The 57671-nt window shown below is 60.2% G+C and carries 45 protein-coding genes and 1 riboswitch (2 of these 46 cut by a window edge); of the genes, 22 read left to right on the plus strand and 23 right to left on the minus strand.

All coding sequences use genetic code 11. From position 1 onward, the window contains the following. The 3 genes in view from KB892_RS26760 to KB892_RS26770 are tightly spaced (at most 11 nt apart) and all read left to right on the plus strand, a layout consistent with a single transcriptional unit that may run on beyond the window. Positions 1–2020: the end of a cellulose biosynthesis protein BcsC gene (locus KB892_RS26760; protein ID WP_004199337.1), read on the plus strand. Its footprint begins 2033 nt before the window's first position; 2020 of the gene's 4053 nt are visible here — the last part of the coding sequence; the start codon falls outside the window, past its left edge; it ends in the stop codon at positions 2018–2020. Further along, entirely contained in the window at positions 2020–2496 is a 477-nt protein-coding gene (gene bcsD, locus KB892_RS26765; protein ID WP_002921529.1) for a cellulose biosynthesis protein BcsD, read from the plus strand. The genes KB892_RS26760 and bcsD overlap by 1 nt, the downstream gene beginning before the upstream one ends. Positions 2497–2507: 11 nt before the next feature. Continuing rightward, the gene (locus tag KB892_RS26770; protein ID WP_002921526.1) at positions 2508–3509 is read left to right on the plus strand and encodes a glycosyl hydrolase family 8; all 1002 of its coding nucleotides are present in this window, start codon (positions 2508–2510) and stop codon (positions 3507–3509) included. Positions 3510–3616: 107 nt separating this feature from the next. Here the strand turns inward: KB892_RS26770 and bcsG are convergent, their stop codons facing one another. From bcsG to bcsE, 3 genes are read right to left on the minus strand one after another with little or no spacing between them, the layout of a single operon-like run. Next, a complete protein-coding gene (gene bcsG, locus KB892_RS26775) occupies positions 3617–5296 on the minus strand; it encodes a cellulose biosynthesis protein BcsG (protein ID WP_004151433.1) in 1680 nt (559 codons plus the stop codon). Then, entirely contained in the window at positions 5293–5490 is a 198-nt protein-coding gene (bcsF, locus tag KB892_RS26780; RefSeq protein WP_002921518.1) for a cellulose biosynthesis protein BcsF, read from the minus strand. Before bcsF ends, bcsG begins: the two co-directional genes overlap by 4 nt. Then, the gene (gene bcsE, locus KB892_RS26785) at positions 5490–7043 is read right to left on the minus strand and encodes a cellulose biosynthesis protein BcsE (RefSeq protein WP_002921516.1); all 1554 of its coding nucleotides are present in this window, start codon (positions 7041–7043) and stop codon (positions 5490–5492) included. Before bcsE ends, bcsF begins: the two co-directional genes overlap by 1 nt. 168 nt (positions 7044–7211) lie before the next feature. Between bcsE and bcsR the strand changes: the two genes are divergently transcribed. The 9 genes from bcsR (at position 7212) to KB892_RS26830 (ending at position 23099) form a co-directional block, all read left to right on the plus strand. Further along, on the plus strand, positions 7212–7400 hold the full coding sequence (bcsR, locus tag KB892_RS26790) for a cellulose biosynthesis protein BcsR (protein WP_002921513.1): 189 nt from the start codon (positions 7212–7214) through the stop codon (positions 7398–7400). 11 nt (positions 7401–7411) lie between these two features. Next, positions 7412–8143, plus strand: coding sequence for a cellulose biosynthesis protein BcsQ (gene bcsQ, locus KB892_RS26795; RefSeq protein ID WP_002921510.1), 732 nt, complete (start codon positions 7412–7414; stop codon positions 8141–8143). After that, positions 8140–10758, plus strand: coding sequence for a UDP-forming cellulose synthase catalytic subunit (bcsA, locus tag KB892_RS26800; protein WP_002921508.1), 2619 nt, complete (start codon positions 8140–8142; stop codon positions 10756–10758). Before bcsQ ends, bcsA begins: the two co-directional genes overlap by 4 nt. A gap of 10 nt (positions 10759–10768) precedes the next feature. Continuing rightward, on the plus strand, positions 10769–13114 hold the full coding sequence (gene bcsB, locus KB892_RS26805; RefSeq protein WP_009484214.1) for a cellulose biosynthesis cyclic di-GMP-binding regulatory protein BcsB: 2346 nt from the start codon (positions 10769–10771) through the stop codon (positions 13112–13114). 3 nt (positions 13115–13117) lie between these two features. Then, a complete protein-coding gene (gene bcsZ, locus KB892_RS26810) occupies positions 13118–14227 on the plus strand; it encodes a cellulose synthase complex periplasmic endoglucanase BcsZ (RefSeq protein WP_004151431.1) in 1110 nt (369 codons plus the stop codon). Further along, positions 14209–17685 (plus strand): cellulose synthase complex outer membrane protein BcsC, encoded by a 3477-nt coding sequence (gene bcsC / locus KB892_RS26815; protein ID WP_004200680.1) that lies wholly within the window; start codon positions 14209–14211, stop codon positions 17683–17685. Before bcsZ ends, bcsC begins: the two co-directional genes overlap by 19 nt. Positions 17686–17927: 242 nt before the next feature. Next, positions 17928–19934, plus strand: coding sequence for a biofilm formation regulator HmsP (gene hmsP, locus KB892_RS26820; RefSeq protein WP_004151429.1), 2007 nt, complete (start codon positions 17928–17930; stop codon positions 19932–19934). A 156-nt stretch (positions 19935–20090) separates the two neighbouring features. Further along, positions 20091–21377: a dicarboxylate/amino acid:cation symporter gene (locus KB892_RS26825; protein WP_002921438.1), complete on the plus strand. Its 1287-nt coding sequence runs from the start codon at positions 20091–20093 to the stop codon at positions 21375–21377. Positions 21378–21596: 219 nt separating this feature from the next. Next, a complete protein-coding gene (locus KB892_RS26830) occupies positions 21597–23099 on the plus strand; it encodes a M16 family metallopeptidase (protein ID WP_062954951.1) in 1503 nt (500 codons plus the stop codon). Positions 23100–23153: 54 nt separating this feature from the next. Here KB892_RS26830 and KB892_RS26835 read toward each other — a convergent pair whose 3' ends face one another. After that, entirely contained in the window at positions 23154–24083 is a 930-nt protein-coding gene (locus KB892_RS26835; RefSeq protein ID WP_002921434.1) for a 2-dehydro-3-deoxygluconokinase, read from the minus strand. A 194-nt stretch (positions 24084–24277) separates the two neighbouring features. On the opposite strand from KB892_RS26835, the gene KB892_RS26840 reads away from it, so the two are divergent. Then, the gene (locus KB892_RS26840; RefSeq protein ID WP_004199334.1) at positions 24278–26329 is read left to right on the plus strand and encodes an AsmA family protein; all 2052 of its coding nucleotides are present in this window, start codon (positions 24278–24280) and stop codon (positions 26327–26329) included. 37 nt (positions 26330–26366) lie between these two features. On the opposite strand, the gene KB892_RS26845 is transcribed toward KB892_RS26840, so the two are convergent. From KB892_RS26845 to KB892_RS26855, 3 genes are all read right to left on the minus strand, one after another. Next, positions 26367–27689, minus strand: coding sequence for an MFS transporter (locus KB892_RS26845; protein WP_002921338.1), 1323 nt, complete (start codon positions 27687–27689; stop codon positions 26367–26369). Positions 27690–27960: 271 nt separating this feature from the next. Next, positions 27961–28992, minus strand: coding sequence for an inner membrane protein YhjD (gene yhjD / locus KB892_RS26850; RefSeq protein ID WP_002921337.1), 1032 nt, complete (start codon positions 28990–28992; stop codon positions 27961–27963). 106 nt (positions 28993–29098) lie between these two features. Then, complete coding sequence (locus tag KB892_RS26855; protein WP_004145179.1) at positions 29099–29998, minus strand: LysR family transcriptional regulator; 900 nt, start codon at positions 29996–29998, stop codon at positions 29099–29101. A 119-nt stretch (positions 29999–30117) separates the two neighbouring features. Between KB892_RS26855 and KB892_RS26860 the strand changes: the two genes are divergently transcribed. After that, on the plus strand, positions 30118–30876 hold the full coding sequence (locus tag KB892_RS26860) for an SDR family NAD(P)-dependent oxidoreductase (RefSeq protein WP_002921336.1): 759 nt from the start codon (positions 30118–30120) through the stop codon (positions 30874–30876). Between the two features lie 34 nt (positions 30877–30910). Here KB892_RS26860 and KB892_RS26865 read toward each other — a convergent pair whose 3' ends face one another. The 3 genes from KB892_RS26865 to KB892_RS26875 form a co-directional block, all read right to left on the minus strand. Then, positions 30911–31444: a GNAT family N-acetyltransferase gene (locus KB892_RS26865; RefSeq protein WP_002921333.1), complete on the minus strand. Its 534-nt coding sequence runs from the start codon at positions 31442–31444 to the stop codon at positions 30911–30913. A gap of 66 nt (positions 31445–31510) precedes the next feature. Beyond that, a complete protein-coding gene (locus KB892_RS26870) occupies positions 31511–33163 on the minus strand; it encodes an alpha,alpha-trehalase (RefSeq protein WP_002921331.1) in 1653 nt (550 codons plus the stop codon). 239 nt (positions 33164–33402) lie between these two features. Further along, complete coding sequence (locus KB892_RS26875; RefSeq protein ID WP_004151427.1) at positions 33403–34551, minus strand: iron-containing alcohol dehydrogenase; 1149 nt, start codon at positions 34549–34551, stop codon at positions 33403–33405. Positions 34552–34677: 126 nt separating this feature from the next. Between KB892_RS26875 and KB892_RS26880 the strand changes: the two genes are divergently transcribed. Continuing rightward, a complete protein-coding gene (locus KB892_RS26880; protein WP_002921273.1) occupies positions 34678–35301 on the plus strand; it encodes a glutathione S-transferase family protein in 624 nt (207 codons plus the stop codon). 52 nt (positions 35302–35353) lie between these two features. Here the strand turns inward: KB892_RS26880 and gorA are convergent, their stop codons facing one another. Next, positions 35354–36706 (minus strand): glutathione-disulfide reductase, encoded by a 1353-nt coding sequence (gorA, locus tag KB892_RS26885; RefSeq protein WP_002921271.1) that lies wholly within the window; start codon positions 36704–36706, stop codon positions 35354–35356. Between the two features lie 72 nt (positions 36707–36778). Then, a complete protein-coding gene (locus tag KB892_RS26890; protein ID WP_002921269.1) occupies positions 36779–37621 on the minus strand; it encodes a 23S rRNA (adenine(2030)-N(6))-methyltransferase RlmJ in 843 nt (280 codons plus the stop codon). Between the two features lie 193 nt (positions 37622–37814). Between KB892_RS26890 and KB892_RS26895 the strand changes: the two genes are divergently transcribed. From KB892_RS26895 to rsmJ, 3 genes are all read left to right on the plus strand, one after another. Then, positions 37815–39086 (plus strand): acid phosphatase, encoded by a 1272-nt coding sequence (locus KB892_RS26895; RefSeq protein WP_002921266.1) that lies wholly within the window; start codon positions 37815–37817, stop codon positions 39084–39086. A 182-nt stretch (positions 39087–39268) separates the two neighbouring features. Beyond that, positions 39269–41311, plus strand: coding sequence for an oligopeptidase A (gene prlC / locus KB892_RS26900; RefSeq protein ID WP_004151426.1), 2043 nt, complete (start codon positions 39269–39271; stop codon positions 41309–41311). Between the two features lie 7 nt (positions 41312–41318). After that, positions 41319–42071 (plus strand): 16S rRNA (guanine(1516)-N(2))-methyltransferase RsmJ, encoded by a 753-nt coding sequence (gene rsmJ, locus KB892_RS26905; RefSeq protein ID WP_004151425.1) that lies wholly within the window; start codon positions 41319–41321, stop codon positions 42069–42071. Positions 42072–42216: 145 nt separating this feature from the next. Here the strand turns inward: rsmJ and dtpB are convergent, their stop codons facing one another. Together dtpB and uspA are read right to left on the minus strand one after the other, a co-directional pair. Next, complete coding sequence (gene dtpB / locus KB892_RS26910) at positions 42217–43665, minus strand: dipeptide/tripeptide permease DtpB (protein WP_004219006.1); 1449 nt, start codon at positions 43663–43665, stop codon at positions 42217–42219. Positions 43666–43945: 280 nt separating this feature from the next. Further along, positions 43946–44383 carry a universal stress protein UspA gene (uspA, locus tag KB892_RS26915; protein WP_004145166.1) on the minus strand — a complete coding sequence of 146 codons (438 nt, stop codon included), beginning with the start codon at positions 44381–44383 and terminating at the stop codon, positions 43946–43948. 382 nt (positions 44384–44765) lie between these two features. On the opposite strand from uspA, the gene uspB reads away from it, so the two are divergent. Continuing rightward, entirely contained in the window at positions 44766–45101 is a 336-nt protein-coding gene (gene uspB / locus KB892_RS26920) for a universal stress protein UspB (protein ID WP_002921203.1), read from the plus strand. Positions 45102–45156: 55 nt separating this feature from the next. Here the strand turns inward: uspB and pitA are convergent, their stop codons facing one another. Beyond that, positions 45157–46653, minus strand: coding sequence for an inorganic phosphate transporter PitA (pitA, locus tag KB892_RS26925; RefSeq protein ID WP_002921200.1), 1497 nt, complete (start codon positions 46651–46653; stop codon positions 45157–45159). A 229-nt stretch (positions 46654–46882) separates the two neighbouring features. Here pitA and KB892_RS26930 point away from each other — a divergent pair, with 229 nt between their 5' ends. Continuing rightward, positions 46883–48076, plus strand: a complete 1194-nt coding sequence (locus tag KB892_RS26930; protein WP_002921196.1) for a BaiN/RdsA family NAD(P)/FAD-dependent oxidoreductase — start codon at positions 46883–46885, stop codon at positions 48074–48076. Between the two features lie 39 nt (positions 48077–48115). Here the strand turns inward: KB892_RS26930 and KB892_RS26935 are convergent, their stop codons facing one another. The 8 genes from KB892_RS26935 to KB892_RS26970 form a co-directional block, all read right to left on the minus strand. Continuing rightward, positions 48116–49129, minus strand: coding sequence for a magnesium transporter (locus KB892_RS26935; RefSeq protein ID WP_002921192.1), 1014 nt, complete (start codon positions 49127–49129; stop codon positions 48116–48118). Positions 49130–49186: 57 nt separating this feature from the next. After that, positions 49187–49368: riboswitch (M-box (ykoK) riboswitch) on the minus strand. 98 nt (positions 49369–49466) lie between these two features. Beyond that, on the minus strand, positions 49467–49865 hold the full coding sequence (gene nikR, locus KB892_RS26940; RefSeq protein ID WP_002921188.1) for a nickel-responsive transcriptional regulator NikR: 399 nt from the start codon (positions 49863–49865) through the stop codon (positions 49467–49469). Next, the gene (gene nikE / locus KB892_RS26945) at positions 49853–50644 is read right to left on the minus strand and encodes a nickel import ATP-binding protein NikE (RefSeq protein ID WP_002921186.1); all 792 of its coding nucleotides are present in this window, start codon (positions 50642–50644) and stop codon (positions 49853–49855) included. Before nikE ends, nikR begins: the two co-directional genes overlap by 13 nt. After that, positions 50641–51405, minus strand: coding sequence for a nickel import ATP-binding protein NikD (locus tag KB892_RS26950; RefSeq protein WP_004151423.1), 765 nt, complete (start codon positions 51403–51405; stop codon positions 50641–50643). Before KB892_RS26950 ends, nikE begins: the two co-directional genes overlap by 4 nt. Further along, the gene (gene nikC, locus KB892_RS26955) at positions 51405–52238 is read right to left on the minus strand and encodes a nickel ABC transporter permease subunit NikC (protein ID WP_004151422.1); all 834 of its coding nucleotides are present in this window, start codon (positions 52236–52238) and stop codon (positions 51405–51407) included. The genes KB892_RS26950 and nikC overlap by 1 nt, the downstream gene beginning before the upstream one ends. Continuing rightward, positions 52235–53179 (minus strand): nickel ABC transporter permease subunit NikB, encoded by a 945-nt coding sequence (gene nikB, locus KB892_RS26960; RefSeq protein WP_002921105.1) that lies wholly within the window; start codon positions 53177–53179, stop codon positions 52235–52237. The genes nikC and nikB overlap by 4 nt, the downstream gene beginning before the upstream one ends. Beyond that, positions 53179–54747, minus strand: coding sequence for a nickel ABC transporter substrate-binding protein (nikA, locus tag KB892_RS26965; RefSeq protein ID WP_002921102.1), 1569 nt, complete (start codon positions 54745–54747; stop codon positions 53179–53181). The genes nikB and nikA overlap by 1 nt, the downstream gene beginning before the upstream one ends. Positions 54748–54885: 138 nt before the next feature. Continuing rightward, complete coding sequence (locus KB892_RS26970; RefSeq protein WP_004151421.1) at positions 54886–55746, minus strand: LysR family transcriptional regulator; 861 nt, start codon at positions 55744–55746, stop codon at positions 54886–54888. 97 nt (positions 55747–55843) lie between these two features. On the opposite strand from KB892_RS26970, the gene KB892_RS26975 reads away from it, so the two are divergent. Beyond that, entirely contained in the window at positions 55844–56350 is a 507-nt protein-coding gene (locus KB892_RS26975) for a phenolic acid decarboxylase (protein WP_004181483.1), read from the plus strand. Positions 56351–56746: 396 nt separating this feature from the next. Further along, on the plus strand, positions 56747–57671 hold the 5' portion of the coding sequence (gene arnB, locus KB892_RS26980) for a UDP-4-amino-4-deoxy-L-arabinose aminotransferase (protein WP_002921037.1). The gene runs 215 nt beyond the window's last position; 925 of the gene's 1140 nt are visible here — the first part of the coding sequence; it begins with the start codon at positions 56747–56749; its stop codon lies off the right edge, out of view.

The following is a 57671-nucleotide window of genomic DNA, read 5'->3' on the forward strand; positions in this document are numbered from 1 at the left end:
GCAGCTGGCGAGCATTCGCAATGGCTATGTGATCAACGAAGCCGACCGCCTGCGCGAGCAGGGCAATTACGCTGCGGCGTATGACAAGCTGATCCGCGCTATGCAAAGCGATCCGCAAAATACCGATCTGATGTTCGCCATGGCGCGGCTGTACCAGAGCGGCAAAATGAACAAAGAGGCCGGGGTGGTCTATGACTACCTTATGACGCGCGATACGCCGAACCAGGATGCGCGCGCCGGGGCCATCGACGTGGCGCTGTCGGCGGGGAACAACGATCGCGCTGAACAGCTGGCCGGCGGTTTGCGCCAGGATAACTCCCCGGATCGCCTGCTGCTGCTGGCGAGAGTGGCGGAGGCCCAGGGACATCATCAGCAGGCGATGACCTATCTGCGCAGCGCCCGCGGCAAACTGCTGGGCATGCAAAGCACCAACAGTAGCGAAACGCCGACCGTCGGCGGGGTGCTGGCGGCGGATAACCCCTTTATCGGCGTGTCGCAAACGTCGGCGCCGACGCGGACGGCCTCCGCCTACGGGCAGTACATGCCGTGGCAGGTTGCCCAGTCGGCCGCCGCGCCTGGTTCCACGCTGCCGGGGATCCAGCGCACCGATCTGCCGGTGGACACCGCCCAGACGCGGATGCTGCGTCAGGTGGACACCATGATGGAGTCGCTGCAGGAGAAAACCGGCAGCTGGCTGCAGGGGGGAATGGACGTGCGTGGACGCGACGGCGAATCGGGCACCAGCAAGCTGACGGAGCTCCGGACGCCGCTGACCTGGTCATCCTCGCCGTTTGGCGACTCGCGCTTTGACTTTACCGTCACCCCGGTGTCGTTGAACGCCGGGACCGCCAGCGGCGACGCCTGGCGTCGCTACGGCGCCAACCCGCTGGCTAACGCGGTCTCCAACATGGTGAGTACCGCCACCAGCGAGCAGGCGGCGATCGCCTCGATGACCGAGGCGGAGCGGACGGCCTATTTCGCCAGCAATCCAGGGGCCGAGGCGTTAAGCGGCCTCGGCACCCTGAACGCGGCAGATTTCAATCCGACCACCAACAGCGGGATGGAAAACCTGGCGAAGCTCGGGAGCTATGATGCGGGGCAGGTGGCCAGCTATCTCTCTTCGTCCAGCCGCAAGCCGAACGTTGACCAGACCAGCGGCTCGACCGATTCGCAGAAGGCCAACGGCGTCGAACTGGCGCTGGCGTTAAGCGGTGACGATTACCGGGTCGATATCGGCAGCACGCCGTTGGGCCAGGATCTTAATACCGTAGTCGGCGGGGTGAAATGGTCGCCCAAGCTGACCAACTATCTGTCGCTGATCCTCACCGGCGAACGCCGCTCGCTAACCGACAGCCTGCTTTCCTACGTGGGTCTGAAAGACGCCTATTCCGGGAAAACCTGGGGGCAGGTGACGAAAAACGGCGGCACCCTGCAGCTGAGCTATGACGACGGCGACGCGGGCTTCTATGTCGGCGGCGGTGGATACAGCTATCTGGGGCAGAACGTCGCCAGCAACACCAGTATCAACGCCAATGCCGGGGTCTATCTTCGTCCCTACCATGACGAATACCGCCAGCTGCAGGCCGGGTTGAGCATGAGCTATATGGATTACTCCAAAAACCTCAGCTACTTCACCTATGGTCAGGGGGGCTACTTTAGTCCGCAAAACTACGTCAGCGTATCGCTGCCGGTCAGTCTGACGGAGAAATATGATAACTGGACCATGAAGCTCGGCGGCTCGGTGGGCTATCAGTCTTACAGTCAGGATAAGAGCGCCTATTTCCCGACCAATTCGGAGTGGCAGCAGACCCTGGAGACGGCGGTGAGCAATGGGTTTGCCAAGGAAGCCTACTACTCCGCGACCTCGAAGAGCGGCATAGGGTATACCCTGCGCGCCGGGGCGGATTACAAGGTCAACAAACAAATGACCCTGGGGGGTCAGATTGGCTATGACACCTTCGGGGATTATAACGAAAGCACCGCCGGGCTCTATATTCGCTATATGTTAGGAGATCATTGATGATGACGGAGAACAATAACCCGGTGGTGATGACCTGGTTTCAGCAGCAGCAGACGCCTGCCGGATGGTTCGATCTGTTGATTATTATGATCGAAGGTATGCTAAATAATGCCGGCGAGCTGGAAAGCCAGCCCTTCCTGCGTCAGATGGGCGCCTCGCTGGCGGAGACCCATCCGCTGCCGGCGTCGGAGACGGTGGGGGATCTGGAGGCCAATATCAACCGGCTGCTGACTCATTTTCACTGGGGCGTGGTGACCATCGATGTCGGTGAGGACGGCCTGCGCCTGCGCCATCAGGCGTTGCCGGTCAGCCGCGACGAAGCGGGGCGCGTGCGCTGGTGCAACGCGTTCTGTGCCATACTCGAGGGGTTATATTCTCGCTGGCTGCAGAGTCAGGGAGGCAGTGCCCACGTGATACTGCAGCGTGAGCGGGTGTTCTCCGTCTCTGACGTTCAGTTTCTCTACTACCATCCATAAAGAGTGAATTTATGCCCCTGCGTGCTTTAGTGGCGGTGATAGTGACAACGGTAGTGATGCTGGTGCCCAGGGCGTGGGCGGATACGGCCTGGGAGCGCTATAAGGCCCGTTTTATGATGCCGGATGGTCGTATCATTGATACCGCCAATGGCAATGTGTCGCATACGGAAGGTCAGGGCTTCGCCATGCTCCTGGCGGTGGCGAATAACGATCGTCCGGCGTTCGACAAGCTGTGGCAGTGGACGGACAACACCCTGCGCAACAAGTCTAACGGGTTGTTTTACTGGCGCTATAACCCGGTGGCGCCGGACCCTATCGCCGATAAAAACAACGCCTCCGATGGCGATACCCTGATCGCCTGGGCGCTGCTGCGCGCGCAAAAGCAGTGGCAGGATAAGCGCTATGCGATTGCCTCTGACGCCATCACCGCCGCCCTGCTGAAGTCTACGGTGGTGACTTTCGCCGGTCGCCAGGTGATGCTCCCGGGCGTGAAAGGGTTCAACCTCAATGATCACCTGAACCTTAACCCTTCCTATTTCATCTTCCCGGCCTGGCGCGCCTTCGCGGAGCGGACGCATCTCACCGCCTGGCGGACATTGCAGAGCGACGGACAGGCGCTGCTGGGGCAGATGGGCTGGGGGAAATCACATCTACCCAGCGACTGGGTGGCGCTGCGGGCGGATGGCAAGATGCTGCCAGCCAAAGAGTGGCCGCCGCGGATGAGTTTCGATGCGATCCGTATCCCGCTGTATCTCTCGTGGGCCGATCCGCACAGCGCCTTGCTCGCGCCCTGGAAGGCCTGGATGCAGAGTTACCCGCGCCTGCAAACCCCGGCGTGGATCAACGTCAGCACCAACGAGGTGGCCCCCTGGTATATGGCCGGCGGCCTGTTGGCGGTGCGCGATCTGACGCTGGGTGAACCGCAGGAGGCGCCGCAGATTGACGACAAGGATGATTATTACTCTGCCAGCCTCAAGCTGTTGGTCTGGCTGGCGAAACAGGATCAGCGCTAAATACGGTGATTGATTTGCCGCCTTCCCCGCCCGTATGCCTGCGGGCTGAGAAGGTGGAATGGGAACGTCTCACGATGTAAGGCCGCCAACATAGGCGGCCTTGTCGCTTATTGCGGATAAGGCACCCAGCTACCGCCATTCAGCTGGACATAAGGCTTGCCCTGATACTGGATGACGATGGCGTTGGCGTTCTCGGACACCGCCGCGCTCTGCGGCAGGTTGGCGACATACTGCTGCCAGTTGACGCTGTCCTCGCTGAACATTTTGCCGTCGAGGGCGCGCACCACCAGCTCCGACACCGCCAGATAACTGCTGGGCTGATCGATGATAATCGGCGCCCCTTCATGCGGCGCCTTCATGCCGAAGAATTTCACCGCCGTCGGGACGTTAGTGATCGACGGGCTTGGAATATCGCGCAGGCCAGATACCTGCATCTTATCGCCCTTCAGCGCGCCGCCGTGTTCCGGCACCACCACCACCATCACTTTCCGCCCCGATTTCTCCAGCTCGGTGAAGAAGTTATCCAGGTCATCAAACAGCTTCTGCGCCCGCACTTTGTAGTCTGCGGTTTTGCTTTGTCCCGGGAAGTGGTTGCCGTCATGCAGCGGCAGGGTGTTATAGAAGGTGGCGTTCCGCGGATTGCTGCTGGCCTCTTCGGTCTTCAGCCAGCGGTTGAGGACCGCCAGATCCTTATACACCGGGGAGCCGTCAAACGCCTGCAGGCTGACCGGCAGGCCGGTCTGGTCCATCAGCGGACTCTGCATACCGCCCAGCGAACGCAGCTCTTTCAGGAAGTCGCCGAACAGACCGTTATGGCCGAGCATCAGCTGCTGGTTGAAGCCGAGCTTCGCCAGGTTTTCAAACAGGTAGCAGTCGGCGCCGGACGGCTGATACAGGTTAGTATGCGACAGCTGGCCGCAGCTGGCGCGCAGCAGGCGCACCGCCGCCGGGCCGCTGTAGGAGGTCGCGGAGTTAAAGTTTTTGAAGACAATATCAAAGTGCTTCCATAGCGGATGATCCATCAGACCGGCGGCTTCAATATCCGACCAGGAGAGGGAGCAGATGTTGATCACCAGCAGGTCAAACGGCTGCGCATCCGCCGGCAGCTGGTCCGGGAACGGCGTCTTGCGCTTCTGCTCGGCGGCATAGAAAGCGTTCAGCCAGTTGGTCAGGTTGGCTGAGGTCGGCGGCTCGGTCTGCGGCGGAATATCGCTGTTGGCGGGGCTGGACGCGGCGCCAGCGGCGGCGTTGGCCCCGGTATTGGCCTGTGCGGTCGTGGCGGCGGCCGTGGTGGGCTGACCGGAGGGCCATAGGGTAAAGGCCGGCAGCAGCGGGCTGACCGCCAGCCAGACGACCATTGCCGAGACAAACACGGTGACGCGCAGCCACTGGCTGATAAACAACCATAGCACCAGCAAAACAAAGAAGGCGCCAACCATGCTCCAGTTGATAAAGCGGACAATCAGATCCCAGATATAGCTGGCGCTGAAGCCGGCGATTTGCGACCCCTGGCTAAAAATCGACTCTGGCCCGGGCAGCCAGGTATCGTGCCAGAACAGCGCGAATCCCAGCGGAATAGCGATCCAGTGGCGGATACGGTGTAGCTTTTCGCGCGGGATCGGCACCAGCAGAAAGGCGAGAAATACCAGGTTCAGCATCGGATGGAAATTGAGATACCCGGCCCACAGCAGGGCAAACTTGACCAGAAAGTAGAAGTTCCAGCCGCCAAGGCCGCGCCAGTACTGCCAGAGCGGAAGCGGTGCCGCGGTCGTTTTTTTATTTGTCATTTGTTCGCTTTGCCTTGCTTAACCGTTGTTCCCCGGCGTAATACCCCTGCCGGTTTCACGTAACGGGGTTTAAAGAACATCAGTCTTAACGTCGTGCGGATCCGGCGCTGATAGTGGCGCGTCAGGTAGCCCAGCGGAAAAAACAGCAGGGCGCAGAGCACCACCAGTTGCAGAATATCGGCGAGAGACATCATCAGGCTTGCTCCTCGCGGGTGGTTAACCGGTGTGGTTCGGGGTAGCGTCGCCAGTGGCGTCCATCGTGGGTGGCGTTAATGGTCTCGTTTTTACCGACCGAGAGAGGCAGCGGCGTGTTCCAGCGCGCCGGCTCGACGCCGCGCATGATTACGATTTCCGAGAGGATTTGCTTGTCCTCAAACCACACCATACGGTTAGAAAAAATATCGCCGGTCGGCAGCGGGAAAATGTGGTTTAGCGCGGTATCGAGGTCATTGATCCGGCAAAACGACAAAAACAGCACCAGCCGGTTATTGCCGATGGTCATGATGTCGCCCATCCGGTTAGGTTTGCATAACGTCAGCGCCTGCTCAACGCGCAGCCCCGGCGCCGGGCGCAGGGCCACCATCACGCCTTTGCTGTCGGGTGGAAGCAGGGTATTGGTCATCACGTTGTGCACCGCTTCGCAGAAGGCATCCCACTTCTGGTAGCCGCGCAGCTTTAACGGCTGGCTCCAGGTCAGCAGGGTGGCAAAATCTTCCGGGATATGGCGGGAGAACTTTTGGTTCTGTACGCTTTCGATTAGCGTCAGGCAGCGGGAGAGCGATGCGCTGCTGGGGATCACCAGGCTGGCGCCGCTGCTGAGCAGTAGCCGCTCATCGGTCGCGCGCAGGCTCGGGGTTTGTTCACGGACGATGATTTTCAGCGCCGTACCGCGCTGGCGACGCAGGGTATGAATATAGCGGCCCAGCTGTTCAATTTGCGTATTTTGGGTAATGGAGAAGAGGATCGTCGCCGCTTGCGCGGTGCGCCCGGCGTTGAAGACCTCGTCGTTGGTGTCAAACAGCGTCCAGTATTCCGACAGCGGCGGGGCGCCTTCCAGCACGCGCACATGGCTGAGGATCGCTTTTTCGTCGCTGCGCGGCTGCACGCTGGTTTCAGCGTCCTGCGCTAATCGCCAGCCGGCGTCATCATGTTGCACCATCAGCTGCTGTTGGGCGCTGATACCCTTATCGCTTCCCCACCAGGCAATATCAAAGATATGCCGGTCGCCCTGGTAACGAATACTTGCCAGTCCGGAAAGGGAGCGGTACTCACGTAATAAGGGAGTCAGCTGCCGATCGATATCCTGCGCGGAATTGATCGCTAAGAACGCGCAACGGTGATATTGCGCCCAGCGGCTGGTCTTTTCTACCCAGGCGCATAACTTTTCATTATTTATATTTTGCCAGGCATTTTCAGCGCATAGCAGAATAAACAAATAATTGCCAGGTTCGAGGGAGCAGACTAAATCGCGGTGTATTTCCTCCAGCGCCTGCGGGCGATTCGGCAGGGTGAACAGCGCGATATTATCCGGACCGTGAGTATGATCTAAGGAAATGATATCCTTGGGTTTGTTTCCCATAACCAGCGCGGCAACGTGGCTGTTTTTCGCCTGCGCGGCCAGCGTCTGATTAAACAGGCTGACGGCATCGGCATAACGGTCGACGTTGAGCCACCATACTCCGCCGACCGGCATATGGCACACTTCATCCCATAATGATGAAATACCCAAAGTAAATACATTATCCACGGCATCCCTCGTGCGCCCTGATTGACACTGAATAAGTTTACTAGCGAAACCGACAGAGTAAACCTAACATTGAAATTAAAGGTCATCAGTTTTAGCATGTACACCTGCTTTTAAGGATGAGCTGTATACGTCCTCTGGTTTAATAATAAATTTCGAACGGACAGAGATATGCCAGCAAAAGATCCTGCGGTACCCACGGACGCCACGCTGGGGTACACCTTTCAAAATGATTTTCTGGCGCTTAGCCGGGCATTTTCCCTGCCGGATATTGATTATCATGATATTTCCAGGCGCGAACAGCTGAACGCGGCGCTGAAGCGCTGGCCGCTGCTGGCAGAGTTTGCAGAGAAAAAATAAGGAAGCCGGAGATGGCTATTCTGGGATTACAGGGCGTGCGCGGGGGAACTGGCGTCACGTCCATTACGGCTGCACTCGCCTGGGCCCTGCAATTGCTCGGTGAAAGCGTGCTGGCGATCGACGCCAGCCCGGATAATATGCTGCGCTTTTTCTTTAATACCGATATCCATCATCAGGACGGCTGGGCGCGGGCGCTGCTCGACGGCCGGGACTGGCGTGACGCGGGCTTGCGCTATACGCAGCATATCGATCTACTGCCGTTTGGCCAGCTCAGCGCCGGCGAAAGAGAAAATGTCGACCAGCTGCAGCCCACCCTGGGGGCGATAGCGGAGGCAGTACAGCAGCTACAGGGCCAGTACCGCTGGCTGCTGCTGGATCTGCCGGCGGGTTATTCGCCGTTGACTCGCGAGCTGCTGACGCTTTGCGATCGCTCGCTGGTGGTGGTTCATCCCGACGCCAATAGCCATATCCGTCTACACCAGCAGCCCCTCCCGGCCAACGGCGATATTCTGATTAACGATCTGCGGGTCGGCAGCCAGCTGCAGGAAGATCTCTACCAGCTGTGGCTGGAGAGCCAGCCGCGCATCCTGCCGGTGACGATTCACCGCGACGAGGCGATGGCCGAGTGCCTGGCGGCGAAACAACCTCTTGGGGAGTATCGTCAGGATTCGCTGGCGGCGGAAGAGGTGCTGACCCTGGCGAACTGGTGCCTGATCCACTATTCCGCCGGGAGAGCGGCATGATCCGCCTCAGTACGCTGCTGCTGGCCCCGCCGGTGGGGGAGCGGCTGCGTGCGCGCTATGATGACTATCGGCAGCACGGCGCTTCGTGGCTGTCGGCGTCGCTTGGCTGTCTGTGGGCGTCGCTGGTCTGGGCGCTGATGCCGCTGGAGACGCCGCGCTGGCAGGCGATTCTGGCCCGCCATGAAACCTATTTTCCCCACATAAATCCGCATCGCCCGCGTCCGCTGGATCCGCTGCGCTACCTGCTGCAATCCCTGTGGTTACTGACGACGCGCGTGCCGGAGCCGGAGAAAAAGGTCAACTGGCGTTCGCTGGCGGCGCTGGAAGGGGTGCACGGTCGCTATACGCAGTGGCTGGAAAAATTGCCTGAGCAGATGAACGCCCGGACCGGCCATCTGGATAAACAGAAAGAGCTGGCGCACCTCAATCCTAAACTGCGCCGGGCGATCCTTGGGGGGGTGACCTTCTGCTCGCTGGTGCTGGCGCTGATGTGTATTACGCAGCCCTTTAACCCGCTGTCGCAGTTTATCTTCCTGATGCTGCTGTGGGGCGTGGCGCTGCTGGTGCGACGCATCCCGGGCCGTTTCTCGGCGCTGATGCTGATCGTGCTGTCGCTGACGGTGTCGTGCCGCTATATCTGGTGGCGCTATACCTCGACGCTGAACTGGAACGACCCGGTAAGTCTGGTGTGCGGGATCATTCTGCTGTTCGCAGAGACCTACGCCTGGGTGGTGCTGGTGCTGGGCTACTTCCAGGTGGTCTGGCCGCTGAATCGCCAGCCGGTGCCGCTGCCGGAGGACATGGATTTGTGGCCAACTGTGGACATCTTCGTCCCCACCTATAACGAAGATCTCAACGTGGTGAAAAACACCATTTACGCCTCGCAGGGCATCGACTGGCCGAAGGACAAGCTGAACATCTGGATCCTCGACGACGGCGGACGGGAAGCGTTTCGCCAGTTTGCCAAAGATGTTGGGGTGCACTATATCGCCCGCACCAGCCACGAACACGCCAAGGCCGGCAACATCAATAATGCGCTGAAATATGCCAAAGGGGAGTTCGTTTCGATCTTTGACTGCGACCATGTGCCGACGCGCTCGTTTCTGCAGATGACCATGGGCTGGTTCCTGAAAGAGAAAGAGCTGGCGATGATGCAGACCCCGCACCACTTCTTCTCGCCCGATCCCTTTGAGCGCAACCTTGGTCGTTTTCGCAAAACGCCGAACGAAGGGACGCTATTCTACGGCCTGGTGCAGGACGGGAACGACATGTGGGACGCCACCTTCTTCTGCGGCTCCTGCGCCGTTATCCGCCGCGGCCCGCTGGATGAAATTGGCGGGATAGCCGTCGAAACGGTGACCGAAGATGCCCACACCTCGCTGCGTCTGCACCGGCGGGGATATACCTCCGCCTATATGCGTATTCCGCAGGCGGCGGGGCTGGCGACGGAGAGTTTATCCGCGCATATCGGCCAGCGCATCCGCTGGGCGCGCGGGATGGTGCAGATATTCCGCCTCGATAATCCGCTGTTTGGCAAAGGCCTGAAGCTGGTGCAGCGCGTCTGCTACGCCAACGCCATGCTTCACTTTCTCTCCGGTATTCCGCGCCTCATCTTCCTCACGGCGCCGCTGGCCTTTTTGCTGCTCCATGCCTATATCATTTATGCGCCAGCGCTGATGATCGCGCTATTCGTGTTGCCGCACATGATCCACGCCAGCCTGACCAACTCGAAGATTCAGGGCAAATATCGCCATTCGTTCTGGAGTGAAATTTACGAGACGGTGCTGGCCTGGTATATCGCGCCGCCCACTTTTGTGGCGCTGATCAACCCGCATAAAGGCAAGTTCAACGTCACCGCGAAGGGCGGGCTGGTGGAAGAGGAGTATGTCGACTGGGTGATCTCCCGGCCCTATATCTACCTGGTGCTGCTCAATCTGGTCGGCGTCGCGGTGGGGATCTGGCGCTTCATGTACGGCCCGGAAAATGAAATCCTCACCGTCTGGGTGAGTATTGTCTGGGTATTCTACAACCTGATTATTCTTGGCGGCGCGGTGGCGGTCTCGGTTGAAAGCAAGCAGGTTCGCCGTTCGCACCGTGTCGAAATGAGCATGCCGGCGGCTATCGCCCGCGAAGATGGCCACCTGTTCTCCTGCACCGTCCACGACTATTCCGACGGCGGACTGGGGATCAAAATTAACGGCGACGCGCAGGTGCTGGAAGGCCAGAACGCCAGGCTGCTGCTCAAACGGGGACAGCAGGAGTATGCCTTCCCGGTCAGGGTCGCGCGGGTCAACGGCAGCGAAGTGGGGCTCCAGCTGCTGCCGTTAACCAACCAGCAGCATATCGATTTTGTGCAGTGTACGTTTGCCCGCGCTGATACGTGGGCGCTTTGGCAGGATAGCTTCCCGGAAGATAAGCCGATGGAAAGCCTGCTGGATATCCTCAAGCTGGGCTTTCGTGGCTATCGTCACCTGGCGGAGTTTTCGCCGCCGTCGGTGAAGGTGGTTTTCCGCGCGCTCACTTCGCTGGTGGCCTGGATAGCGTCGTTTGTACCCCGACGCCCTGAACGCGCCGCGCCGACGCTCTCCGCAGACCCGGCAATGGCTCAACAATGATGATAATGCGATGAAAAGAAAACTTTCCTGGATGTGTGCAGTAGCGGTGGGCATGTGCAGCTGGTATCCACTGGCCTCTTACGCGGCGCCGGCCGCGGTGGCGAACGCTGCCCCTGGCGTTCAGCCGCAGGCCGCGACCCCGGCTGCGCCGATCGTGGTGGGCGAGCCGACGGCGACCCTCGCCGAACCGACCGCTCCGGCGGCGGTGGCCGAGAACGTGCCGCAGCGGGAGGTGAAGCTGAGCTTTGCCACCATCGCGCCGCCGCCCGGCAGCATCGTGCTGCGCGGCTCACGGCCTGACGCGTCGGTCGAATTCGGCATGCGCAGCGATGAGCTGGTCGCCAACGCGCTGCTCAATCTGGAATACACCCCATCGCCCTCGCTGCTGCCCGTGCAGTCGCAGTTGAAGGTCTATCTTAACGATGAGCTGATGGGCGTCCTGCCCGTCACTAAAGAGCAGCTGGGGAAAAAGATCCGCGCGCAGCTGCCGATTGACCCGCTGTACATCACCGACTTCAACCGCGTACGGCTGGAGTTTGTCGGCCACTACCGCGACGTCTGCGAAAACCCGGCCAGCAGTACGCTGTGGCTGGACGTCGGACGCGAAAGCTATCTGGATCTCACCTACCAGTCGCTGAAGGTAAATAACGATCTGTCACACTTCCCGGTGCCGTTCTACGATCCGCGCGATAACCGCCCGCTGAAGCTGCCGATGATTTTCCCGGGCTCGCCAGCGGTCACCCAGCAGCAGGCGGCGGCGATAGTCGCCTCCTGGTTCGGCAGCAAGGCCGGCTGGCGCGGCCAGCAGTTCCCGGTCTATTTCAATGAACTGCCGGATCGTAACGCCATTGTCTTCGCCACCAACGACAAGCGTCCGGACTTCCTGCGCGATCATCCGCCGGTCAAGGCGCCGACCATCGAAATGATCGACAACCCGAACGATCCCTACGTCAAGCTGCTGGTGATTTTCGGCCGCGATGATAACGACCTGCTGCTGGCGGCGAAGGGGATTGCTCAGGGCAATATTCTGTTCCGCGGCAGCAGCGTCACCGTGGACGGCATCAAAACCCTGCAGCCGCGTCAGCCTTACGACGCGCCGAACTGGGTGCGCACCGACCGCTCGGTCACCTTCGCTGAGCTGAAAACCTATGAGCAACAGCTGCAGTCCAGCGGCCTGGTGCCGGATGCCATCACCGTGGCGCTTAACCTGCCGCCGGATCTCTATCTGCTGCGGGCCAACGGCATCGATATGGATCTGAAATACCGCTACACCATGCCGCCGGTGAAGGACAGCTCGCGGATGGATATCAGCCTCAACGACCAGTTCCTGCAGTCGTTCAGCCTTAACAGCTCCCAGGACGTGAACAAACTGATCCTGCGCCTGCCGGTGCTGCAGGGGCTGCTGGACGGCAAATCGGAGGTCACCATCCCCGCGCTGCGTCTTGGGGCGGTCAACCAGCTGCGCTTTGACTTCCAGTATATGAACCCGATGCCCGGCGGCTCCATCGACAACTGTATTACCTTCCAGCCGGTGCAGAACCATGTGGTGATTGGCGACGATTCGACCATCGACTTCTCGAAGTATTATCACTTTATCGCCCTGCCGGACCTGCGCGTCTTCGCCAATGCGGGCTTCCCTTACAGCCGTATGGCGGACCTTTCCGACACGCTGGTGGTGGTGCCGAAGGCGCCGACCCAGGGCCAGGTGGCGACGCTGCTGCAGGCGCTGGGGGGCATCGGTTCGCAGACCGGTCTGGCGGCGATTAATCTGCAAATGACCGACGATGGCAACCAGATCAAGAATAAAGACGCGGATCTGCTGCTGATCGGCGCGATCCCGTCGTCGCTCAAGGACGACACCAAAATCAACCTGCTGGTCGAGGCGACCAAAAGCTGGGTGAAAATGCCGATGCGCCACTATGACCTGGCGAGCATTTATCCCGACGATGAGGCCCGCACGCCCAATACCCGCACCGACATTACCTCTTCCGGGCCGATGGCGGCGGTGATTGGCTTCCAGTCGCCGTATAACGATCAGCGCAGCGTGGTGGCCCTGCTGGCCGACAGCCCGCGCGGTAATGAACTGCTGACCAACGCCCTCAACGACAGCGGTAAGCGGGCAGCGATGTTTGGCTCGGTGGCGGTGATCCGCGAATCCGGCGTCAACAGTCTGCGGGTGGGGGATATTTACTACGTGGGTCATCTGCCCTGGTTCGAGCGCATCTGGTTCGCGCTCTCTAACCACCCGATACTGCTGGCGATCTTCGCTGCCATCAGCATTGTGCTGCTGGCATGGGTGCTGTGGCGCATGCTGCGCATCATCAGCCGCCGCCGTCTTAGCCTGGATGATGAGTAAACCATGATGAAAGTTCTTTGTGGCGCGGTGCTCTCGGCGCTGCTGCTGGCGGCGGGCCAGGTGGGCGCCGCCTGCCAGTGGCCCGCCTGGGAGCAGTTTAAACAAGCGTACGTCAGCCCCGAGGGACGGGTGATTGACCCCAGCGATGCGCGCAAAATCTCCACCTCGGAAGGACAGAGCTATGGCCTGTTTTTCGCCCTGGCGGCCAACGATCGCGCAGGGTTCGACAAACTGCTGACCTGGACGCAGAACAACCTGGCGGAAGGCGATCTGAAACAACATTTGCCGGGCTGGCTGTGGGGCAAAAAGGACGATGAGCAGTGGACCCTGCTGGACAGCAACTCGGCGTCCGACTCGGATCTGTGGATAGCCTGGGCGCTGCTGGAGGCGGGCCGCCTGTGGCAACAGCCGCAGTACACCGAGACCGGAAAAGCCCTGCTGGCGCGGATTGTCGCTGAAGAGACGGTGGCGGTGCCGGGCCTCGGCACGATGCTGCTGCCGGGAAAAGTCGGTTTTGCCGATGACAGCGGCTGGCGGTTTAACCCCAGCTATCTTCCGCCGCAGCTGGCCACCTACTTTGTGCGTTTTGGCGCGCCGTGGCCCGCTCTGCGCGACAGTAACCTGCGCCTGCTGCTGGAGACCGCGCCGAAAGGCTTTACCCCGGACTGGGTGCGCTATGAGAAAGGGAAAGGCTGGCAGCTGAAAACCGAAAAGCCGCCGATCGGCAGCTATGACGCGATTCGCGTCTACTTGTGGGTGGGCATGCTCCATGATGGCGATAAGCAGAAAGCGCGTCTGCTGCAACGCTTCGCGCCGATGGCGGCGCAGACCACGGAGCAGGGAGTACCCCCGGAGAAAGTGAATATCGCCACCGGCAAAACCAGCGGTCAGGGGCCAGTGGGCTTCTCCGCGGCAATGCTGCCGTTTTTACAGGACGACGAGGCCCGGTCGGTGCAACGCCAGCGCGTCGCCGATAACTATCCCGGCGCGGATGCCTACTACAGCGCAGTTCTGACGCTGTTCGGCCAGGGTTGGGATCAACACCGTTTTCGTTTCACGGCGAGTGGTGAATTACAACCTGACTGGAACCAGGAATGCGCAAGCTCTCACTAAGTTTACTCACGCTGTCCCTCGGCGTTGCGCTGCTGCCGTTAGCGCAGGCGGCGACGACGCCTGCCCAGGAGCATCTGCTGGAGCAGGTCCGCCTCGGCGAGGCCAGCAATCGTGAAGACCTGGTGCGCCAGTCGCTGTACCGTCTGGAGCTGATTGATCCCAACAACCCGGAGCTGATTGCCGCGCGGATGCGCTATCTGCTGCGTCAGGGGGATGCCGCCGGGGCGCAAAAAGAGCTGGAACGACTGACGAAGCTGGCGCCGGACTCCCCGGAGCTGAAGGCGTCGCGCAATGAGATGAAAAGCAACACCGGCGAGGGCCGCCAGGCGCTGCAGCAGGCGCGACTGCTGGGCGTGGCCGGGAAGGTCGATGAAGCCATCGCCGCCTATGAAAAACTGTACGGCGGGGTGCCGGATGACGTTGACGTCGCCATTGAATACTGGACGCTGGTGGCGCGCCTGCCGTCCCGCCATAGCGAAGGCGTCAGCCAGTTGAAAAAACTGAACGCCAGCGCGCCGGGCAACGTCAGCCTGCTGACTTCGCTGGCGAAGCAGATGTTCGCCGATAACAAACTGCAGGAGGGGTTCGCCTATCTGGCGGAGATGGCCCGATCGGCCTCGGGACGCGGTATCGCCGCCGATATGTGGTTCAGTGAGGTGAAAAGCATGCCGGTGAGCAAGGCCAGCGTGCAGGCGTTGCAGCAATTTCTTCTGCAGTTTCCCACCGGCTCGGTGGCGGCGAACGCCCGCGTTCTGCTCGACCAACAGCAGGCGCAGCTGCAGGATCCGACTTTCCGCGCCCGCTCGGAAGGGCTGGCGGCGGTCAAGTCCGGGAATACCACGCAGGCGGTCGCGGATCTGCAGAAAGCCGTTCAGGCCGACAGCCGCGACAGCGACGCGGTGGGCGCTCTCGGCCAGGCCTATTCCCAGCGCGGCGACCGCGCGCGGGCAGTGGCGCAGCTCAGTAAAGCGATTGCCATGGACCCTGACAGCCCGAACCGCGGCAAGTGGGACAGCCTGCTGCAAACTAACCGCTACTGGCTGCTGATAAAGCAGGGGGATAACGCCCTGAAAGCCGGCCAGCTTTCGCAGGCGCAGAACTATTATGCCCAGGCGCAGCGGGTCGATCGCACCGACAGCTATGCCGTGCTGGGGCTGGGGGATGTCGCGGCGGCGCGCAAAGAGGCGGCGGCGGAGCGCTATTACCAGCAGGCGTTGCGCCTGGATCGCGGCAATAACCTGGCGGTGCGCGGCCTGGCCAACCTCTATCGCGCCGAATCGCCGGAGAAAGCCAGCGCCTGGATCGCCGGCCTCCCTCCCGCTCAGCGGCGCAGTATCGATGATATTGAGCGCAGCCTGACTAACGACCGGCTGGAGAAACAGGCGCAGGCTCTGGAGAGCCAGGGCAACTGGGCGCAGGCGGCGGAAGTTCAGCGTCGGCGCCTGGCGCTGGATCCGGACAGCGTCTGGATAACCTACCGTCTGGCGCGGGATCTGGTCAGCGCTGGCGAACGCCAGGAGGCCGACGCGCTGATGCGGACGATGGTCAACCGCCAGCCGCAGGACGCCGAACGGGTCTACGCCTCGGGACTCTACCTGTCGGGGAACGACCAGGACGATCTGGCTCTGGCGCAAATCGCCGCTCTGCCGCGCAGCGCGTGGACGGATAACATTCGTGAACTCGAAGCGCGCCTGCAAAGCGACCGGGTGCTGCGCCAGGCCAACCAGCTGCGCGACAGCGGCGACGAAGCGCAGGCGATCGCCCTCATCAAACGGCAACCCGCCTCGGTGCGCTATGATCTGACGCTGGCCGACTGGGCGCAGCAGCGCGGCGACAGCCAGACGGCGATTGCCGACTATCAGCGGGTGCTGCGTCAGGAGGCCGACAACGGCGATGCGCGCCTCGGCCTTGCGGAAGTCTACCTGGCCGAGGGCGATAAACCGGCCGCCCGGGCGCAGGTCATGCAGCTGAAAGGCGCAGAGACCGAATCCATGAACATGCAGCGGCGGGTGGCGCTGGCGCGAGCTGGCCTTGGCGATACCGCTGACGCGCAACGGATTTTTAATCAGATTGTGCCGCAGGCGAAGGCGCAGCCGCCCTCGATGGAGAGCGCGCTGGTGCTGCGCGATGCTGCGCGCTTTGCCACCCAGAGCGGGGCGCCGCAGCAGGCGCTGACGCACTACCGGGAAGCGATGGTGGCCTCCGGCATTACCCCCGCGCAGCCGCAGGATAACGATACTTTTACGCGGCTGACGCGCAACGACAGCCATGATGACTGGCTGAAGCGTGGGATCCGCAGCGATGCCGCCGACCTTTATCGTCAGCAGGATCTGAACGTCACCCTGGAACATGACTTCTGGGGTTCCAGCGGCACCGGCGGCTATTCCGACCTGAAGGCGCATACCACCATGCTGCAGGTGGATGCTCCGCTGGCGGATGGCCGGATGTTCTTTCGCACCGATCTGGTCAATATGGATGCCGGCAGCTTTTCCACCCACAGCGACGGGAGCTACTCGCCCAGCTGGGGCACCTGCGGGGAGATCGCCTGTACCAGCGGCAGTAAAAATCAGACCGACAGCGGGGCCAGCGTGGCGGTCGGCTGGAAGAATGACACCTGGAGCGGGGATATCGGCACCACGCCGATGGGCTTCAATGTCGTCGATGTGGTGGGGGGGCTGAGCTACAGCAGCGACGTCGGGCCGGTGGGGTACACGGTCAACGTCCACCGGCGGCCTATCTCCAGCTCGCTGCTCTCCTTTGGCGGGCAGAAGGACAGCAGCAGCCATACCGGCGCCACCTGGGGCGGCGTCCGCGCCGACGGCGGCGGCCTGAGCCTGAGCTACGATCGCGGGGAGGCTCACGGCATCTGGTCCTCGCTGGGCGCCGACTCGCTGACCGGTAAAAACGTGGCGGATAACTGGCGCGTGCGCTGGATGACCGGGTACTACTACAAGGTCATCAACGAGAATAATCGTCGCGTCACCGTCGGCCTCAACAATATGATCTGGCACTACGACAAAGATCTCAGCGGCTACACCCTCGGCCAGGGCGGCTATTACAGCCCACAGGAGTATCTCTCGTTCGCCGTGCCGGTGACCTGGCGTCAGCGCACCGAGAACTGGTCCTGGGAGCTCGGCGGGTCGGTGTCATGGTCCCATTCGCGCACCCAGACGCAAGCCCGCTATCCGCTGCTGAACCTGATCCCGTCCGACTACCGGCAGCGCGCCAGCGAGCTGACGGAGGAGGGAAGCAGCAGCCATGGATTCGGTTACACCGCCAGAGCGCTGGTGGAGCGGCGGGTGACCAGCAACTGGTTCGTCGGCGCCGCGGTCGATATTCAGCAGGCGAAGGATTACACCCCGAGCCATGCGCTGCTTTACGTCCGCTACTCGGCGGCCGGCTGGCAGGGGGATCTGGATATGCCGCCCCAGCCGCTGGTGCCCTACGCCGACTGGTAGCAGAATAGGCTGAATTACGTTACAGAGCGCCACTCCGCGACGCGCTTCGCGTATACTCGTGAGGCGTTGCCCACCGTTGGCCGTCGGGGATGTATCCCGGCGTCCGCGCCACCGCGCGGAAATATCCCGTCACTTCATCCCTCGCGGGCGTGGGCGAAGGATTTAAGTATATAATCAGCCTGAAACGACCGGGATTGAAGGATTGATACCGGGTATGTATTCAGTATCAGTGGAGAACACCGTTGCGCGTCAGCCGTTCACTTACAATCAAACAGATGGCGATGGTCGCGAGCGTGTCCATGGCCTTTGTATTGGTTTTTTGCACTATTTTGCTGTTTCACTTTGTGCAACAGAGTCGCTTTACCACGGCCACGCAGTTAGAAAGTATCGCGCGATCCGTTCGCGAACCGCTGTCTGCGGCTATTCTGAAAGCCGATATTCCGGAAGCGGAAGCCATTTTAAGCCGTATCCAGCCTGCTGGCATCGTCAGCCGGGCGGATGTGGTATTGCCGAACCAGTTCCAGGCGCTGCGGATGCGATTTATCCCCGAGCGGCCGGTGCCGGTAACCGTCACCCGGCTGTTTGAGCTGCCGGTGCAGATTTCGCTGCCCATTTATTCGCTGGAGCGGCCGGCCAACCCGCAGCCGCTGGCCTATCTGGTGCTGCAGGCCGACTCCTATCGCATGTATAAATTCGTCATGAGCGCCCTTGCCACGTTAGTGACTGCTTACTTACTTCTGGTGCTGATGCTGACGGTGGCGCTCACCTGGTGCATCAACCGGCTGATGGTTCGCCCTCTGCGGCGTATCGCCCGCGAGCTGAACGATCTCTCCCAGCAGGAGCGTCTTGGCCATCAGCTGACCCTCCCGCGCCTGCACCATGACGACGAGATCGGTATGCTGGTGCGCAGCTATAACCGCAACCAGCAGAGCCTGGTCCGCCAGCATGATGAGCTGTCCATCCAGTCGACCCGCTTCCCGGTCTCCGAGCTGCCGAATAAAGCCTTTTTGCTGGCGATGCTGGAGCAGACGGTGGCCCGCCCGCAGAGCGCCGCGCTGATCGTCGTCGCCTGTGAAACCCTGCAGGACGCCGCCGGGGTCCTCAAGGAGAGTCAGCGCGAAATGCTGCTCCTGACGCTGGTGGAGAAGCTGCGGGCCGCGATCCCGCCGCAGATGGTGCTGGCTCAGGTGAGCGGGTATGACTTCGCGATTCTCGCCGATGGCCTTGCCGAACCGTGGCAGGCGGTGACGTTAAGTAAGCAAGTGCTCACTATTATTAATGAGCGTTTACCGCTGCATGGGCTGCAGCTGCGGCCCTACGCCAGCGTCGGGATCGCCATGTTCCACGCCGGGCTCAGCGCCGAGCAGTTTTACCGGCGCGCGGTGTCGGCCGCCGTCACCGCACGACGTAAAGGCAAAAACCAGATCGAGTTCTTCGATCCCGAGCAGATGGAAAAGGCTCAGCGCCGCCTGATGGAAGAGCACGACATTATGACCGCGCTCGATAACCAGCAGTTCGCGATCTGGCTGCAGCCGCAGGTGGCCTGCGCCAGCGGCGAGATCTGCGGCGCCGAGGTACTGCTGCGCCAGCGGCAGGCGGATGGCAGCTGGTCGCTACCGCCGGCGCTGATTGAGCGCATTGAGTCCTGCGGGCTGATTATCCCGGTCGGCTACTGGGTAATGGAAGAGGCCTGCCGCCAGCTGGCGGCCTGGCAAAGCCAGGGGATTATGCTGCCGCTGTCGGTTAATGTTTCGCTGCTCCAGCTGCTGGAGCATGACCGCGGCGAGGAGATGCTGAAGCTGATCGCCCGCTACCGCATCGCCCCGGGTACCCTCATCCTCGAGGTGACGGAGAGCTGCCGGATGGACGATCCGCAGGATGTGATGGCCCGGTTGCGCCCGCTGCGCGAGGCCGGGGTGCAGATTGCGCTGGATGATTTTGGCATGGGTTATGCCGGGTTGCACCAGCTACAGCAGATGAAGGCCCTGCCGGTGGATATTCTGAAAATTGATAAGGTATTCATCGATATGCTGCCGGAGGATGTCAGCATGGTGCCGGCGATGATCCAGCTCGCGCGCGGCCTGTCGCTGCGTATCGTGGCGGAAGGGGTGGAGAACGACGCCCAGCGCCGCTGGTTGCAAGCCGCCGGCGTCGAGGTGCTCCAGGGCCATCTGTTCGGTTGCGCTTTGCCGCAGGAGGCATTCAGCGCGCGCTATCTCTCCCCGGTTCGGGAGGATGAAAATTTGTAAATGTTTTGTTGACTTGTGCGAGTCAGCTCAAAGATTTTAACAATTGCGTTGCACTTTCGGCGTTAGTTATTTCTGAAATGTTTCCAGGGTGTTATTTTTAAGCCACAGACGTCAAATATCCCTTCTTGCTCTGTGGTTATTCCCAAAGGACACCCTATGAAAACCTCTATCTTTAAAAGCCTCTATGTCCAGGTGCTGACGGCCATAGCGATCGGTATTCTGCTGGGCCATTTTTACCCGGAACTGGGCGCGCAAATGAAACCCTTTGGCGACGCCTTCGTTAAGCTGATTAAAATGGTGATTGCTCCGGTTATCTTCTGTACCGTCGTGACGGGGATCGCCGGGATGGAAAGCATGAAAGCCGTTGGCCGTACCGGGGCGGTGGCGTTGCTCTATTTCGAAGTTGTCAGCACCATCGCGCTGATTATCGGTCTGATTATCGTCAACGTGGTGCAGCCGGGCGCCGGGATGAACGTCGACCCGTCGACGCTCGATGCGAAAGCGGTGGCGGTGTACGCTGAGCAGGCTAAAGATCAAGGGGTAGTGGCCTTTTTACTGGATGTGATCCCGGGCAGCGTCATTGGCGCCTTCGCCAGCGGCAACATTCTGCAGGTTCTGCTGTTCGCCGTCCTGTTTGGTTTTGCCCTGCACCGTCTGGGCAGCAAGGGCCAGCTGATCTTCAACGTCATTGAAAGCTTCTCCCAGGTTATCTTCGGCATTATCAATATGATCATGCGCCTGGCGCCGATCGGCGCCTTCGGAGCCATGGCCTTTACCATCGGTAAATATGGCGTCGGCACCCTGGTGCAGCTGGGGCAGCTGATTATCTGCTTCTATATCACTTGTATCCTGTTCGTGGTGGTGGTGCTGGGGAGCATCGCCCGGGCCACCGGCTTCAGCATCTTCAAATTTATCCGCTATATCCGGGAAGAGCTGCTGATTGTGCTGGGGACCTCCTCATCAGAATCGGCGCTGCCGAGAATGCTCGACAAGATGGAGAAGCTGGGCTGCCGCAAATCGGTGGTGGGCTTGGTGATCCCGACCGGCTATTCGTTCAACCTCGATGGCACCTCTATCTATCTGACGATGGCCGCAGTCTTTATCGCCCAGGCGACCAACAGCCATATGGATATTTTCCATCAGATCACCCTGCTGGTGGTGCTGCTGCTCTCCTCGAAAGGGGCGGCAGGGGTGACCGGCAGCGGCTTCATCGTGCTGGCGGCGACCATCTCGGCCGTCGGGCATTTACCGGTGGCTGGCCTGGCGCTGATCCTCGGTATCGACCGCTTTATGTCCGAAGCCCGCGCGCTGACTAACCTGGTGGGTAACGGCGTTGCCACGGTGGTGGTGGCGAAATGGGTGAAAGAACTGGATGCCAAACAGATGGATGACGTTCTGAATAACCGTGTTCCGGCGAACAAAACGCACGAATTATCCTCTTAAATCCTCCTCTTAGGCCCGTACTCCCTTGCTGGAGTACGGCCTCCTGCGCATAATTAGAGGTCATTCCCGCCCGGCGGGAATGACACGAAATGATTATTTTACGTTGTCATGCGACATTTTCGTCTCCGTGTGGTCTAACCGACGTATTTCACTCTCACTTTTTTCGGCAGCCCGTCAGTGGGGTGCTGTTGTAACCAGGAATGTTCATCAGGGGTTCACATGCAGGGCACAACAATTAAACTCTTAACGGGCGGTTTGCTGATGGTAGCGGCGGCCGGTTATGTGCAGGCAGAAGCGCTCCAGCCTGATCCGGCCTGGCAACAAGGGACCTTAGCGAATGGTTTATCGTGGCAGGTATTGGCCACGCCGCAACGTCCCAGCGACCGTATCGAAGTCCGTTTGTCCGTCAATATTGGCTCGCTGAGCGAAAGCACTCAGCAGAGCGGTTTCAGCCGCTTTATTCCCCGCCTGGCGTTGACGCAAAGCGGCAGCCTGCCGACGATGCAGGCGCGCTCTTTATGGCAGCAGAGTATTGACCCGAAGCGTCCTCTGCCGCCGGCCATCGTCTCCTACGATTACACGATGTTTAATCTCAGCCTGCCCAATAACCGCAACGATCTGTTGAAAGAGGCGCTGAGCTGGCTGGCGGACGCCAGCGGTAAACTGGCCATTACGCCTGAATCGATCAATCATGCGCTGCAGGGCAGCGACATGGTGGCGACCTGGCCACTGGATACCAAAGAGGGTTGGTGGCGCTATCGCCTGAAAGGGTCCACCATGCTGGGCCATGACCCCGCCGCGCCGCTGAAGCAGCCGATCGATGTGGCGCAGCTGAAAGACTTTTATCAAAAATGGTACACCCCCGACGCCATGACGCTGATCGTGGTGGGGAATGTCGACAGCCGCAGCGTTGCCGAGCAAATCAATAAGACCTTTGGCGATCTGAAGGGCAAGCGGGAAACCCCCGCAGCGGTGCCGACCTTATCGCCGCTGCCTACCGTGCCGGTCAGCATCATGACCAACGCGGTGCGTCAGGACAAACTGTCCATCATGTGGGATGCGCCATGGCAGCCGATCCGCGACTCCGCGGCGCTGCAGCGCTACTGGCGTGACGATCTCGCCCGTGAAGCGCTGTTCTGGCACGTGCAGCAGAGTCTGGGCAAAAATAACGTGAAGGATATTGGCCTTGGCTTTGACTGCCGGGTGCTATATCAGCGCGCGCAGTGCGCCATCAACATCGATTCCCCGGGCGAGCGCCTGAACAACAACCTGAGCGTGGTTTCGCGCGAGCTGGCGAAAGTGCGGGACAACGGGCTGCCTCAGGAGGAGTTTGACGCGCTTATCGCTCAGAAAAGCCTCGAGCTGCAGAAGCTGTTTGCCACCTATGCGCGCACTGACACCGACATTCTGATGAGCCAGCGCATGCGCTCCCTGCAGAATCAGGTGGTGGACATCGCGCCGGAGCAGTACCAGAAGCTGCGTCAGGAGTTCCTCAACTCCCTGACGGTGGACATGCTGAACCAGTATCTGCGCCAGCAGCTCTCGCAGGACATGGCGCTGGTGCTGCAACAGCCGAAGGGCGAACCGGAATACAATATGAAGGAACTGCAGGCCACCTGGGAAAAACTGATGGCGCCGAATCCGGCGGCCACGGCGGCTAGCGGCAGCGCCGATACGGTTGACGCCCACAGCGAGGCCAGCGACATCCCGCCGGGGCAGTAACCTAACGCCTCTCCGGCGCGCCAGCGGCGGCCGGAGAGCGCTTTGTGCGGAGAATTACTGCGGCATCGCTTCCCGCGGGATGATCGCCCCGCGATACTGGATCACCGTGCTGGCGGTCAGGTGTCCGCGTCTGGCGGCGGATTCGGCATCGCCGCCGGTCAGGCGAACGGCCAGGTAGCCGGCGCTGAAGGAGTCTCCGGCGGCGGTGGTATCCACCACCTTCTCTTTGGCCAGCCTGACGGCCGGCACTTCCCGCAGCGGTTGCCCGCTAACCGAGACCAGGCAGGCATCCGCGCCGCGCTTCACCACCACCTCTTCCACGCCGGCGGCGTGGGTGCGGGCGATCACCTCAGCAACCGGTTTTTCTCCCCACAGCGCGTCTTCATCATCGAGGGTCAGAAACGCGATATCGGTGCAGGCGAGCATTTCCTGATAGACCTGCTGCGTTTCCGCCTGGCTGGCCCACAGGCGCGGACGATAGTTGTTGTCGAAGATCACCTTGCCGCCGTTGGCGCGGCACTCACGCAGCAGCGTGAACAGCTTGTCGCGGCTGGCCGGGCTGAGAATGGCGAGACTGATGCCGCTCAGATAGAGATAGTCGAAAGTGGCCAGCTCTTCGCAAATCGCCGCCGCGCGATCGCTCTCCAGCCAGAACTTTGCCGCCGCCTCGTTGCGCCAGTAGTAGAAGGTGCGCTCGCCGGTGTCATCGGTTTCAATGTAATACAACCCCGGCAGGCGGTCGGCCATCCGCTGGATAAGATCGGTGTTGACGTTTTCCTGTTGCCAGCTGTCGAGCATCTGCTGGCTGAACGCATCGGTTCCCAGGGCGGTGACGTAGTGGACGCTCAATGCGCTGGCATCCGTCTGCCGCGCGATATAGACCGAGGTGTTTAAGGTATCGCCGCCAAAGCCGCGGTTAACGGCCCCGTTTTTCTCTGACAGCTCAATCATGCATTCGCCAATAACGGCAATTTTTTTAGACATAGCCAGAACCTGCAATGGAATCGATATAAGCGCTAGTGTGCGCTGCGCTGTTTTGCTGGTCAATCATATTAAAACATCGTTCCATTATTTTTTTGACCTGACGCGCGTAATGTGACGAAAAGCGCATTTCCAGGATAAACGCCGCTTTTTGACTATATTCAGGACTGACGTGATGCAAAAGGAGCGGAGTAGGGATGAGCAGAACCCGTAAAACGTTGGTTATCATCACAGGAACGATACTATTGCTGATCGTTCTTTTCTTTATCGTGCTGGCCACCTTTGACTGGAACCGGCTGAAGCCGACGATCAATCAGAAAGTGTCCGCCGAACTTAACCGCCCGTTCGCCATCCGCGGCGATCTCGGCGTGGTCTGGGAGCGGCAGCCGGACGAGCGCGGCTGGCGCAGCTGGATCCCGTGGCCCCACGTACACGCGGAGGATATCGTGCTGGGCAACCCGCCGGCCATTCCCCAGGTGACCATGATCCATCTGCCGCGGGTGGAGGCGACCCTTGCCCCGCTGGCGCTGCTGAGCAAAACGGTGTACCTGCCGTGGATCAAGCTGGAGCAGCCCGACGTACGGTTGATCCGCCTGGCGGAAGACAACAATAACTGGACCTTTCAGCTGGCGGGCGATAAGCGTACTTCGGACGACAGCGCGCCCTCCAGCTGGTCCTTTCGCCTCGATAATATTCTCTTTGATCGCGGGACTATCGCCATTGACGACAAGATCACCCGCAGCGATATCACCATCCTCGTCGATCCCCTCGGCAAACCGCTGCCGTTCAGCGAAGTGACCGGCACAAAGGATCGCCATAGCGCGGCGAAACCAGGCGACTATGTCTTTGGTCTGTCGCTGAAGGGCCGCTACAAGGGCCAGCCGGTCACCGGCAACGGGAAAATCGGCGGCATGCTGGCCCTGCGCAGCGCAAGCGCCCCCTTCCCATTGCAGGGCGACTTCCACTCCGGTAACACCCGGGTAGCGTTCAGCGGCACGGTCAGCGACCCGCTCAACGTCGGCGGCATTGACCTGCGGCTAAAATTCGCCGGCGACTCGCTGCGCGATCTCTATGACCTGACCGGCGTGCTGCTGCCGGAGACGCCGTCATTCTCCACCGACGGCCGCCTGCGCGCCGACTTTACGCAAAAAAACCGCATGCGCTTTAACTATCAGAATTTTAACGGCCGAATCGGCGATAGCGACATTCATGGCTCCCTGACCTACACCACCGGCAAGCCGCGGCCGAAACTCAGCGGCGATATGGAGTCGAAGCAGCTGCGTCTGGCGGACCTCGGGCCATTAATCGGCGTCGATTCCGGCAAAGGGACGAAGAAAAGCGCTGCGCGCCAGGCGGATGACCGGCCGCAGCCGGCGGGTAAAGTGCTGCCGGCGGACCGCTTTGAAACCGACAAGTGGCAGGTGATGGATGCCGATGTGCGCTTTAAGGGCCGGAGAATTGAGCACGGCGGCACCCTGCCGATCAGCGATCTGTCGACCCATGTGATTCTGGAGGATGGTGACCTGCGCCTGCAGCCGGTGCGCTTTGGCCTGGCCAACGGGTCGATTGCCGGCAGCGTACACCTGCAGGGTGATAAAAAGCCGCTGCAGGGTGAGGCCAATCTGCAGGCGCGACGCCTGAAGCTGAAGGCGCTGATGCCAAACGTCGAGATGATGCAGAAAACCCTCGGCGAGATGAATGGCGACGTCCAGCTGCGCGGCAGCGGCAACTCGGTGGCGGCCCTGCTCGGCAACAGCAACGGTAACCTGAAGCTGCTGATGAACGACGGACTGATCAGTCGCAACCTGATGGAAATCCTCGGTCTTAACGTCGGTAACTACCTGATCGGCCAGATTTTTGGCGATGAGGAGGTTCGGGTGAACTGCGCCGCGGCCAATATCGACGTAACCAACGGCGTCGCCCGGCCGCAGATTTTTGCCTTCGATACAGAAAACGCGCTGATCAATGTGACCGGGACCGCCAGCTTCGCCTCCGAGCAGCTGGACCTGACCATCGATCCGGAAAGCAAAGGCTTTCGGGTGATCACCCTGCGTTCCCCGCTGTATGTCCGGGGCACCTTTAAATCGCCGCAGGCGGGGGTGAAGGCCGGGCCGCTGATTGTCCGCGGCGCGGTAGCGGCGGCGCTGGCAACCCTGGTGACGCCGGCCGCCGCGCTGCTGGCGCTGATCTCCCCGGCGGAGGGCGATAGCAACCAGTGTCGGACCATTTTGTCGCAGATGAAAAAGTAGAGGAGAGCCCTGACGCCGGGGGCGTCAGGGCGAAGGATCACAACGACTGGTGGCGGGTCTCGTGGGTCAGCAGCAGGGCGATCAGCGTCAGCGCCGCCATCGCCGCCAGATAGGTGCCGACCGCCGCGAGACCGTAGTTACCCTGCAGCCAGGCGGCAATGTACGGCGCGACCGAAGCGCCGAGGATCGACGACACGTTATAGGAGAACGACGCGCCGGTGTAGCGCACTTCCGTCGGGAACAGCTCCGGGAGCAGCGCGCCCATCGGGCCAAAGGTCAGTCCCATCAGGCTTAAGCCCAGCAGCAGGAAGGCGAAGACCAGCAGCGGATTGCCGGAGCCCAGCAGCGGTTTAAAGGCGAACAGGGCGAACAAAATAATCATCGTGGTGATGATAATCATGCTCTTGCGACGACCAAAAGCGTCCGCCAGCAGGCCGGCGACAGGCACCATTACGCCAAAGCCAATCACCGCCATCATCAGCATCCACAGCACTTCGTTACGCGGCAGACCCAGGCCATTCGGCGCCGCGCCGGTGCTGAAGGTCATCGAGTAGACGGTCATGATGTAGAACAGGGTATAAGTGGCCAGCATGATGAAGGTGCCCAGCACCGTCACCCGGACGTGTTTGGTCAACAGGGTACCCAGCGGGATTTTGACCTGTTTTTTCGCCGCCGCCACTTTGGCGAAGACCGGGGTCTCATGCAGCGAGACGCGAACATACAGACCGATGATCACCAGCACCGCAGAGAAGATAAACGGCACGCGCCAGCCCCACTCCATAAACTGCTGGTCGGTCAGCAGCCAGGAGAGCAGCAGGAAGGTGCCGTTGGCGAAGAAGAAGCCGATCGGCGCGCCCAGCTGCGGGAAGGAGCCGTACAGGGCGCGCTTGCGCGCCGGGGCGTTTTCCGTAGCCAGCAGCGCTGCGCCGCCCCATTCCCCGCCGAGGCCAAGGCCCTGACCGAAACGCGCCAGCGCCAGCAGCATCGGCGCGACAATGCCAATGATTTCATAGCCGGGCAGCAGGCCGATCACCACGGTGGAGATCCCCATGGTTAACAGCGAGGCCACGAGGGTGACCTTCCGGCCGACGCGATCGCCGAAGTGGCCAAACAGCGCGGAGCCGATCGGCCGGGCGACGAAGGCGATGGCGAAGGTGGCCAGCGACTGCAGGGTGGCCGCAGCGGCATCGCCCTGCGGGAAAAAGATATGCGGGAAGACGATGACCGCGGCGGTGGCATAGATGTAGAAGTCGAAAAACTCAATGGCGGTGCCAATGAGCGAGGCGACAACAACCTTGTTGCGTGAGTTGACCGGGGCGGTTTCCTGCGTGTTTTCGAGAGTTGTGGCTGTGGCTTGCATAGATCTTTCTTATTTTTGCGCGAACGAAAAGCCATATAGCCACAGCCACAGGGACATTTCAATCTGTAACAAACGCGGAAAATGGGCAAAAAAGAGGCAAAAAGCGGATAATTTTTACACCAGTAAAAATAGTTCTATGAAATGCTTCACACAATTAAAAAGATAGAGAATAAAACCAGTTTTGAGTTAAATAAAAGTTACATGCTGGATTTATCTGCTGAAATCAAGCGCGAGGATGAATTTTGCCTCTTTTATTCATCCTCGCAATACCTCAGCGGTGGGTTTTGCCCGGCATCCGCCGGTCGTCTTTATACTCCGCGGTGGCGATCCACGCGGCGCAGAATAGCGTCAGGCGGGCGAAGAAATAGAAAAAGGCCATCAGCCCCAGCACCGATCCGAACGCCGCCCCGGACGGGGATTTCACCAGCGCCGGCAGCGTCCAGGTCATGACGATTTTTATGATTTCAAAGCCAATCGCCGCGATAAGCGTGCCGCGAAACAGGGCCTTGCGCCGCGGACGATGGCGCGGCAGGCGCCAGAAAATCCAGAAAAAGAGCAGATAGTTGGCAAAAATCGAGATGGCGAGGCCGATTAGCCGCCAGGCGGGTTTCAGCCATTCAATGTTGTCGAGATACAGCGCGGAGATAATCATCTGCTGGGCGGAGCCGGCGACGGAGGTGATGGACAGCGTAATAATCAGCGCCACCAGCAGACCGATCAGCGAGATAAGATCGCGGAAGTACTTGACCCAGATTTTCTCCTCGTCCTGCGGCCGGCGCTCCCAGACGTCGCGCGATTGAGCGCGGATCGCTTCGCGCAGGTTGCCCATCCAGTTAATACCGGAATAGAGGGCGACCAGCAGGCCGACCAGACCGACGGCGGTGCGCTGTTGCACCGCGGTGTTGATGGTGTTTTTCAACGTTGCCGCCAGCGTTGGGTCGCTGACGTTTTGCAGAATTTTGTCGAAAATGTCCTGCAGCAGGGTTGGGTGCCAGGCCAGCACGAAGCCGGCGGCGGCAAAGGAGACCATCAGGATCGGGATCATCGACAGGAACGAGAAATAGGTGATAGCCGCCCCAAACTGATTGCCGAGCCGGTCATTGAAGCGCTCTGCGGCGCGCAACAGATGGGCGATCACCGGGTTGCGCTGCACTTTGGCCGCCGTTCCGGTGACGGTCTTCAGCGCCTGGCTGGCTTTTTGCCCGACGGCGGTGTCATTGAGGGCCTCGAGCGTGCTTTTGCTTTTCTCCGGCTGCGTATCCGGTTCCTGTGGCGGGCGTCGATCGTCGTTTTCCGGCGTCATACGTAATTTCTTCCTTTTTTACAGCGAGATTCAGCAAAAAGTATACCTTAAATGCCGTATCCTGCAGGAATGCCTCTCCCCGCCGCCCGTTTTCCGGCCGCGCCGCTCAATCGACATACGCTTTCATAAGCCCGCCCAGCCACTCCATAAACAGATTTACCCGGCGGGAGAGATTGCGCCGGTGCGGGTAGATCAGCGAGACCGGCAGCGGCTCGGCGCGGTACTGGGGCAGGATCTCAATCAGGTCGCCGGCGCGTAACGCCTCGCGCACGCCGGTGCGTGGCACCTGAATAATCCCCAGCCCGGCGATACAGGCTGCCTGATAGGTTTCCGTACTGTTGACCGTCAATATGCCGCCGGTTTTTACCCAGCGCACCGCGCCGTCGATCATTACCTCAAAGCCGGGGGGACGGACCCCGAGGGTGCTGGCGTAGTGGATCAGGGCATGATCCGCCAGATCCTCCAGGGATTGCGGATAGCCAAAACGCGCCAGATAGTCCGGGCTGGCGCAGTTAATTTGCGTCAGCTTGCCCAGCGGCCGGGCAATCAGCCCTGAGTCTTTGAGCGCGCCGACGCGCACCACGCAGTCAAACCCCTCGCGGATCACGTCCACCAGCCGATCGCTGCTGCTCAGCTCCAGTTCGATGCCCGGATACTGCTGTAAAAAAGTCGGCAGATGCGGGATCACCATTTTTTTAGCAAAACCGACCGGCATATCCACCCGCAGCCGGCCGCTGATGCTCGCCGGATCGTGCTGGAACATGCCGTCCAGTTCGTCGAGGTTGCTCAGCAGATCTTTCGCCCGCTCGTAGTAGACCATCCCATCCTGGGTGAGCTGGACCCGGCGGGTGGTGCGGTGCAGGAGCCGCACGCCAAGATGGCTTTCCAGGGCCTGAATCTGTCGCGAGACGCTTCCCTTAGGTAGCGCCAGGGTCTCGGCGGCGCGGGAGAAGCTCTCCAGGTCCGCTACGCGAATGAATAACTGCATTGCATGAATTTTATCCATGCCGATCGCCTATTGTTGTTGTTAATGAAACAGTAAAACGCAATATAGCGTATTTATTGTTGCATGAGCAGTTAATAAGCTACAACACAATCACAACGCAACCTGAAAGGGGTCTTCTGATGACACAACGTATCGCTTTAGTGACCGGCGGCAGCCGCGGTCTGGGTAAAAACGCCGCGTTGAAGCTGGCGGCAAAGGGAACCGATATTCTTTTGACCTATCACAGCAACCGCCAGGCGGCCCTCGACGTGGTGGCGGAAATAGAGCAAAAAGGGGTCAAAGCGGCAGCATTAGCGCTGAACGTCGGCGATTCCACAACATTTGACGCATTCGCCAGCGAGGTGGCGCAGGTGCTGGCGCAGAAGTGGGGACGCACAACCTTTGATTATTTACTGAACAATGCCGGGATCGGACTCAACGCGCCCTTCGCCGAGACCAGCGAAGCGCAGTTTGACGAGCTGATGAATATCCAGTTCAAAGGGCCGTTTTTCCTGACCCAGCGTCTGCTGCCTCTCCTGCAGGATGGGGGGCGTATCCTCAATGTCTCCAGCGGCCTGGCGCGCTTTGCCCTGCCGGGCTATGCGGCCTACGCCGCGATGAAGGGGGCGATGGAGGTTCTGACCCGCTATCAGGCGAAAGAGCTGGGCGGACGGGGGATATCGGTGAACATCATCGCGCCGGGGGCCATTGAGACCGACTTTGGCGGCGGGGAGGTGCGCGATAACGCCGAGGTGAATCGGCATATCGCCGCCCAGACTGCGCTGGGGCGCGTTGGGCTGCCTGATGATATCGGCGACGCCATCGCCGCCCTGCTCAGCGATGAGCTGGCGTGGATGAACGCGCAGCGTGTGGAAGTCTCGGGTGGGATGTTCCTCTGATCCTGACTGCCCCCAGCCTGTGACCGGCGGTGCGCTACGGCGCATCGCCCTCCCCACGCAGCCGACCGAACAGCCAGTCGTTGTGCCAGCGTCCGTTGAGCCAGTAGTTTTCCCGCAGCTCTCCCTCCAGCCGGAAGCCGGCTTTGAGCAGTAACTGCTTAGACGCCTCGTTGCCGGCGGTGACGCTGGCGGTCAGGCGGCGGACGCCGCCGGTGGTAAAGGCGTAGTCGCACAGCGCGCGCAGCGATTCGTAGCCGTAGCCCCGGCCCTGCGCCGCCGGGGCGAAGAGAAAGCCAACCTCGGCAATGTCGCGCTGATGATGCTGGTAACCGGTCAGGCCGAGCGGGGTATGGGTCAGCCTGTCGCGCACCACCAGGCACAGCCAGTGTTCATCCCCGGGCGTCCACGGCGGCAGCCGCGAATCGAACGCCTCGCGGATGGCCGCCTGCGGTCGGGGATCGGCGACGTAGAGCATGACCTGCGGATCCTGCTGCAGGGAAAGAAAAAACGACCAGTCGTCCAGCTGCAGCGGTGAGCAGCGCAGGCGCGGCGTCAGAAGTTCAGGCATAAGCGTCGTTCCGGGCAGGGCGAATCCTCTGAACATAGCAGGAGAAAGCCGCCGGGAACAGCCCGACTAGGTTGGCTCACCGTACAGGCCAATCAGTCGGCGCACCACGCCGTTGGTCCAGCCAAAGCCATCCTGCAGGGGATACTCCCCGCCGCCGCCCTCATGGGGGACGCCGGTGGCAATATGGTATTTTTCAATCAGCTTGTGATGCTGCTTGTAAAAGTGGTTGACCGTCTGCAGCCAGCTCCAGGCAATCTCATCTCCCAGAGGATCCTGGCCGTAACGTTTAAATCCCTGGATCGCCATCCACTGCAGCGGCGCCCAGCCGTTGGGTTTATCCCACTGCTCACCGCTTTCGTATTCGGTGGCCATGATCCCCCCGGGGGTGAGCAGGCGGGCCCGCACCGCATCGGCAAGGCGTTCTGCCTGTTCGTGGGTCGCCAGGCCGACGTAAAGGGTGACGATACTGGCTGCGGAAAACAGCGCCAGCTGTTCACGGCGCCAGTCATAATCGCGGAAACAGCCGTTCTCATCATCCCACAGATAGCGGTTGACCGCCGCCCGCCGATCCTGGGCCTTCTGGCGGAAGGCCGCCTCCGTCTCGCGATCGCCCTTCAGGCCGGAGAGGTTGGCAATGGTCGTCTCCAGCTTGAACAGGAAGGCGTTCAGGTCGATGGGGATAAACTGCGTCGTGCGGATGCTGGCCAGCCGCGTGATATCCCGCAGCCAGCGGCTGGAGTAGTCCCAGCCGGACGCGGCGCCCGCCCGCAGGTCGCGGTACACTTCATTGGCGGGCCGCCCGGAGTGTCGGGCGGTCTCCACGTCTTCGCGCCACGACTCATCCCGCGGCGTGTCACGGTCGTCCCAGTAGCGATTGAGCAGGGAGCCATCCGGCATACGCACCACGTGGCGATACGCCTGGTGCGGGATCAACGACTCGGCGCCGTCCATCCAGAAGGCGTGCTCCATCTTCAGATGGTCCAGATAGCGCTTCGCGCCGCGCACGCCATCCTCTTCAAAGAGTTCGACCATCAGGGCGAACACCGGCGGCTGCGAGCGGCTGAGGTAGTAGGTGCGGTTGCCGTTCGGAATGTGGCCGTAGGTTTCAATCAGCCAGGCAAAGTTATCGGCCATGCATTTCAGCAAATCTTCCCGGCCGCTCTCCGCCAGCCCCAGCATGGTGAAATAAGAGTCCCAGTAATAGGTTTCGCTAAAGCGACCGCCGGGCACGATGTAGGCCTGCGGCAGCGCCAGTAGCGATGACCACGGGATATGATCCTGAGGCTCGCGGGTCAGCACCGGCCACAGCTTGTCGATGTGTTCTTTCAGGGTCAGGCTGGGGTCGGAGATATAGATGTCGCTCTGGCTCTCCGGCAGCCAGAAGTTGTCCTCAACGAACTGCCGCAGATCGAAGTCGGGCTGGCGTTTGACCTTGCGGTAGTTCCGCAGGATGTCCAGCGGATCGTGTTTCGGCGCGCAGTCGGGGAAGGTTTTGCTGTCCGCGAAAATGCGTGATTTCTGCACGTTGGTAAACAGCTCAAGATAGCGATCCGCCGGGGTGAGGGCATCGGACGCCGGAAGCCCCTCGATCACCTCAGGCTCCGGTTCAGCGTCTATCATCTCATCCAGCTTTAATTCGTACGGATCGGCTTCGTAGCAGGGATCGATGTCGATCCTTAACTCGTCGTCTTCAACGTGGCGTAATTTCTGGCTGAACATAGCGATACGGACCTCCGGATAGCGTGAGTTCGGGGCCGGGCATACCCGGCCTTGTCTATTAAGCGTAGACAGTCGCTTCGGTGAGTGTGAAGCAAACTGTGCGTGAGATCACGCTTTTCCGCCGAGAAGAAAAGCTGCCATTTCAAAGTACGCTGTTGATAAGTAATTAAAAATTGTACATCCTGGCGCAGATGAAATTCGGAGCATTCATTATGCAACAAAATTTTATCCCGGGGCGCTCACTCCCACGCCGCCTCCAGCATCTCCAGCAGCTGTTCGCCGCTCAGGCTGACCGGGTTGGCCTTCATCGATGAGGAGGTGCTGGCGGCCAGCGCCGCCGGTTCCAGCGCATCGCGCGCTACGCCGAGGTCGCGCAGGGTGCCAAGGCCAGCGCGATGGCTCCATTCCCGCAGACTGTCCCAGACCCGATCCACAGGGACGTCCAGCCCGTCGGCCAGCCAGCGGCGGACATCGTTAACGCGCTGGCGCAGGCCAGGGTCGTTGATCTGCGACTCATTGAGCGCCAGGCCAAACGGCAACAAACTGCCGCATAGGGCGCCGTGCGAGGCGCGGCTCAGGCCGCCCAGCGGGCCGGCGAGGCCGTGGATCACCCCCAGCCCGGCGTTCGCCAGCGCCAGTCCGCCGCACAGGCTGACCCAGGCCATCTCGTCGCGGCTGGCCGGACACTCTTGTTCCATCAGGATTTTTAGCGCGCGAATTCCCCGCGGGATCGCCTGCTGGCAGAGAGCATCGGTGAAGGGAGTGGCCCGGCTGCAGAGCCAGGGCTCGATCACCTGGGTCAGGGCGTCGAGGCCGGAGCTCAGGGTGATGCTCCGCGGCGCGTTGTCGGTTAGCGCCGGGTCGACAATCGCCAGGTCAGGCAGCATTCGGTCGTCGCGCAGGCTCACTTTCCGCTGCTGTTCCGGAACGTTGATCACCGCATTTTTGGTGGCCTCCGCGCCCGTGCCAGCGGTGGTGGGGATCGCCACGAACGGCAGGGGACTGGCTTCCAGCTGACGGCCCGTTCCCACCACCTCCAGATAGTCGATCACCGGGCCGGCGGCGGGGACCAGCGCCGCAATCGCCTTACCGGCGTCAATCACCGCGCCGCCGCCGAGGCTGACCACCGCTCTGATCCCTTTCTCGCGCGCCAGCTGGACGCCCTGCTCGATATCGCTAAGCCAGGGTTCGCGACTTATCGCCAGCGTCGTGACCGCAAGCTGCAGCGTCTCCAGCTGCTGGCGGAGAAACGCCGCCCGCTGCGGGCTGGCGCCATGCACCAGCAGGATTGGGCCGCCCTGTTGCGCCAGCCAGGGGGCGGCGCTCTCGGCCTGACCACGGCCAAAACGAATATTTGCAGGCATCAAAACGGTAAAAGGGGTCAACATGTCGGGTTCCTTTTCGGCAAACAGGCTGGAATCAACTATACACATTATCCAGCGCTCTGCCTTGTTGCTGGCTGGCAATAGAGTAGAGTGAATGAACTGTCTTTTATGGCTGAGGAATCGCTGACGATGCTAACAATTCTGGGTAAACGCTCTTCAATCAATGTACGGAAAGTGTTGTGGACCTGCGAGGAAGCCGGGCTGGCGTACCAGCAGGAAGATTACGGCAGCGGATTTAAGCCCCTGGATACGCCTGAGTTTCAGCGTCTGAATCCTAACAGCCTGGTGCCGGTGCTACTGGACGATGACTTCGTGCTCTGGGAGTCGAACAGTATCTGCCGCTATCTGGCGCGCAAAGCGGAGCGCTGGGATCTGCTGCCCGCCGAACCGCAGCCCGCCGCCGAGGTGGAGCACTGGATGGACTGGCAGGCGACCGAGTTTAACACTGCCTGGCGCCATGCTTTTATGGGGCTGGTGCGTAAAGATCCGCGCTTTCAGGATCCGGTGGCGATTAAAGAGAGTATTGCCGCCTGGACCCACTGCGTGCGCATTGTTGAAGCGCAGCTGCAGCGTACCGGGGCGTGGATAGCCGGCGAGCGCTTCACCCTGGCCGATATCGTGCTGGGGCTGTCGGTGCATCGCTGGAAAATGACCCCTTTCGCCCATCCGGAGATGCCAGCCGTGGAGCGCTGGTATATGGCGCTCAATCAGCGCCCGGCGTTTATGCGCCATGGCAATAACGGCGTGGCCTGAGCATAAAAAAAGAAGCCCCCGGGGCTTCTTTTTATCATCCGGCGATCGCGTCTTAGCGCATGGTGACGAACTCTTCTGCCGCCGTCGGGTGAATGGCGACGGTGTTGTCGAAGTCTTTTTTGGTGGCGCCCATCTTCAGGGCCACCGCAAAGCCCTGCAGCATCTCATCCATCCCGAAGCCGATGCCGTGGATGCCGACAATCTTCTCTTCCGGGCCGACGCACACCAGCTTCATGCGGCACGGCTGACGGTGAGAGGTCACGGCGGTATACATCGCGGTGAAGGAAGATTTGTAGACCTTCACGGCGTCGTCGCCGTACTGCTCGCGCGCCTGCGGCTCGGTTAAGCCGACGGTGCCGATTGGCGGATGGCTGAAGACCACGGTCGGGATGTTGCTGTAGTCCAGATGCTCTTCCGGTTTGTTGTTAAACAGGCGTTCGGAGAGACGACGGCCTGCGGCCACGGCGACCGGCGTCAGCTCAACGGCGCCGGTATTATCGCCCACCGCGTAGATGCCCGGCACGTTGGTGTTCTGGAATTTATCAACGATGATGTACCCTTTATCGTTGGTTTTAACGCCCGTTGCCGCCAGATTGAAGTTGTCGGTCGCCGGTTCGCGGCCAATCGCCCAGATCAGGCAGTCAACGGTCTGGCTGCGGCCATCTTCCAGCTCCAGCGTCAGGCTGCCGTCGGCATTCTTCACCACCGCTTTCGGGATCGCATTGGTATGCAGCTGCGGGCCTTCGGCGTTCATCACTTCCACCAGGGTCTCAACGATCAGCGGATCGAAACTGCGCAGCGGCGCGTGTTTGCGCACGAACAGGTGGGTTTCGGCGCCGAGGCCGTTAATCACCCCCGCCAGCTCAACGGCGATATAGCCTGCGCCGACCACCGCCACGCGCTTCGGCAGCGCCGGCAGTTCGAAGAAACCGTCGGAATCAATACCGTATTCGACGCCCGGAATATCCGGGTGGCTCGGCCGGCCGCCGGTGGCGATCAGGATATGGTCAGCGGTGATGATCTCGCCGTTGACTTCCACGGTGTGGGCATCGACAAAGCGCGCGAAGCCTTTGATCACGTCGACTTTATTCTTACCCAGTACGTTGTCGTAAGAGGTATGAATACGGTCGATATAGGCGCTACGGCTGGCGACCAGCTTCTCCCAGTCAAAATGGTTGATGGTGGTATCGAAACCGTAGTCCGGGCCGTAAAGATGAATCGCTTCGCGGATCTGCGCCGCATGCCACATCACCTTTTTCGGCACGCAGCCGACGTTGACGCAGGTGCCGCCCAGCTCTTTGGCTTCAATCAGCGCGCACTTCTGGCCGTACATGGCCGCGCGGTTAATTGAGGCGATACCGCCGCTACCGCCGCCGATGGCGAGGTAATCATAATGTTTGCTCATGCCCATATGTCCTTAATCGTTGATTGCCGCGATTGTAGCGCGAGGCTTAAAAGGTTCCACCGATGGTTGCGATTACTCCGGTACGATCCAGCTGACGGTGGCGTGGCCGGTGCCGGTCGGAACCAGTTTACTGTGCAGCCACGGCAGCACGTTATTCATCTGCTGCTCCAGCTTCCACGGCGGGTTGATGACGATCATCCCGGAGGCGGTCATGCCGCGCTGGTCGCTGTCCGGACGCACCGCTAGCTCAATCTGCAGGATTTTGCGAATGCCGGTGGCTTCTAACTCTTTGATCATGCGTTTGATTTGCGCGCGCAGCACCACCGGGTACCACAGGGCGTAGGTGCCGGTGGCGAAGCGTTTGTAGCCTTCGTTAATCCCGGTGACCACCGCCTGATAGTCGGTTTTAATTTCGTACGGCGGGTCGATCAGAATCAAACCGCGGCGCGATACCGGCGGCAGCTTGGCTTTCAGCTGCTGGTAGCCATCGGCTTTATCGACGCGCGCGCGGCTGTCTTTCTGGAATTCAGCGCGCAGCAGCGGGAAGTCGCTCGGGTGCAGCTCGGTCATCTGCAGGCTGTCCTGCTCGCGCAGCAGCTGGCGGGCAATCAGCGGCGAGCCCGGGTAGTAGCGCAGCTGGCCGTTACGGTTGAAGTGTTCTACGACCGAAATATACGGCTCCAGCTCTGCCGGCAGGTCGTCCTGCTGCCAGATGCGGGCGATGCCTTCAAGATACTCGCCGGTACGTTCGGCGTGCTCGCCGCTCAGCTGATAGCGGCCCGCGCCGGCGTGAGTGTCCAGGTAGAGAAACGGTTTTTCTTTCTCTTTCAGTGATTCAATGATCAGGCTCTGAACGGTGTGTTTGAGGACGTCGGCGTGGTTGCCTGCGTGAAAGCTGTGGCGATAACTGAGCATGGATGCAGAGATTCCGGGAAGTAAACAAGTTAACCGATAGTTTACCGCAGATCGGCCGAGATTACCGCTGCGCCGCCGCGCTGTTTCATTTCTGCTAAAAGCGTTGCAAAACATAACGCTGTCATAAAAACGTCAAACGGCCGCGCTAGTGTCGGGTACAGGCAAGGTAATTATTTGAATAAAAGGAAAAATAATGAAAAGGCAACTCTCGCTGCTGGCCGTCGCGCTGCTGCTGGCGCAACCGGTTCTGGCTAAAGACATCCCGCTGAACAGGGCGGCGGCCCTCGCCAATAGCGTGACGCCGGCTGCCTCCAGCCAGGCGTATGACGATCTTGAGCAACAGGCGCTGGCGCAGCTACGCCACGCTCTGCAGGGGGATGCCGCCACGCTGACCCGCGATCGGCTGGCGCACACCAAACAAAACCAAACTCAGGCCGATACCGCCTGGCTGAAGGCCAGCGGCTATGACTTCCAGACCCGGGCCAACCAGCAGGCGGGCATTGCGCTGCTGTCGGCGTTCAGTACCCTGCCGGAGACCGTCGTGAAGCAGAATCTGGCGACAGTGACCGCCATCAATCGCGACGCCGTGCAGACCACGCGCCGTCAGGCGCTGGCCGATGCGGAAGGCATTAGCTACCTCTACTTCCTCAGCGACGCGCTGGGGCCACGCCTTGGCAAAGCGTTTCTGACCGCCTATGACCAGGGCGCGCTGGGGAAAGCGGCAGCGTTGATCAAAGCCTCGGAGGTCAGCACCGGCGAGGCGAAAAAGCACTTCAACAATCCGCGGCCGTTTCTGGTGCAGGGCAACACCATTCACCTGGTGCCTGACGATGTGGTGGTGAAAGATAACCAGCCCTACACCGCCGACGGCGGCTCGTTCCCCAGCGGCCACACCAACACCGGCTATACCGATGCGCTGCTGCTGGCGGCGATGATCCCGGAGCGCTACGACGCGCTGGTGGCGCGCGGCGCCCGCTATGGCTTCTCGCGCATCGTGCTGGGCGTCCACTACCCGCTGGACGTGATCGGCTCGCGAATGGTGGCCGAGCGCAACGTGGCCCACTATCTTAACGATCCGCACTACCGGGTATTATTTAACGAAGCCCGCGATCAGCTGCGCGCCGCGCTGGCGAAGGCCTGCGGCACATCGCTTGCCGAGTGCGCGAAGAGCAGCGTGAAAGACGATCCCTGGCGCGATCCGGCGATGCGTGATTTCTCTCGCTTCACCATGACCTACGATCTGCCGCAGCAGAAGGGTCCGCAGCCGCGTTTACAGGTGCCGGAGGGGGCGGAAGTGCTGCTGGAAGATGCCCTGCCGCATCTGTCAGCTGCCCAGCGTCGGGCGCTGATGGTCAACACCGCGCTGCCGGCGGGTTACCCGCTATCCGGCGCCACCCCCGAACAGCAATTCTGGCAGCGGCTGAATCTGTCGGCGGCCTGGGAGATGGCGCAAAAAAGGCATTAATGTGGTTTCCGGCACGCTGCACTGCGTGTCGCGCTTTTCCGGCAACGGGCGGACTTATCGCAGCAATACCCAGGCTGACGCACCGCCCGTCATTGAAATTCCCCCAACTATCCCCCATTCTAGATCTCATGCATAAGCGCCGGACGCGCGCTTCATTCACCCTTTTCAACAGGACAGCGCATATGACCAATCCATTATTGACGCCTTTCTCCCTGCCGCCTTTTTCTGCGATCAAACCAGAGCACGTGGTCCCTGCGGTCACCAAAGCGCTGGAGGATTGCCGGGCCGCGGTGGAAAGCGCGGTGGCGCATGGCGCGCCGTATAGCTGGGAAAATCTTTGCCAGCCGCTGGCGGAAGTGGACGATGTGCTGGGACGCATCTTCTCGCCTGTCAGCCATCTGAATTCGGTTAAAAACAGCCCTGAACTGCGTGAGGCCTACGAACAGACGCTGCCGCTGCTCTCCGAGTACAGCACCTGGGTCGGCCAGCATGAAGGCCTGTATAAAGCCTACCGCGACCTGCGCGATGGCGATAACTACGCCACGCTGAATACCGCGCAGAAAAAAGCGGTTGATAACGCGCTGCGCGATTTTGAATTATCCGGGATTGGCCTGCCGCCGGAGGCGCAGAAACGCTACGGTGAAATCGCCGCGCGCCTCTCTGAGCTGGGCAACCAGTACAGCAACAACGTCCTCGACGCCACCATGGGCTGGAACAAGCTGGTGACCGATGTCGCCGATCTGGCCGGCATGCCGGAAAGCGCGCTGGCCGCCGCTCAGGCTCAGGCGCAGGCCAAAGAGCAGGAAGGGTATCTGCTGACCCTGGATATTCCGAGCTATCTGCCGGTGATGACCTACTGCGATAACCAGGCGCTGCGCGAAGAGATGTATCGCGCCTATTCCACCCGCGCCTCCGATCAGGGCCCGAACGCCGGGAAATGGGATAACAGCCCGGTGATGGCGGAGATCCTCGCCCTGCGTCACGAGCTGGCGCAGCTGTTGGGCTTTGACAGCTATGCGTATAAATCCCTCGCCACCAAAATGGCGAAGGATCCGCAGCAGGTGCTCGACTTTCTCACCGACCTGGCAAAACGCGCCCGTCCGCAGGGCGAAAAAGAGCTGGCCCAGCTGCGCGCCTTCGCCAAAGCCGAGTTTGGCGTCGATGAGCTGCAGCCGTGGGACATTGCCTACTACAGCGAAAAACAGAAGCAGCACCTCTACAGCATCAGTGATGAGCAGCTGCGCCCCTATTTCCCGGAAAACAAAGCCGTTAGCGGCCTGTTTGAAGTGGTTAAGCGCATTTACGGTATTACCGCTAAAGAGCGTACCGATGTCGATGTGTGGCATCCGGAAGTGCGCTTCTTCGAGCTGTATGACGAACACAACGAGCTGCGCGGCAGCTTCTATCTCGACCTGTATGCCCGCGAACATAAGCGCGGGGGGGCGTGGATGGACGACTGCGTCGGCCAGATGCGTAAACTGGATGGTTCCCTGCAGAAGCCGGTCGCCTACCTGACCTGTAACTTCAACCGCCCGGTCAACGGCAAGCCGGCGCTGTTCACCCATGACGAAGTGATCACCCTGTTCCACGAGTTCGGCCACGGTCTGCACCATATGCTGACCCGCATCGACACCGCCGGGGTTTCCGGCATCAGCGGGGTGCCGTGGGATGCGGTCGAGCTGCCGAGCCAGTTTATGGAGAACTGGTGCTGGGAGCCGGAAGCGCTGGCGTTTATCTCCGGCCATTATGAAACCGGTGAACCGCTGCCGCAGGAGCTGCTGGAGAAAATGCTGGCGGCGAAAAACTACCAGGCGGCGATGTTTATTCTGCGCCAGCTGGAGTTCGGCCTGTTCGATTTCCGCCTGCATGCGGAGTACAAACCGGAGCAGGGGGCGAAAATCCTTGAGACCCTGGCCGAGATTAAAAAGCAGGTCGCCGTGGTGCCGGGGCCGACCTGGGGCCGCTTCCCGCACGCCTTCAGCCACATCTTCGCTGGCGGCTATGCGGCAGGTTACTACAGCTACCTGTGGGCCGACGTGCTGGCGGCAGACGCCTTCTCACGCTTCGAAGAAGAGGGGATTTTCAACCGTGAAACCGGTCAGTCGTTCCTCGACAATATCCTGAGCCGCGGCGGTTCCGAAGAGCCGATGGAGCTGTTCAAACGCTTCCGCGGGCGCGAGCCGCAGCTGGACGCGATGCTGGAGCATTACGGGATCAAAGGCTGATTGCTACGTGAAGATCTGCTTAATTGATGAAACAGGCGCCGGTGACGGCGCCTTATCTGTTTTAGCCGCCCGCTGGGGGCTGGAGCAGGATGACGATAACCCGATGGCGCTGGCGCTGACGACGGAGCATCTGGAGCTACGCAAGCGCGATGAGCCCAAGCTTGGCGGCATCTTCGTCGATTTCGTCGGCGGGGCGATGGCCCACCGGCGCAAGTTTGGCGGCGGCCGCGGCGAAGCGGTGGCTAAAGCGGTGGGTATTAAAGGCGATTACCTGCCGGATGTCGTCGATGCGACGGCCGGGCTGGGACGCGATGCCTTTGTGCTGGCGTCAGTCGGCTGTCGCGTGCGGATGCTGGAGCGTAATCCGGTGGTCGCCGCGCTGCTCGATGATGGCCTGGCGCGCGGCTATGCTGACGCGGAAATCGGCGGCTGGCTGCAGGAGCGGCTGCAGCTGATCCACGCCTCCAGCCTGACGGCGTTAACCGATATCACCCCGCGCCCGCAGGTGGTGTACCTCGATCCGATGTTCCCGCATAAGCAGAAAAGCGCGCTGGTGAAGAAAGAGATGCGCGTCTTTCAGTCGCTGGTGGGGCCGGATTTAGACGCCGATGGCCTGCTGGCCCCGGCGCGCCAGCTGGCGACCAAGCGGGTGGTGGTGAAGCGCCCGGATTATGCGCCGCCGCTGGCGGAAGTCGCCACGCCGAATGCGGTGGTGACCAAAGGGCATCGGTTTGATATTTACGCCGGTACGCCGGAGTAATATTACGCCGTGGTGGTATCTCCCGGATAGCGGCGCAACGCGCCTTATCCGGGCTACCGAATCGTCGCCCGGCTCAGCGTAGCGCAAGCCGGGAACCACAATATCTGAACAAACGGCGCCAGTGCGGATCGGCCATCTCAAACGGTTATTCGGCGCTGGCCGGGGTATTAATCATCCGGTTCAGCCACGGCACCATCAGCGCCATTACCACCGTGACGCCCAGCGTCACCAGGCCAATTTTACTGAACACATTGGTGTAGACCGGCAGGGTCTGCAGCGGGTCGGTGATGTTTTCCGGCACCGCGGTAAAGGTCGCCACATAGCCGCCCAGCAGGAAAGCGGCGGCCTGGGTCAGAAACCACATCCCCAGAATAAAGCCCATCAGATGCTGCGGCACCAGCGCGGCAACCATCGCCAGCCCCAGAGCGCTGATTAACAGTTCGCCCAGACTCTGGAACAGATAAACCAGCACAATAAACCACGGCGAGGTTAACCCCTGGGCGTCGGCGAACCACATCCCGGCCGCCGCGGCGGTCAGGAAGCCCAGCGCGCAGAGGAACATCCCGAGGGTAAATTTCACCGGCATGGTCAGGTCTTTACCCTTATGACCGAGATGGGTGTAGATCGCCGCCAGCACCGGGCTGGCGACCACTACCCAGAAGGGATTCAGCGCCTGGAAGCTGACCGGGTTGATGGTAAAGCCAAGGATCTCATGATGGACGTTGTTGATGGCGAAGAAGTTCAGCGAGGTCGGCATCTGGGCATACAGAATGTAAAACAGCACCGCCTCGATCATCAGAATAAAGGCGACGAACATTTTGTTGCGTCCAGTTTTATCGAGGCGAAACGCCTCACGGAAAAAGAACGCAATAACCACGACCGACAGAACAATCAGCACCAGGTTGGCGATCATCACGTTATGCATCAGCCAGGCGCAGAGAAAAATCATTACCACCGTACCGGCCAGCACCAGCGCCAGATTGCGTAGGCTGAGGGGGCGATGATCCGGCTCGGAGCCAATATCTTTCACCATCCCGCGGCAGGCGAAGTAGACCAGCAGCGCGATAATCAGCCCCGCGCCGCACAGGTTATAGGTTACCGCGTAGCCAAATTTTTCGGCGATCACCGGCGCCAGCGACAGCGACAGCAGCGAACCGATGTTTATCGACATATAGAACAGGGTAAATGCCCCGTCGAGACGGGCATCCTTCGGCGGATAGCATTTGGAGAGCAGGCTCGCCGGGTTGGCTTTAAACAAACCGTTGCCGACGGCGATGGTGCCGAGAGCGATAAAGATCAGCTGCGGTTTCAGCAGCGACATCCCGGTCATAAAGTAGCCGATAGCCAGCACAATGGCGCCGAGCACCAGCGTGCGTTTGGTCCCCAGCAAATGGTCGCCCACGTAGCCGCCGATGGAGATCAGCCCGTAAACCAGCGCCGCGAAGGCGCCGAAGGTGATAAAGGCCTGTTCCTGAGAGAAGCCCAGCTGTTTAACAAAGAAGACCGCCAGGATCCCCTGAACGCCGTAATAGCCAAAACGTTCCCAGAGCTCCACAAAGAAGATCATAAAGAACGGACGAGGTTGCTGCAGCAAGCCCGTAGGTGCAGTTGTATTCATATTCCTTCGCCTTGTATTACTTTCCCAAAAAGTATGAACGCGTATGCCAGAACGCGCCGAAAATGTCTGATAACTCGCCATGCTGCGGTTATTGGCTTATGGAATAGATTATTATATAGATATTTCGCCGAATAACTGGTTGATCACACTAATTGAATGGCGATTTTATGGATTGAAGTTCTGCCGCATGGCGAGGGAAAGCGAAAATAAAAAACGCCCGCATCGGCGGGCGTATTGCGCGGATAAAACGAGACGGTTATTCGTCTTCTTCGTCGCGCAGCGGGACGATCAGCATGTCGACATGAACGGTGTTAATCAGCTGGCGGGCAGAGGACATCAGCTTGCTCCAGAAGTCCTGATGATGGCCGCAGACCACCAGGTCCATATCGTATTTTTTAATCGCATCGACCAGCACCTGGCCAAGGTCGCCGCTGCCGCTCAGGGTCTCGGTGATGGGATAGCCTGCGTTGGTCGAGAGCTCGGTCAGCGCGTGATGGGTCTCTTCGGAGATGCGTTTTTGCATGTCGCCGAGGTTAACGTCAATCAGCCCGGTGTAGAGGTCGGAGTAATTCACATCCACATGGATCAGGGAGACTTTCGCGTTATACGGGCGGGCCATAGAAACGGCTTTTTCAACCAGTACTTTACTCTCCGGGGACAGGTCTACTGCAATCAGAATATGTTTGTAAGCCATAGTGTTACTCCTTCCATAAGTTTGTCGATGACCATTGGACCTGACAGCTGGCGCTGCCGTTTCGCCCGCGTCCTGCGTGCTACATTCGCGGGAGGGTAGCCTTTAAGGACTTCATTGTAGAAGATATTTCCTACCTTATAGCGCCCCCCGCACTCCGTCAATGCACTGGGTTCACCTAAAAGTTAAACAAATTTATCCGTCTTACGTATTGATAACGAATAACCTTGTGGTAAAAAAATTAATGGATCTCCTACACTATTTAATGAGCCGGTCGGAAAAATAAATGTGATCGGAATCGCACTCTTTACGGTATCGTCGTGGGTTATTTGGGGAGCGGTAGCCGCGGAGGTTTTCTCCGTAGGCGGGTCGCCGGGGAGGAGGTATGATCAGCACTATTGCGCTGTTTTGGGCCCTGTGTGTCGTTTGTGTGGTGAATATGGCACGCTACTTCTCATCGTTGCGTGCATTATTGGTGGTGCTACGTGGTTGCGATCCCTTGCTCTATCAGTATGTTGATGGCGGCGGCTTTTTTACCTCGCACGGGCAGCCCAGCAAACAGATGCGGCTGGTGTGGTATATCTATGCCCAGCGCTACCGTGACCATCACGATGATGAATTTATTCGTCGCTGCGAACGTGTTCGTCGCCAGTTTATCCTGACCAGCGCCCTGTGCGGCCTGGTGGTGGTGAGCCTGATTGCGCTGATGATCTGGCACTAACGTTTCAGAATAAAAAAACGGGCCAGCAAGCTGGCCCGTTTTGAACGAATAACGCTTAAATCAGTTTCAGGGAGAGCCAGTAAAGGACGCCTGAAAGGATAATCGCTGCCGGCAGGGTCAGCACCCAGGCCATCAGAATGCTGGTCACCGTCTTTTTCTGCAGACCACCGCCATCCACCAGCATCGTCCCCGCTACCGAGGAGGAGAGTACGTGGGTGGTGGAAACCGGCATCCCGGTGTAGCTCGCCAGACCGATAGAAACCGCTGCGGTCATCTGAGCCGACATCCCCTGAGCGTAGGTCATGCCTTTCTTACCAATCTTCTCACCGATGGTGGTCGCCACGCGGCGCCAGCCGATCATGGTGCCGATACCCAGCGCCAGCGCGACAGCCATGATAATCCAGATTGGCGCGTACTCGATGGTGCTCAGCATATCGGTTTTCAGTTTCTTCAGCAGACGCTGGTCGTCAGCGCTCACATCCGGCAGCTTCGCCACCTTGTCGGTGGTGTCGGAGATGCAGAGCATGATGCGACGCAGCTGGCCGCGCTGTTCCGGTTTTAGCGACTCGTAGTTCTCAACGCCGGTCAGCATGGTTTTGACGCGGTCAAGGGCGTTGATGGTGTTCGCCGGATGGCAGTGGAACTCGCCATTGGCCGCGGTATTGGTATCCGGAGAAGGCACCAGCTGATCGACGCCGGTGGCTTTTTTCAGCAGTTCAGGACGCTGCTGGAAGAAGGTTTCCACGTTGTTGACCGCATCGCGGGTACGGGTGATTTCGTAACCAGAGGCATTCATATTCACCACGAAACCCGCCGGCGCGACGCCGATCAGCACCAGCATCACCAGGCCAATGCCTTTCTGCCCATCGTTAGCACCGTGAGAGAACGACACGCCAATAGCAGACAGGATCAGCGCGATACGGGTCCAGAACGGCGGCTTTTTCTTACCGTCTTTCTTTTCACGCTCTGCGGGCGTCAGGTGGATACGCGCGCGTTTTTTGGTTCCGCTCCAGTAGCGACGCAGCAGGAAAATCAGGCCGCCCGCGATCACCAGACCGACGATCGGCGAGATGATAAGCGAAGCAAAAATACCGATGACTTTCGGGATATTCAGCGCATCAACCACGGAAGTACCGGTCATCAGCGCATTGGTTAAACCAATGCCGATGATGGCGCCAATCAGGGTATGAGAACTGGAAGCTGGAAGACCGAAGTACCAGGTGCCGAGGTTCCAGATGATCGCCGCCAGCAGCATAGAGAACACCATGGCGAGGCCATGTGCGGAACCCATGTTAAGCAGCAGATCGGTCGGCAGCATATGCACGATGGCATAGGCTACGCTGAGACCGCCCAGCAGAACGCCGAAGAAGTTGAAGAGCGCCGCCATCGCCACAGCGAGCTGTGAGCGCATTGCGCGAGTGTAGATAACCGTAGCCACCGCGTTTGCGGTATCATGGAAACCGTTAATCGCTTCGTAAAACAGTACAAAAGCTAAAGCAAGCAATAATAATAGTCCGGTATGTAAATCCAGACCGGCAAATAAATGTAGCATAGGACGTTACGCCATTTTGAGGACATGAACGCGGCGCATTATCAGTGACTTTAGCGGCGCGGGCAAAGTGAAATATAGACTTTTTTTGATTTTCTTCCTGTTTAGGTTTTACCCTGTTGGGAGTAATCCTATATCTTTCAATGATGTATCTAATGCGGGATTTTTCCCGCTGGTGTGACCAGAGTGAAATATTTACAAAACCCGACAATTGGGGAACGAGGAACGCGGTGTGGAAAGGTTTGATGCCATTGTCGTTGGCGCCGGAGCGGCGGGAATGTTTTGCGCAGCGCAGGCGGGCCAGCTTGGCTGCCGCGTCCTGCTGCTGGATAACGGCAAAAAGCCGGGGCGAAAAATTCTGATGTCCGGCGGCGGCCGCTGCAACTTTACCAACATGTATGTTGAACCGGCGGCCTATTTGAGCCAAAACCCGCATTTTTGCAAATCTGCCCTGGCGCGCTACACCCAGTGGGACTTTATCGAGCTGGTCGGTAAATACGGCATCGCCTGGCATGAGAAGACCCTCGGCCAGCTGTTTTGCGATGATTCGGCGGAGCAGATCGTCAATCTGCTGCTCGCGGAATGTGAAAAGGGCGGCGTGGAGATCCGTCTGCGCAGCGAAATCCTCAGCGTGGAGCGCGATGAACAAGGCTACCGGCTACAGGTGAACGGCGAAACGCTGGTGACCAAAAAGCTGGTGATCGCCTCCGGCGGTCTGTCGATGCCGGGGCTCGGCGCCTCGCCGTTTGGCTATAAAGTCGCCGAGCAGTTCGGCCTGAAGGTGCTGCCGACCCGCGCGGGGCTGGTGCCGTTTACCCTCCACAAGCCATTGCTTGAGCAGCTGCAGGTCCTCTCCGGCGTGTCGGTGCCGTCGACCATTACCGCCGAGAACGGCACTCTGTTTCGCGAAAATCTGCTGTTCACCCACCGCGGCCTTTCCGGACCGGCGGTGCTGCAAATTTCCAGCTACTGGCAGCCCGGCGAGTTCGTCACCGTTAATCTGCTACCGGACTGCGATCTTGATGACTTCCTTAACGAGCAGCGCAGCGCGCATCCCAACCAGAGCCTGAAGAACACCCTGGCGATGCAGCTGCCGAAGCGGCTGGTGGAGTGTCTGCAGCAGCTGGGACAGATACCTGATGTGACGCTCAAGCAACTGAACGTTCGCGATCAGCAGACGCTGGTGGAGACGTTAACCGCCTGGCGCGTGCAGCCGAACGGCACCGAAGGCTACCGGACGGCGGAGGTGACCCTCGGCGGCGTGGACACCAACGAACTCTCGTCGCGTACTATGGAGGCGCGTAAGGCGCCGGGTCTCTACTTTATCGGCGAAGTGATGGACGTTACCGGCTGGCTCGGGGGGTATAACTTCCAGTGGGCGTGGTCAAGCGCCTGGGCCTGCGCGCAGGCGCTGGTGGAAGGGTAATCTACGCGTCCGGGCGCCCTGGTGCCCGGACGTATATGATCAGTTCAACCCAAGAAAATACTGGGCGATTTTGAAATAGATAATTAGCCCGGTGCCATCAATCAGCGTGGCGATAAACGGCGCGGAAACTACCGCCGGGTCAATGCCGATCCGCTTAAGCACCATCGGAATGACCGAGGAGACAATCGCGCTCCACAGGGTAATGCACACCAGCGTCAGGCTGACGATGAGCGTGATTTCCATGCCAATCCCCATCATCCAGGCGCGCAGGCAGCCCGCCAGGCCCAGGGTCAGGGCAATCAGAAACGAGGTCGATACCTCTTTGCGGATCACCCGCCCCATATCGCGCAGTCGCACTTCCCCCAGCGCCATCGAGCGCACCAGCGTCGAGGTGATCTGCGTTCCGCTGTTGCCGCCGGTGCCGATGAGCAGCGGAATAAAGAAGGCCAGCGCGATGGCCGATTCCAGGGCTTCTTCGAAATGCTGCAGTACGCTGCTGGTGTAGGCTTCGGCCACGAACAGCAGCAGCAGCCACACCGAGCGTTTTTTCCACAGCGTCCAGGGGCTGATCTCGAGGTACGGTTTTTCCAGCGGCAGCGTTGCCCCCTGCAGCTGAGCATCTTCGGTGACGTCATCCTCCAGCAGATGGGCGATCTCCTTCTCCATCAGGCAGCCGACCAGCTCGCCTTTATCGACGACGGGGACCAGGTCGAGGCCGCGCTCGCTGAGCTCGGCAATCACCTGCTGGCGCTCATCGTCAGGTTTGACGCGAAACAGGCAGCTGTCCATCAGGTGGCGGATAGACTGGTTGATATCCGTTTCCTGGAGTAGCTTTTTGACCGACAGGCTGCCACGCAGCTTCTTGCCGGCGACGACAAACACCTGCCCGGGAATATCATCGCTGGCCAGCTGGGAGATAAAGTGTTCGCGCGCCTCATGAACGCTGAGATGTTCCTGCAGCGTAATAAAATCGGTACGCATGTACTGGACGATCGCATCGCCGTCGAAGCCAGAGGTCGCCTGATGGGCGGCGCAGAGTTGAATGGAAGACATGTTTAAAAATCCCTATAAAAAATCACTCATAGGGGCGAACAAGACAGGGTTAGCGCAGGCAGATCCCTACGTCCTGGTTTTAGCACTGCATAACGTATCTGAACGGTCATGACCGCCAGAAGTTACCTTGGCAACACCTTGATTCGATGGAAGCCTGTATTTCCCTGAGTGGTCTCTCTCGATACCAACAGGGCGGTAACTTGTATTTATGCAGGAGCCTCGCCATAACGAGATCGTTAAATGAGGCGCCATTATTGGCGAAGAGGGATAATTCACAAAGCGTATAGTTTATGTGGTTTATCAACTGTTGATAAACCACCCAAGAATTTTCAAATAATTAATCATCCGCTAAACACTGCAAATGCCCATGGCGCACGCCGCGCTGGGCAATCACGTCGTCGGCAAAATGCTGTACCTCGGCCATATCACCTTTCAGCACCGCAATCTCCAGGCAGTCGTCATGACTGATATGCACATGCAGCGTGGCGACGGAGAGATCGTGATGATGATGCTGGGTGGCCACCAGCCGGCTCGCCAGTTCGCGTTTTTCATGTTCATACACGTACGACAGGACGGCATACCCGCGCCGTGATTCCGGCGACGGAGGATCCTGGTTGAGGGCGTCGCGCAGAATATCGCGTACCGCCTCCGAACGGTTGTGGTAGCCGCGGCGGGCGCTGAGCGCATCGAGGGCGGCCAGCAGGTCATCATCAAGGGTCAGGGTTACGCGCTGCATGGCATGGCCTCGTTAAGCAGAGTGGCAGGAAAAGGGGGGAGCACCGCCTGCTGGAGCGCCTGTCCGGCAGGAGAGCGCAGGCGTAGCGGTAGACTAACCGTTGCGGTTTCGACGATGCGCCCGTGCTCCATCACCAGCACTCGCTGGCAAAAGCGCTCCACCAGCCGCAGGTCATGGGTGATGAACAGGCAGGCGGTGTCAAACTGCGCCTGCAGACGCTTCAGCAGGGCGATAATCTCCGCCTGCAGCAGCAGATCGAGATTTGAAACCGCTTCATCAAGGATCAACAGCTGCGGCCGTACCGCCAGGGCGCGTGCCAGGCAGACGCGCTGCAGCTGTCCGCCGCTGAGCTGCGCCGGGCGCTTATCGAGCAGCGACGGCGCGAGGTCGACGGCCAGCAGCATCTCTTCCACCCGCCGCGCACGCGCCTCACGCGGCAAGCACAACAGATGGCGCAGCGGCTCGCTGACGATCTCGCGCACCGTTTTGCGCGGATTCACCGCGCTGAAGGCATCCTGAAATACCAGCTGAATATCGCGGCGGAAGGCGCCGATGGCCTCGCCCTTCAGGGCGGCCAGCGGCGCGCCGCGCCAGGCAATATCGCCGTGCTGCGGCGTTTCCAGACCCACCAGCATCCGCGCCAGGGTGCTTTTCCCACAGCCGCTGCGTCCGAGCAGGGCCACCGTTTCGCCGGGGGCGATGGCGAGTTGTATCTCGTGCAGGACTCTGCCGTGGTGAGGATAATCGTGACTCACCCCGGTGACGCTGAGTAAATTCATGGTGTTTTCTCCAGACCGTATAACGCCAGATGCGCGGCCAGCAGGCGCTGGCTGAGCGGGTGCCGCGGGGCGCTAAATAGCGTATTCACATCGCAGTGTTCAACGAGGCGACCGTTCTCCATCACCGTTACGTGATGCGCCAGCCGCGCCACGACGCCCATGTCATGCGTCACCAGCAGCAGTCCCAGACCGCGCCTGGCGACAATATCCGCCAGCAGGTCGAGGATGCGCGCCTGGGCGATGGCATCGAGATCGGTCGTCGGCTCGTCGGCGATGATAAAGGGCGCGCGGCTGAGCAGGGCGAGAGCGACCATCATCCGTTGCAGCATGCCCCCGCTCATTTCAAAAGGGTAGCGCTTCAGCAGCGCCCGCGGATTGTCCAGACCGACCTCCTCCATCGCTGCCAGCAGCACGGCGTCATTCGTTTCACGACCCGCTGCCCGGCAGGTTTCCCGGGCATGCGCGGCCATGGTCTGCAGCGGGTTAAAGGCGCTGCGCGGGTTCTGCATGATGGTGGCGATGGTCGCCCCGCGCAGCTGTTCGCCGTGCACCGGAATGCCGTCGAGAAGCACCCGGCCGGCGGTTTGCCTGACGCCGGGCGGCAGCAGGCCCAGCGCGGCGGCGCAGGTCAGCGATTTTCCGCAACCACTGCTGCCGAGCAGCGCCAGCACCTGGCCGCGGCGCAGGGTGAAGGAGACGTCGCTGACCAGCGGTCGGTCAGCGGTAAGCGAGATCTGTTCCAGTTGGATCTTCTGCGGCATCAGTGGCTATGCTCCGCGATCAGGTGGGGATCGAGACGATCGCGCAGCGCGTCGCCCAGCAGGTTAAAAGCCATCACGCTGATGAACAGCGCCAGCCCCGGCCAGACCATTTGCAGCGGCTGGGTCCAGATATACTGCCGGGCGTCGTTGATCATCACCCCCCATTCCGCCGTCGGCGCGCTGACGCCGAGACCGAGGAACGACATGCCGGCTACGTGAAGCATCATATGGCCGATATCCAGCGAGGCGAGCACCAGCAGCGAGGGGATCACCGCGCCGGCCAGATGGTCGCTGAACAGCCGCCACTGGCTGGCGCCGCTCAGACGGGCGGCGAGGATAAATTCGCGCTGGCGCAGGGAAACCACCAGGTTACGCACCATTCTGGCGTACCAGGCCCAGTGTGACAGCGCAATGGCGAGGATCACATTGGTCAGCCCGGTACCCAGCACTCCCACCATAAAAAACGACAGGATCGAGGTCGGAAAAGTCATAAACAGTTCGGCGATGCGCATCAGGCCGCGGTCGGCGCGGCCGCCCAGCAGTCCGGCGCAGCCGCCGACCGCCAGGCCGATCAGCAGCACCAGCAGCAGACAAGCCATCACCGCCCCCAGCGAAACGCGGGTGGCGGCCAGCAGGCGTGAGAAAATATCCCGGCCGAGATGATCGGTGCCGAGCCAGTGCGCTGCGCCCGGCGGCAGCAGCCGCTGCTGAAGGTCAATCGCCGCTGGATCCCAGGGCAGCCACCAGCCGCTGCCGATGGCGATGACCGCCAGCAGCGCGATAACCAGCATGGCCAGTTTTACCGGCCAGCGAAAACTTTGTAGCCCTCTCATGCGCTCACCTCCTCGTGGCGGCGCAGGCGCGGGTCGAGCGCCGCGTTAAGCACATCTACCGCCAGATTAGCCAGCACGAACACCGTCACCATCATCAGGGTAAAGCACTGGATCACCGGGTAATCGCGATTGAAAATGGCGGAAACTGCGTAGCGGCCGACCCCGGGCCAGGCAAAGATATTTTCGATAATCATGGTGCCGCCGATCAGCTCGCCAATGTGCATGCCCATGGCGGTCACCACCGGCAGGGTGGCATTGCGCAGGATATGTCGGCGCTCCACCTGGCGCGCGCTCAATCCGCGCAGCCGCGCCCATATCACGTGACGCTGGCTGGCGGCGTCCAGCATGCTGGCGCGCAGCAGGCGGGCGTTGATCGCCAGCGACATAAAGGCGATGGAGACGGCGGGCAATATCAGGTGCTGCCAGTCGCCATACCCCATCGCCGGGAGCCACTGCAGATGCACGGAAAAGAGCATCACCAGCAGAAAGGCCAGCCAGAAGTTGGGCATTGAGACGCCGAGGAAGGCAATCAGCCGTACGATATAGTCCGGCAGGCGATCGCGATGGCGCGCCGCCCAGATGCCCAACGGCAGGGAGGTGACGAGGATCAGCGCCAGCGCCGCGCCGGTGAGCAGCAGGGTGGCCGGCAGGAAGTGCAGCAGGTCGTCCAGCACCGGGCGCTGGGTGGCATAGGAGAGACCGAAATCCAGGTGCAGCGCCCGCCATAGCCAGTGCAGATACTGCATTGCCAGCGGCTGGTTGAGCCCCAGCAGCTCGCGGGTCGAGGCAACCATCTCTTCAGTGGGCGGCAGGTTCGACAGGCGTAAATAATCCAGCGCCGGGTCGCCGGCGCCGAGCCGCAGCAGCAGAAAGATGATGGCGGAGGCGGCGAGCAGCAGCGGGATCAGCAGCAGCAGGCGGCGTAAAATATAGCGTAGCATTATGGCGTTACCGGGGTAATCTGGTCGAAAGGGATCTCGCTGGTCACCGGGGCGAACGGGATCTCCCCGACCTCCTGGCGCGCGACCGACATCAGCGAGACATAGCTGATGGGCAGATACACCGCGTCCTGATGCAGACGGGTCAGCACATCATGGTACAGTTTTCTCCGCTGCGCCTCGTCCCCGGTGGTCAGCACTTCACTAATCTCTTTATCAATCAGTGCCTTGTCTGGCAGGCCGCGCTGGGCCTGGTAATCCGCATGCGACGGGACGCGCATCGAGCTTAAAAAGGCATGCGGATCGTAGGGCGCGCCCCAGGTGCGATTGAAGATCATGCCGAAGCGGCCTTCGCGCTGGCGCGCGTAAATGCTGCTTTCCTCCTCGCCCACCAGGGTGACCTGCACGCCGACCTGCCGCAGATTGGCCTGAATAATTTCGGCCATCGATTTAGCCAGCGCGTCGGTGCCAATAAACGCCAGCTCAATCGCCAACGGTTGCCCGGCTTTTTGTCGCCAGGGCTGGCCCTCCAGCTGCTGCCAGCCGGCCTGTTCCAGCAGGGCGCGGGCTTTTGTCGGGTCGTAACGGCGCGGCGTCAGATCCTGCGGGGCGTAAGGGACGGAGGGGGCAAACAGGGTGTCGGCAACCTGCTGGGTGCCATACAACACGCTATCGACAAGGGTCTGTTTATCGACGGCGTAGTTGAGCGCCTCACGAACCGCCTGCTCGCGGGTCGGGCCCTGGCTGGCGTTTAGCGCCAGCATTACCGTCTCCGCCGGGGCGGACAGACGAGCCACGTAGCCGGGGTGATGGCGAAAGCGTTCGAAGGTGTCCAGCGGCAGCAGCCCTTCATCGCCGTAGAGCATATCGATTTCTCCGGTTTCGAACGCCACCGCCCGGCTGGTGGCGTCAGGGATCACCTTGATGGTGATTTGCTGTAGCGCGGGTTTGCGACCCCAGTAGCGCTCATTGCGCACCAGCACATCGCGCTGATTGAGCTGCGAGCTTGCCAGCCGCCACGGGCCGGTGCCGATCGGGGCTTTAATGCCCCTGGCGGTGCCGCCATCGATAAACTGCGAGGGGGCGATGAAGCGGAACGGGCGGGGCAGGGCCAGCTCTTGCAGTAAGGGGGCGTAGGCGCTTTTCAGGGTGATCTGCAGCTCGGTGGCGCTGAGGGCCCGCACGTCGGTTATTTGGTTGGCGAGCTCAAGCCAGGCGTGGCGTTGGCGGTTGGCCAGCACCGCCCGAAAATTGGCCGCCGCGGCCTGGGCATTAAACGGTTCGCCGTTGGAGAAGGCCACATCGTCGCGCAGGGTGAACCACCAGGTTTTGCCGTCGGCGGAGTGACGCCAGCGGGTTGCCAGCCAGGGCTGTACGCTGCCGTCAGCCTGATACTTCACCAGCGGTTCATAGACCATGCTTTGGGCAAACATCTGGTTGGGCGTATAGAGATGGGGATTCAGCGGGCCGACGTTAACCGGCCAGGCGGTGGTGAGCTGGTACGGCGCGGCCTGAGCCAGCAGAGGGACGCAGGCGAGCAGCGCCAGCAGGGTGAGGCGGATAATAGACAAGACGGCAATCTCAACGACAGGAAAGTATGACGATTTTAGTGATTCATCATACTTTGGGAGTAACCTGGATCAATATTGCGCCGGAAAGTATAAGAAAATCGTATCATTACGCCCAGGCGACCAGCGCCGCCTTACCCCTCAGGGCGTCCGGAACAACGCCAGCAGCGTGGCCACCTGTTCGTCGATCGGCGCCAGGTCCCGCTTGACGATCAGATGCAGCGGCGTCGCGCGGCGCGCGCCATGGCTGAGGGGCAGCCGCTTCAGCACGCCCTGGTCGAGATGGGGGCGAATGCGCTCCTCCGGCAGCCAGCCGAAGCCGACCTGATACATCACCGCATCAATGGCGGCATCAATGGTGGAGAAGGTCCAGGCGTCTCGCGGCGCCTGGCTATCGCCGCCCTGATCGGCAATGCGCACCAGCGGCCACGGCGCCAGCGCGCTATCCTCCAGCGGTCCGTCCAGCGCGGCGAGAGGGTGGTCGCGGTGGGCGACGGCGATGAAATCAATATTCATCAGCCACTCCCCGCGGCCGGTAATATCCTGGCGGCGGGTCAACACCATCACATCGGCTTCCGTCCGCGCCGCGCTCTCGTCATCCAGGTTTTCCAGCACTTCGGTGAGCCTGACCTGGGTCTGCGGATAGCGCTGCTGAAACTGGCGTAAAATCGCGAACAGCCGCTGGCGCGGGAAAATACTGTCGACCACCAGATCCAGGCGGGTCCGCGCCCCGTTGCGCAGAGTGGCGGCGTGCGTCTCGACGTAGGCGAAGGCCTGCAGCAGCGGCTTGACCTGATTCAGCAGTAGTTCGCCAGCCGGCGTCAGCACCGCCCGCCGGCCGGACGGCGCCAGCAGCGCCACGCCTAAGCGCTCCTGCAGCAGCGCGAGGTTATAGCTTACCGATGACTGACTGCGATTGGTCTCCTCCGCTGCTCTGGCAAAGCTCCCCAATTCCACTACCTTTTCGAGTAACGCCCACTGCTCCAGGGTTGTCTTGTGCATAATCAATCTAAAATTTGAATGTATTTAATCCAAACATAGCGTTATTCATTCATTTTTTAAAGACGTATGCTGTCCTCAACAAAACAGAGGAGAATAAATGATGAGCACTTTCGACAAACATGACCTCAGCGGCTTTATCGGTAAACATCTGGTCTATACCTACGACAACGGCTGGAACTACGAGATTTACGTCAAAAATGGCCACACCCTCGACTACCGTATTCACAGCGGCATCGTCGGCAATCGCTGGGTGAAAGATCAGGAAGCGTACATTGTGCGGGTGGGGGAAAGTATCTACAAAATCTCCTGGACCGAACCGACCGGCACCGACGTCAGCCTGATCGTCAACCTGGGCGACAAACTGTTCCACGGCACTATTTTCTTCCCGCGCTGGATCATGAATAACCCGGAAAAAACCATCTGCTTCCAGAACGACCATATTCCGCTGATGAATTCGTATCGCGATGCCGGCCCGGCCTACCCGACGGAAGTGATTGACGAGTTCGCCACTATCACCTTCATTCGCGACTGTGGCGCGGATAATGACGAGGTCATTAATTGCCCGGCGAGCGAATTGCCTGCGGATTTTCCTGCAAATTTGTAATTCAGCAGAAATAACTTTGTGATCTGCGCTAACTTTTTGTCATTAAGCGTGACAATGACAGAATAATAAATTGTGAACTGGTTTAGTTCTCGTTTAATTTCAACTATTGCGTTCCTGTTCTCTTTTTCGTGACAGGAACGCTCCTCCGTCAAATTTCTGCCATAAAAAACTCCTATCATACTGTTTATTAATAAGTTATTTCTTGTTCTAAAGAAATATTAATTTCTTAATATTATCCTAAGCAAGGTCGACTACATTAATAGTGGTCGAGATACCCTGAAATGGAATGCCGTGCTGAACTCACTTCATTTTAATTTCGTTTAAGTCCGCAGGCGCAGGATATTTTATTCTAACGACCCAGATTCGTGCGTGGGTCATCTACAGAACAGGATGATGATGAGCGATTTTTTGCCTTTTTCGCGCCCGTCGATGGGCGACGCAGAGCTGGCTGCGCTGCGTGAAGTTTTAGCGTCGGGCTGGATCACCACCGGGCCGAAGAATCAGGCACTTGAAGCGGCATTCTGCCAGCTGACCGGCAACCGTCATGCGATTGCCGTCAGTTCAGCGACCGGCGGGATGCATGTGACCCTGATGGCGCTGGGTATTGGCCCCGGCGATGAAGTCATTACGCCGTCCCAGACCTGGGTCTCCACTCTCAATATGATCTGCCTGCTGGGCGCCACGCCGGTGATGATCGATGTCGATAACGACAATCTGATGATTACCCCTGCAGCGGTGGAAGCGGCGATCACCTCGCGTACCAAAGCGATAATTCCCGTGCATTACGCCGGGGCGCCAGCCGACATTGACGCCATTCGCGCGGTGGGCGAGCGCCATGGCATTTCGGTGATCGAAGACGCCGCCCATGCGGCCGGTACCCATTATAAAGGCCGCCACGTGGGCTGGCAGGGGACCGCCATTTTCTCGTTCCACGCGATCAAAAACATGACCTGCGCCGAAGGCGGGCTGATTGTCACCGATGACGACGAGCTGGCCTCCCGCATCCGTAGCCTGAAATTCCATGGTCTGGGCGTGGACGCTTATGATCGCCAGACCCACGGCCGCGCGCCGCAGGCGGAGGTGATCACCCCGGGCTTCAAGTACAACCTTGCCGATATCAATGCCGCTCTGGCGCTGGTCCAGCTGGAAAAACTGAGCCACGCCAATCAGCGCCGGACCGAGATTGCCCAGCGCTACCTGCGCGAGCTGGCGGACACGCCGTTTAAACCGCTGAGCGTCCCGACCTGGGATCACCAGCACGCCTGGCATCTGTTTATCATCCGCGTCGATGAGGCCGCGTGCGGCATCAGCCGCGACGCGC

It is taken from the genome of Klebsiella sp. P1927, assembly GCF_018204675.1.
GTDB classification, from domain to species: Bacteria; Pseudomonadota; Gammaproteobacteria; order Enterobacterales; family Enterobacteriaceae; genus Klebsiella; species Klebsiella pneumoniae.

What these genes read in the sequence shown, in the direction of transcription:
- bcsD (WP_002921529.1), top strand. Translation starts at nt 2,020, where the DNA reads ATGATGACGGAGAACAATAACCCGGTGGTGATGACCTGGTTTCAGCAG.
- KB892_RS26770 (WP_002921526.1), top strand. Translation starts at nt 2,508, where the DNA reads ATGCCCCTGCGTGCTTTAGTGGCGGTGATAGTGACAACGGTAGTGATG.
- bcsG (WP_004151433.1), bottom strand. Translation starts at nt 5,296, where the DNA reads ATGACAAATAAAAAAACGACCGCGGCACCGCTTCCGCTCTGGCAGTAC.
- bcsF (WP_002921518.1), bottom strand. Translation starts at nt 5,490, where the DNA reads ATGATGTCTCTCGCCGATATTCTGCAACTGGTGGTGCTCTGCGCCCTG.
- bcsR (WP_002921513.1), top strand. Translation starts at nt 7,212, where the DNA reads ATGCCAGCAAAAGATCCTGCGGTACCCACGGACGCCACGCTGGGGTAC.
- bcsQ (WP_002921510.1), top strand. Translation starts at nt 7,412, where the DNA reads ATGGCTATTCTGGGATTACAGGGCGTGCGCGGGGGAACTGGCGTCACG.
- bcsA (WP_002921508.1), top strand. Translation starts at nt 8,140, where the DNA reads ATGATCCGCCTCAGTACGCTGCTGCTGGCCCCGCCGGTGGGGGAGCGG.
- bcsB (WP_009484214.1), top strand. Translation starts at nt 10,769, where the DNA reads ATGAAAAGAAAACTTTCCTGGATGTGTGCAGTAGCGGTGGGCATGTGC.
- bcsZ (WP_004151431.1), top strand. Translation starts at nt 13,118, where the DNA reads ATGATGAAAGTTCTTTGTGGCGCGGTGCTCTCGGCGCTGCTGCTGGCG.
- bcsC (WP_004200680.1), top strand. Translation starts at nt 14,209, where the DNA reads ATGCGCAAGCTCTCACTAAGTTTACTCACGCTGTCCCTCGGCGTTGCG.
- KB892_RS26825 (WP_002921438.1), top strand. Translation starts at nt 20,091, where the DNA reads ATGAAAACCTCTATCTTTAAAAGCCTCTATGTCCAGGTGCTGACGGCC.
- KB892_RS26830 (WP_062954951.1), top strand. Translation starts at nt 21,597, where the DNA reads ATGCAGGGCACAACAATTAAACTCTTAACGGGCGGTTTGCTGATGGTA.
- KB892_RS26835 (WP_002921434.1), bottom strand. Translation starts at nt 24,083, where the DNA reads ATGTCTAAAAAAATTGCCGTTATTGGCGAATGCATGATTGAGCTGTCA.
- KB892_RS26840 (WP_004199334.1), top strand. Translation starts at nt 24,278, where the DNA reads ATGAGCAGAACCCGTAAAACGTTGGTTATCATCACAGGAACGATACTA.
- KB892_RS26845 (WP_002921338.1), bottom strand. Translation starts at nt 27,689, where the DNA reads ATGCAAGCCACAGCCACAACTCTCGAAAACACGCAGGAAACCGCCCCG.
- yhjD (WP_002921337.1), bottom strand. Translation starts at nt 28,992, where the DNA reads ATGACGCCGGAAAACGACGATCGACGCCCGCCACAGGAACCGGATACG.
- KB892_RS26855 (WP_004145179.1), bottom strand. Translation starts at nt 29,998, where the DNA reads ATGGATAAAATTCATGCAATGCAGTTATTCATTCGCGTAGCGGACCTG.
- KB892_RS26860 (WP_002921336.1), top strand. Translation starts at nt 30,118, where the DNA reads ATGACACAACGTATCGCTTTAGTGACCGGCGGCAGCCGCGGTCTGGGT.
- KB892_RS26865 (WP_002921333.1), bottom strand. Translation starts at nt 31,444, where the DNA reads ATGCCTGAACTTCTGACGCCGCGCCTGCGCTGCTCACCGCTGCAGCTG.
- KB892_RS26870 (WP_002921331.1), bottom strand. Translation starts at nt 33,163, where the DNA reads ATGTTCAGCCAGAAATTACGCCACGTTGAAGACGACGAGTTAAGGATC.
- KB892_RS26875 (WP_004151427.1), bottom strand. Translation starts at nt 34,551, where the DNA reads ATGTTGACCCCTTTTACCGTTTTGATGCCTGCAAATATTCGTTTTGGC.
- KB892_RS26880 (WP_002921273.1), top strand. Translation starts at nt 34,678, where the DNA reads ATGCTAACAATTCTGGGTAAACGCTCTTCAATCAATGTACGGAAAGTG.
- gorA (WP_002921271.1), bottom strand. Translation starts at nt 36,706, where the DNA reads ATGAGCAAACATTATGATTACCTCGCCATCGGCGGCGGTAGCGGCGGT.
- KB892_RS26890 (WP_002921269.1), bottom strand. Translation starts at nt 37,621, where the DNA reads ATGCTCAGTTATCGCCACAGCTTTCACGCAGGCAACCACGCCGACGTC.
- KB892_RS26895 (WP_002921266.1), top strand. Translation starts at nt 37,815, where the DNA reads ATGAAAAGGCAACTCTCGCTGCTGGCCGTCGCGCTGCTGCTGGCGCAA.
- prlC (WP_004151426.1), top strand. Translation starts at nt 39,269, where the DNA reads ATGACCAATCCATTATTGACGCCTTTCTCCCTGCCGCCTTTTTCTGCG.
- uspA (WP_004145166.1), bottom strand. Translation starts at nt 44,383, where the DNA reads ATGGCTTACAAACATATTCTGATTGCAGTAGACCTGTCCCCGGAGAGT.
- uspB (WP_002921203.1), top strand. Translation starts at nt 44,766, where the DNA reads ATGATCAGCACTATTGCGCTGTTTTGGGCCCTGTGTGTCGTTTGTGTG.
- pitA (WP_002921200.1), bottom strand. Translation starts at nt 46,653, where the DNA reads ATGCTACATTTATTTGCCGGTCTGGATTTACATACCGGACTATTATTA.
- KB892_RS26935 (WP_002921192.1), bottom strand. Translation starts at nt 49,129, where the DNA reads ATGTCTTCCATTCAACTCTGCGCCGCCCATCAGGCGACCTCTGGCTTC.
- nikR (WP_002921188.1), bottom strand. Translation starts at nt 49,865, where the DNA reads ATGCAGCGCGTAACCCTGACCCTTGATGATGACCTGCTGGCCGCCCTC.
- nikE (WP_002921186.1), bottom strand. Translation starts at nt 50,644, where the DNA reads ATGAATTTACTCAGCGTCACCGGGGTGAGTCACGATTATCCTCACCAC.
- KB892_RS26950 (WP_004151423.1), bottom strand. Translation starts at nt 51,405, where the DNA reads ATGCCGCAGAAGATCCAACTGGAACAGATCTCGCTTACCGCTGACCGA.
- nikC (WP_004151422.1), bottom strand. Translation starts at nt 52,238, where the DNA reads ATGAGAGGGCTACAAAGTTTTCGCTGGCCGGTAAAACTGGCCATGCTG.
- nikB (WP_002921105.1), bottom strand. Translation starts at nt 53,179, where the DNA reads ATGCTACGCTATATTTTACGCCGCCTGCTGCTGCTGATCCCGCTGCTG.
- KB892_RS26970 (WP_004151421.1), bottom strand. Translation starts at nt 55,746, where the DNA reads ATGCACAAGACAACCCTGGAGCAGTGGGCGTTACTCGAAAAGGTAGTG.
- KB892_RS26975 (WP_004181483.1), top strand. Translation starts at nt 55,844, where the DNA reads ATGATGAGCACTTTCGACAAACATGACCTCAGCGGCTTTATCGGTAAA.